The organism is Maribacter sp. Hel_I_7, from assembly GCF_000688315.1.
GTDB classification, from domain to species: Bacteria; Bacteroidota; Bacteroidia; order Flavobacteriales; family Flavobacteriaceae; genus Maribacter; species Maribacter stanieri.
Genome location: NZ_JHZW01000003.1, coordinates 1,153,428 through 1,211,098, shown reverse-complemented (window position 1 = coordinate 1,211,098; position 57,671 = coordinate 1,153,428). Strand labels below are relative to the sequence as shown.

58 protein-coding genes and 1 riboswitch (2 of these 59 cut by a window edge) are annotated in these 57,671 nt (G+C 33.9%); of the genes, 26 read left to right on the top strand and 32 right to left on the bottom strand.

What is annotated here, in order from left to right; all coding sequences use genetic code 11:
• Positions 1 to 386 carry the start of a phosphoribosylformylglycinamidine synthase gene (gene purL, locus P178_RS0117065; RefSeq protein WP_027067371.1) on the bottom strand. 3,337 nt of this gene lie to the left of the window's left edge, so 386 of the gene's 3,723 nt are visible here — the first part of the coding sequence; it begins with the start codon at positions 384 to 386; its stop codon lies beyond the left edge, outside the window.
• 277 nt (positions 387 to 663) lie between these two features.
• Here purL and P178_RS0117060 point away from each other — a divergent pair, with 277 nt between their 5' ends.
• Both P178_RS0117060 and P178_RS0117055 read left to right on the top strand, forming a co-directional pair.
• Entirely contained in the window at positions 664 to 1,038 is a 375-nt protein-coding gene (locus P178_RS0117060) for a winged helix-turn-helix transcriptional regulator (protein ID WP_027067370.1), read from the top strand.
• A 169-nt stretch (positions 1,039 to 1,207) separates the two neighbouring features.
• The gene (locus P178_RS0117055; RefSeq protein WP_027067369.1) at positions 1,208 to 2,800 is read left to right on the top strand and encodes an amidohydrolase; all 1,593 of its coding nucleotides are present in this window, start codon (positions 1,208 to 1,210) and stop codon (positions 2,798 to 2,800) included.
• A 79-nt stretch (positions 2,801 to 2,879) separates the two neighbouring features.
• Here P178_RS0117055 and P178_RS0117050 read toward each other — a convergent pair whose 3' ends face one another.
• Entirely contained in the window at positions 2,880 to 4,094 is a 1,215-nt protein-coding gene (locus tag P178_RS0117050) for an RsmB/NOP family class I SAM-dependent RNA methyltransferase (RefSeq protein WP_027067368.1), read from the bottom strand.
• A gap of 149 nt (positions 4,095 to 4,243) precedes the next feature.
• Here P178_RS0117050 and P178_RS0117045 point away from each other — a divergent pair, with 149 nt between their 5' ends.
• Complete coding sequence (locus P178_RS0117045; protein WP_027067367.1) at positions 4,244 to 5,266, top strand: WD40/YVTN/BNR-like repeat-containing protein; 1,023 nt, start codon at positions 4,244 to 4,246, stop codon at positions 5,264 to 5,266.
• Here P178_RS0117045 and P178_RS0117040 read toward each other — a convergent pair whose 3' ends face one another.
• Genes P178_RS0117040 through P178_RS0117030 form a run of 3 tightly spaced genes read right to left on the bottom strand, consistent with a single transcriptional unit; the run spans position 5,267 to position 6,779 of the window.
• On the bottom strand, positions 5,267 to 5,704 hold the full coding sequence (locus P178_RS0117040; RefSeq protein ID WP_051638339.1) for a hypothetical protein: 438 nt from the start codon (positions 5,702 to 5,704) through the stop codon (positions 5,267 to 5,269).
• Complete coding sequence (locus P178_RS0117035) at positions 5,697 to 6,203, bottom strand: hypothetical protein (RefSeq protein WP_027067365.1); 507 nt, start codon at positions 6,201 to 6,203, stop codon at positions 5,697 to 5,699. Before P178_RS0117035 ends, P178_RS0117040 begins: the two co-directional genes overlap by 8 nt.
• A gap of 33 nt (positions 6,204 to 6,236) precedes the next feature.
• Complete coding sequence (locus P178_RS0117030) at positions 6,237 to 6,779, bottom strand: RNA polymerase sigma factor (RefSeq protein WP_027067364.1); 543 nt, start codon at positions 6,777 to 6,779, stop codon at positions 6,237 to 6,239.
• 140 nt (positions 6,780 to 6,919) lie between these two features.
• Here P178_RS0117030 and P178_RS0117025 point away from each other — a divergent pair, with 140 nt between their 5' ends.
• Positions 6,920 to 7,621 carry a hypothetical protein gene (locus P178_RS0117025; RefSeq protein ID WP_027067363.1) on the top strand — a complete coding sequence of 234 codons (702 nt, stop codon included), beginning with the start codon at positions 6,920 to 6,922 and terminating at the stop codon, positions 7,619 to 7,621.
• Positions 7,622 to 7,710: 89 nt separating this feature from the next.
• On the opposite strand, the gene P178_RS0117020 is transcribed toward P178_RS0117025, so the two are convergent.
• The 4 genes from P178_RS0117020 to P178_RS0117005 are packed head-to-tail and all read right to left on the bottom strand — an operon-like array spanning position 7,711 to position 12,816.
• Positions 7,711 to 9,537, bottom strand: a complete 1,827-nt coding sequence (locus P178_RS0117020; protein WP_027067362.1) for an ABC transporter ATP-binding protein — start codon at positions 9,535 to 9,537, stop codon at positions 7,711 to 7,713.
• On the bottom strand, positions 9,537 to 11,246 hold the full coding sequence (locus P178_RS0117015) for a phospho-sugar mutase (RefSeq protein ID WP_027067361.1): 1,710 nt from the start codon (positions 11,244 to 11,246) through the stop codon (positions 9,537 to 9,539). Before P178_RS0117015 ends, P178_RS0117020 begins: the two co-directional genes overlap by 1 nt.
• Positions 11,247 to 11,288: 42 nt before the next feature.
• Positions 11,289 to 12,248 (bottom strand): glycosyltransferase family 2 protein, encoded by a 960-nt coding sequence (locus P178_RS0117010; RefSeq protein WP_027067360.1) that lies wholly within the window; start codon positions 12,246 to 12,248, stop codon positions 11,289 to 11,291.
• Positions 12,249 to 12,294: 46 nt separating this feature from the next.
• Positions 12,295 to 12,816 carry a DUF4199 domain-containing protein gene (locus P178_RS0117005; RefSeq protein WP_027067359.1) on the bottom strand — a complete coding sequence of 174 codons (522 nt, stop codon included), beginning with the start codon at positions 12,814 to 12,816 and terminating at the stop codon, positions 12,295 to 12,297.
• A 181-nt stretch (positions 12,817 to 12,997) separates the two neighbouring features.
• Here P178_RS0117005 and P178_RS0117000 point away from each other — a divergent pair, with 181 nt between their 5' ends.
• From P178_RS0117000 to mtaB, 3 genes are all read left to right on the top strand, one after another.
• On the top strand, positions 12,998 to 13,282 hold the full coding sequence (locus tag P178_RS0117000) for a type B 50S ribosomal protein L31 (RefSeq protein ID WP_027067358.1): 285 nt from the start codon (positions 12,998 to 13,000) through the stop codon (positions 13,280 to 13,282).
• A gap of 142 nt (positions 13,283 to 13,424) precedes the next feature.
• On the top strand, positions 13,425 to 14,600 hold the full coding sequence (locus P178_RS0116995; RefSeq protein WP_027067357.1) for a GlmU family protein: 1,176 nt from the start codon (positions 13,425 to 13,427) through the stop codon (positions 14,598 to 14,600).
• Between the two features lie 84 nt (positions 14,601 to 14,684).
• The gene (mtaB, locus tag P178_RS0116990) at positions 14,685 to 16,013 is read left to right on the top strand and encodes a tRNA (N(6)-L-threonylcarbamoyladenosine(37)-C(2))-methylthiotransferase MtaB (RefSeq protein WP_027067356.1); all 1,329 of its coding nucleotides are present in this window, start codon (positions 14,685 to 14,687) and stop codon (positions 16,011 to 16,013) included.
• A gap of 35 nt (positions 16,014 to 16,048) precedes the next feature.
• Here the strand turns inward: mtaB and P178_RS0116985 are convergent, their stop codons facing one another.
• Positions 16,049 to 16,345, bottom strand: coding sequence for a GNAT family N-acetyltransferase (locus P178_RS0116985; RefSeq protein ID WP_027067355.1), 297 nt, complete (start codon positions 16,343 to 16,345; stop codon positions 16,049 to 16,051).
• Positions 16,346 to 16,522: 177 nt separating this feature from the next.
• Here P178_RS0116985 and P178_RS0116980 point away from each other — a divergent pair, with 177 nt between their 5' ends.
• Complete coding sequence (locus P178_RS0116980; RefSeq protein ID WP_027067354.1) at positions 16,523 to 17,185, top strand: hypothetical protein; 663 nt, start codon at positions 16,523 to 16,525, stop codon at positions 17,183 to 17,185.
• Positions 17,186 to 17,250: 65 nt separating this feature from the next.
• Positions 17,251 to 18,207, top strand: a complete 957-nt coding sequence (locus P178_RS0116975; protein WP_027067353.1) for a lytic transglycosylase domain-containing protein — start codon at positions 17,251 to 17,253, stop codon at positions 18,205 to 18,207.
• A gap of 2 nt (positions 18,208 to 18,209) precedes the next feature.
• Here the strand turns inward: P178_RS0116975 and P178_RS0116970 are convergent, their stop codons facing one another.
• The gene (locus tag P178_RS0116970) at positions 18,210 to 18,725 is read right to left on the bottom strand and encodes a hypothetical protein (RefSeq protein ID WP_027067352.1); all 516 of its coding nucleotides are present in this window, start codon (positions 18,723 to 18,725) and stop codon (positions 18,210 to 18,212) included.
• Positions 18,726 to 18,967: 242 nt separating this feature from the next.
• On the opposite strand from P178_RS0116970, the gene rpmH reads away from it, so the two are divergent.
• Positions 18,968 to 19,135, top strand: a complete 168-nt coding sequence (gene rpmH / locus P178_RS0116965; RefSeq protein WP_027067351.1) for a 50S ribosomal protein L34 — start codon at positions 18,968 to 18,970, stop codon at positions 19,133 to 19,135.
• Between the two features lie 89 nt (positions 19,136 to 19,224).
• Positions 19,225 to 22,077: a carbamoyl-phosphate synthase large subunit gene (gene carB, locus P178_RS0116960; RefSeq protein WP_027067350.1), complete on the top strand. Its 2,853-nt coding sequence runs from the start codon at positions 19,225 to 19,227 to the stop codon at positions 22,075 to 22,077.
• A 48-nt stretch (positions 22,078 to 22,125) separates the two neighbouring features.
• On the opposite strand, the gene P178_RS0116955 is transcribed toward carB, so the two are convergent.
• Positions 22,126 to 23,751, bottom strand: coding sequence for a long-chain fatty acid--CoA ligase (locus P178_RS0116955; RefSeq protein WP_027067349.1), 1,626 nt, complete (start codon positions 23,749 to 23,751; stop codon positions 22,126 to 22,128).
• Positions 23,752 to 23,978: 227 nt separating this feature from the next.
• Here P178_RS0116955 and P178_RS0116950 point away from each other — a divergent pair, with 227 nt between their 5' ends.
• Positions 23,979 to 25,253, top strand: a complete 1,275-nt coding sequence (locus P178_RS0116950) for a hypothetical protein (RefSeq protein ID WP_036147054.1) — start codon at positions 23,979 to 23,981, stop codon at positions 25,251 to 25,253.
• Between the two features lie 70 nt (positions 25,254 to 25,323).
• Entirely contained in the window at positions 25,324 to 26,544 is a 1,221-nt protein-coding gene (locus P178_RS0116945; RefSeq protein WP_027067347.1) for a Pycsar system effector family protein, read from the top strand.
• 15 nt (positions 26,545 to 26,559) lie between these two features.
• Here P178_RS0116945 and P178_RS0116940 read toward each other — a convergent pair whose 3' ends face one another.
• The 3 genes from P178_RS0116940 to gndA are packed head-to-tail and all read right to left on the bottom strand — an operon-like array spanning position 26,560 to position 28,903.
• Positions 26,560 to 26,898 carry a GIY-YIG nuclease family protein gene (locus P178_RS0116940; RefSeq protein ID WP_036147051.1) on the bottom strand — a complete coding sequence of 113 codons (339 nt, stop codon included), beginning with the start codon at positions 26,896 to 26,898 and terminating at the stop codon, positions 26,560 to 26,562.
• A gap of 57 nt (positions 26,899 to 26,955) precedes the next feature.
• Positions 26,956 to 27,492 (bottom strand): DUF3124 domain-containing protein, encoded by a 537-nt coding sequence (locus P178_RS0116935; RefSeq protein WP_197026816.1) that lies wholly within the window; start codon positions 27,490 to 27,492, stop codon positions 26,956 to 26,958.
• Between the two features lie 10 nt (positions 27,493 to 27,502).
• Positions 27,503 to 28,903: an NADP-dependent phosphogluconate dehydrogenase gene (gene gndA, locus P178_RS0116930; RefSeq protein ID WP_027067344.1), complete on the bottom strand. Its 1,401-nt coding sequence runs from the start codon at positions 28,901 to 28,903 to the stop codon at positions 27,503 to 27,505.
• Positions 28,904 to 29,088: 185 nt separating this feature from the next.
• On the opposite strand from gndA, the gene zwf reads away from it, so the two are divergent.
• Both zwf and pgl read left to right on the top strand, forming a co-directional pair.
• The gene (gene zwf / locus P178_RS0116925) at positions 29,089 to 30,621 is read left to right on the top strand and encodes a glucose-6-phosphate dehydrogenase (RefSeq protein ID WP_027067343.1); all 1,533 of its coding nucleotides are present in this window, start codon (positions 29,089 to 29,091) and stop codon (positions 30,619 to 30,621) included.
• A 34-nt stretch (positions 30,622 to 30,655) separates the two neighbouring features.
• The gene (gene pgl / locus P178_RS0116920) at positions 30,656 to 31,369 is read left to right on the top strand and encodes a 6-phosphogluconolactonase (RefSeq protein WP_027067342.1); all 714 of its coding nucleotides are present in this window, start codon (positions 30,656 to 30,658) and stop codon (positions 31,367 to 31,369) included.
• Here pgl and P178_RS0116915 read toward each other — a convergent pair.
• From P178_RS0116915 to P178_RS0116890, 6 genes are all read right to left on the bottom strand, one after another.
• A complete protein-coding gene (locus tag P178_RS0116915; RefSeq protein WP_027067341.1) occupies positions 31,362 to 31,907 on the bottom strand; it encodes an acyl-CoA thioesterase in 546 nt (181 codons plus the stop codon). The two genes, pgl and P178_RS0116915, sit on opposite strands and share 8 nt — an antisense overlap.
• A gap of 27 nt (positions 31,908 to 31,934) precedes the next feature.
• Positions 31,935 to 32,300: a hypothetical protein gene (locus P178_RS0116910; RefSeq protein ID WP_027067340.1), complete on the bottom strand. Its 366-nt coding sequence runs from the start codon at positions 32,298 to 32,300 to the stop codon at positions 31,935 to 31,937.
• 35 nt (positions 32,301 to 32,335) lie between these two features.
• Positions 32,336 to 33,685, bottom strand: coding sequence for a DNA recombination protein RmuC (rmuC, locus tag P178_RS0116905; RefSeq protein WP_027067339.1), 1,350 nt, complete (start codon positions 33,683 to 33,685; stop codon positions 32,336 to 32,338).
• A gap of 110 nt (positions 33,686 to 33,795) precedes the next feature.
• Positions 33,796 to 34,497: an ABC transporter ATP-binding protein gene (locus tag P178_RS0116900; protein ID WP_316930020.1), complete on the bottom strand. Its 702-nt coding sequence runs from the start codon at positions 34,495 to 34,497 to the stop codon at positions 33,796 to 33,798.
• 97 nt (positions 34,498 to 34,594) lie between these two features.
• The gene (locus P178_RS0116895) at positions 34,595 to 35,626 is read right to left on the bottom strand and encodes a FecCD family ABC transporter permease (RefSeq protein ID WP_027067337.1); all 1,032 of its coding nucleotides are present in this window, start codon (positions 35,624 to 35,626) and stop codon (positions 34,595 to 34,597) included.
• Positions 35,627 to 36,775 (bottom strand): ABC transporter substrate-binding protein, encoded by a 1,149-nt coding sequence (locus P178_RS0116890; protein ID WP_027067336.1) that lies wholly within the window; start codon positions 36,773 to 36,775, stop codon positions 35,627 to 35,629.
• Positions 36,776 to 36,845: 70 nt separating this feature from the next.
• Positions 36,846 to 37,103: riboswitch (cobalamin riboswitch) on the top strand.
• Positions 37,104 to 37,173: 70 nt separating this feature from the next.
• Between P178_RS0116890 and P178_RS0116885 the strand changes: the two genes are divergently transcribed.
• A complete protein-coding gene (locus tag P178_RS0116885; protein WP_027067335.1) occupies positions 37,174 to 39,048 on the top strand; it encodes a TonB-dependent receptor plug domain-containing protein in 1,875 nt (624 codons plus the stop codon).
• A 57-nt stretch (positions 39,049 to 39,105) separates the two neighbouring features.
• Here P178_RS0116885 and P178_RS0116880 read toward each other — a convergent pair whose 3' ends face one another.
• Both P178_RS0116880 and P178_RS0116875 read right to left on the bottom strand, forming a co-directional pair.
• Complete coding sequence (locus P178_RS0116880) at positions 39,106 to 40,575, bottom strand: S41 family peptidase (protein WP_027067334.1); 1,470 nt, start codon at positions 40,573 to 40,575, stop codon at positions 39,106 to 39,108.
• 27 nt (positions 40,576 to 40,602) lie between these two features.
• Positions 40,603 to 42,141: a S41 family peptidase gene (locus tag P178_RS0116875; RefSeq protein ID WP_027067333.1), complete on the bottom strand. Its 1,539-nt coding sequence runs from the start codon at positions 42,139 to 42,141 to the stop codon at positions 40,603 to 40,605.
• A 216-nt stretch (positions 42,142 to 42,357) separates the two neighbouring features.
• Here P178_RS0116875 and P178_RS0116870 point away from each other — a divergent pair, with 216 nt between their 5' ends.
• The 6 genes from P178_RS0116870 to P178_RS0116845 all read left to right on the top strand — a co-directional run bounded on the left by P178_RS0116870 (position 42,358) and on the right by P178_RS0116845 (position 46,068).
• Positions 42,358 to 42,867, top strand: coding sequence for an RNA polymerase sigma factor (locus tag P178_RS0116870; protein WP_027067332.1), 510 nt, complete (start codon positions 42,358 to 42,360; stop codon positions 42,865 to 42,867).
• Positions 42,854 to 43,291, top strand: coding sequence for a hypothetical protein (locus P178_RS0116865; RefSeq protein ID WP_027067331.1), 438 nt, complete (start codon positions 42,854 to 42,856; stop codon positions 43,289 to 43,291). The genes P178_RS0116870 and P178_RS0116865 overlap by 14 nt, the downstream gene beginning before the upstream one ends.
• 1 nt (position 43,292) lies before the next feature.
• Positions 43,293 to 43,847, top strand: coding sequence for a DUF4252 domain-containing protein (locus P178_RS0116860; protein WP_027067330.1), 555 nt, complete (start codon positions 43,293 to 43,295; stop codon positions 43,845 to 43,847).
• Positions 43,848 to 43,949: 102 nt separating this feature from the next.
• Entirely contained in the window at positions 43,950 to 44,492 is a 543-nt protein-coding gene (locus P178_RS0116855) for a DUF4252 domain-containing protein (RefSeq protein WP_027067329.1), read from the top strand.
• Positions 44,493 to 44,555: 63 nt separating this feature from the next.
• A complete protein-coding gene (locus tag P178_RS0116850; RefSeq protein ID WP_027067328.1) occupies positions 44,556 to 45,095 on the top strand; it encodes a DUF4252 domain-containing protein in 540 nt (179 codons plus the stop codon).
• Positions 45,096 to 45,258: 163 nt separating this feature from the next.
• Positions 45,259 to 46,068 carry a mechanosensitive ion channel family protein gene (locus P178_RS0116845; RefSeq protein ID WP_027067327.1) on the top strand — a complete coding sequence of 270 codons (810 nt, stop codon included), beginning with the start codon at positions 45,259 to 45,261 and terminating at the stop codon, positions 46,066 to 46,068.
• Positions 46,069 to 46,138: 70 nt separating this feature from the next.
• Here P178_RS0116845 and P178_RS0116840 read toward each other — a convergent pair whose 3' ends face one another.
• The 3 genes from P178_RS0116840 to P178_RS0116830 form a co-directional block, all read right to left on the bottom strand.
• A complete protein-coding gene (locus P178_RS0116840) occupies positions 46,139 to 47,020 on the bottom strand; it encodes a mechanosensitive ion channel family protein (RefSeq protein WP_027067326.1) in 882 nt (293 codons plus the stop codon).
• Between the two features lie 126 nt (positions 47,021 to 47,146).
• Complete coding sequence (gene purB / locus P178_RS0116835; protein WP_027067325.1) at positions 47,147 to 48,490, bottom strand: adenylosuccinate lyase; 1,344 nt, start codon at positions 48,488 to 48,490, stop codon at positions 47,147 to 47,149.
• A gap of 121 nt (positions 48,491 to 48,611) precedes the next feature.
• Complete coding sequence (locus P178_RS0116830; protein ID WP_027067324.1) at positions 48,612 to 49,175, bottom strand: hypothetical protein; 564 nt, start codon at positions 49,173 to 49,175, stop codon at positions 48,612 to 48,614.
• Between the two features lie 35 nt (positions 49,176 to 49,210).
• On the opposite strand from P178_RS0116830, the gene P178_RS0116825 reads away from it, so the two are divergent.
• Complete coding sequence (locus P178_RS0116825) at positions 49,211 to 49,684, top strand: heme-binding domain-containing protein (protein WP_027067323.1); 474 nt, start codon at positions 49,211 to 49,213, stop codon at positions 49,682 to 49,684.
• Here P178_RS0116825 and P178_RS0116820 read toward each other — a convergent pair.
• Entirely contained in the window at positions 49,653 to 50,339 is a 687-nt protein-coding gene (locus P178_RS0116820) for an SIR2 family NAD-dependent protein deacylase (protein ID WP_027067322.1), read from the bottom strand. The two genes, P178_RS0116825 and P178_RS0116820, sit on opposite strands and share 32 nt — an antisense overlap.
• A 50-nt stretch (positions 50,340 to 50,389) precedes the next feature.
• Between P178_RS0116820 and P178_RS0116815 the strand changes: the two genes are divergently transcribed.
• From P178_RS0116815 to P178_RS0116805, 3 genes are read left to right on the top strand one after another with little or no spacing between them, the layout of a single operon-like run.
• Positions 50,390 to 51,043, top strand: coding sequence for a TrmH family RNA methyltransferase (locus P178_RS0116815; RefSeq protein WP_027067321.1), 654 nt, complete (start codon positions 50,390 to 50,392; stop codon positions 51,041 to 51,043).
• A 41-nt stretch (positions 51,044 to 51,084) separates the two neighbouring features.
• Complete coding sequence (locus tag P178_RS0116810; protein ID WP_027067320.1) at positions 51,085 to 51,618, top strand: SRPBCC family protein; 534 nt, start codon at positions 51,085 to 51,087, stop codon at positions 51,616 to 51,618.
• Positions 51,615 to 51,980 carry a VOC family protein gene (locus P178_RS0116805; protein ID WP_027067319.1) on the top strand — a complete coding sequence of 122 codons (366 nt, stop codon included), beginning with the start codon at positions 51,615 to 51,617 and terminating at the stop codon, positions 51,978 to 51,980. The genes P178_RS0116810 and P178_RS0116805 overlap by 4 nt, the downstream gene beginning before the upstream one ends.
• 8 nt (positions 51,981 to 51,988) lie before the next feature.
• Here the strand turns inward: P178_RS0116805 and P178_RS0116800 are convergent, their stop codons facing one another.
• The 5 genes from P178_RS0116800 to P178_RS0116780 form a co-directional block, all read right to left on the bottom strand.
• The gene (locus P178_RS0116800) at positions 51,989 to 53,680 is read right to left on the bottom strand and encodes an alpha-amylase family glycosyl hydrolase (protein WP_027067318.1); all 1,692 of its coding nucleotides are present in this window, start codon (positions 53,678 to 53,680) and stop codon (positions 51,989 to 51,991) included.
• Positions 53,681 to 53,731: 51 nt separating this feature from the next.
• The gene (locus P178_RS0116795) at positions 53,732 to 54,502 is read right to left on the bottom strand and encodes a carboxypeptidase-like regulatory domain-containing protein (protein ID WP_027067317.1); all 771 of its coding nucleotides are present in this window, start codon (positions 54,500 to 54,502) and stop codon (positions 53,732 to 53,734) included.
• A gap of 73 nt (positions 54,503 to 54,575) precedes the next feature.
• Positions 54,576 to 56,417, bottom strand: a complete 1,842-nt coding sequence (locus tag P178_RS0116790) for a DEAD/DEAH box helicase (RefSeq protein ID WP_027067316.1) — start codon at positions 56,415 to 56,417, stop codon at positions 54,576 to 54,578.
• Between the two features lie 159 nt (positions 56,418 to 56,576).
• Positions 56,577 to 57,221 carry a DUF4337 domain-containing protein gene (locus tag P178_RS0116785; protein ID WP_036147043.1) on the bottom strand — a complete coding sequence of 215 codons (645 nt, stop codon included), beginning with the start codon at positions 57,219 to 57,221 and terminating at the stop codon, positions 56,577 to 56,579.
• Positions 57,202 to 57,671, bottom strand: the 3' portion of a protein-coding gene (locus P178_RS0116780) for a non-canonical purine NTP diphosphatase (protein ID WP_036147041.1). 124 nt of this gene lie beyond the right edge of the window; only the last 470 of its 594 coding nucleotides appear in the window; its start codon lies beyond the right edge, outside the window — the gene reads right to left on this strand; its stop codon occupies positions 57,202 to 57,204. The genes P178_RS0116785 and P178_RS0116780 overlap by 20 nt, the downstream gene beginning before the upstream one ends.

The window sequence follows — 57,671 nt, the reverse complement described above, 5'->3', positions numbered from 1 at the left end:
TCTTGTTGATTAAAAGCGGCAATGTCCTCAATATTCAAAATAGGTTTTGGAGCTACATGAATATCAAATATCTCTTGGCTTAAAGAATCATATTTCTGAGAGATCATAGGGTCAAACCCTGTAAATTTTTCCTCAATAGCATTGAATTCTTCAATTCTAATTATGCCAGCAACACCCATATTCTGGGTAATTTCTGTAGCATTTGTACTCCATGGAGTAATCATGGCAGCTCTTGGACCAACAAAAAAGGCGTCTAGAGACGCCGCATTTATTTTAGGTTGGTTGCCAAACAACCATATAAGTTTACTTATATCTTCTGATGAAAGTTCCTTAGCGGTCTGTACCGCAAAAACCTTTTTGCTAGGTTCCCCAAAAAAGTGAATCATTATAGTGTGTCTGGTATTGATTTTTAAAGTACAAAATTAAGGTTTTACTGGTTAAGATTTACGGGAAATTGAAACACTTTTAAACAGCAATTGTTAATGAAATTAGTGTGATTTTGTTTTACCTTTATCACCAAAGCTAATTAAGTTACATAAAGTGTTACTTTATGGTATTTAAACTAGATTTTTGTAATAAATGCTATAATAGTATGTTTGTTAGACTGAATTTAATTTTAGTTATTAATTAGTGAAATTGTTGATATTAGAAAAGTAAAAAAGAATGGCAAAACAAAAAAATGATACACAAGCACTTGAATATTGTATGGATATGATTGGCGGAAAGTGGAAACCTGTTATTCTTTATCATATATCAAAAGGAACAAATCGTTTTAATAAGCTTTTTACTGAAATTGAAGGGATTAATCGCCAAATGCTTAGTAAGCAGTTGAAGTCTTTGGAGCGGGCTGGAATACTTGATCGTACATTGTATGGGGAAATTCCACCAAGGGTAGAATATACTTTGACACCATTAGGGAAATCATTGCTTCCGGTCGTTAAGGCAATGACTAGTTGGGGGCAAAAACAAATGGAGAAGAAAGTAGAAATACCAGTGGCGCCAGAAGTTCAAAAAAATCAGCAATTGCCACTTTTTTAAAACTATAATACTAACTTCTTATAGTTTATAAATGTGGATTTTATGGCCTTATAAAATACTATTACCATAAAATAGAGTGCTCAGGTTTTGAATTAGATAAAAATTGGTTGTTTACGCATGCATAACGGTCAATTTATGTAACTTTTAGCAACTAATTCAAAAAACCACCATGAAACAAAAAACAACACTATGTACTTTTGCATGCTGTTTATTAGCCTTAAGTGGCTTGTATTCACAAAAGAAAAGATCAAACAAACAAATTGAAAAATTAAAAACGGAAGTCGCAGCCATTGTAGAGGAGAATAAAAAACAATCTCAAGTAATGGTAGACAAGATTTTTAGTTTTTCTGAACTAGGATTTCAGGAAATAGAATCTTCTAAATATTTGACCGGAATTCTTGCTGAGAACGGATTTGAAATTGAAAATTCCATTTCAGGTATTCCTACAGCATGGTTTGCTACTTGGAGTAATGGCGAAGGACCTACAATTGCTTTGGGTAGCGATGTGGATTGTATACCAAAAGCCTCTCAATATCCAGGCGTGGCTTATCACAAGCCCATTGTAGAAGGTGCTCCAGGACATGGCGAAGGTCATAATTCCGGTATACCAATGAATATTTCTTCTGCACTGGCAGTGAAGAAAATTATGGAACGTGAAAATATTGGCGGTACATTACTAGTTTGGCCAGGTATAGCCGAAGAATTGGTAGCTGCAAAAGCATGGTATGTAAGAGATGGTCGTTTTGATGATATCGATATGTGCATTTTTACTCACGTAGGTAATAATTTAGGTGTGTCTTACGGACCTACAAGAGGTACAGGTTTAATATCTGTAGAATATGCCTTTGATGGCGAAGCGGCACATTCTGCTGGGTCACCATGGAGAGGTAAGAGTGCTTTAGATGCTGCGGAGTTAATGAATGTTGCTTGGAATTACAAAAGAGAACATTTACATCCTTTAAAACGTTCTCACTCTATTTTTACCGATTCGGGAGATCAGCCCAATGTAGTGCCTTCTAAAGCGGCTATTTGGTTTTATTTTAGAGATATAAAATATGAGGGAATCATGGAAATGTATGCTATGGCAAATGATATGGCCAAAGGAGCGGCATTAATGACTGGTACTACTATGACCTCTAAAGTTTTGGGTACGGCATGGCCACGTCATTATAATAAGGTGATTGCAGAGACCATGTATTCAAATATTAAAGAAGTGGGCTTGCCAGATTGGTCAGAAGCTGATCAAAAATTAGCAAAAGCAGTACAGGCAGAAGTAAATTCAGAAAAAATAGAAGGTTTACCTTTAGAATTAGATGATTTAGGACTTCCGGTTATTGAACCAATTAGTGGTGGTTCAGATGATATTGGAGATGTTTCTTGGAAAGTGCCTACGGTTACGTTGAGGTATCCATCTAACATCCCTGGATTACAAGGTCACCATTGGAGTAATGCTATTGCTATGGCAACACCAATTGCGCATAAGGGAGTTGTAGCAGGGGCTAAGGTAGAGGCAATGACAATAATAGACTTTTTGTTGAAGCCGGATTTAATGAAAGGTGCGTGGGATTATTTCAATAATGAACAACAGAAAGATACTAAGTATCAGCCTATGATTTCTGAAAGTGATATGCCCCCTATATATTTAAACAAGGATAAGCAAGACCAGTTTAGACCAGCTTTAGAGAAATTCTATTATGATGAAACGAAATATGATACGTATTTGGAGCAATTAGGAATTGAATATCCAACATTGAAAGAATAGGTCTTTTAATTGTAAGTATTAAAAAAGCCTTTCGGTTCATATGAACCGAAAGGCTTTTTTTGTTGATTAAAAGTATGTCTTAAATACTCTTCTCTAATAATGCCATAAAGAAGCCATCATAACCACTCTTAGAAGCGTATATCTTTTTGTCTTTTACCAAAGTGAAATCTTTACCTTCTTCAGACTTTAAGAAAGACTGTACTTGGTGACTGTTTTCTTGAGGTAGAATAGAACAAGTAGCGTAAACCATCTTTCCGCCTGGTTTTACAATTTTACTATAGCTTCTTATGATTTCTGCTTGCGTTTTTACAATTTTATCTAAAAACTCCGGTTGCATCTTCCATTTAGAATCTGGGTTTCTTCTTAAAACTCCTAATCCCGTACATGGAGCATCAATAAGAACTCTATCTGCGCTACCGTATAGCTTCTTGTATACTTTACTTGACTCTATTTCTCTTACTTCAATATTGTGAGCACCATTACGTCTTGCTCGCCTTTTTAATTCCTTTAATTTACTTCCGTAAATATCCATTGAAATTAATTGACCTTTATTTTCCATTAATGCAGCAAGGTGAAGAGATTTTCCACCCGCACCTGCACATGTATCAACAATACGTTGACCTGGTTCAACATCCAAGAATTCAGAAACTAATTGAGAAGAGGCATCTTGAACCTCAAACATTCCATTTTTAAATGCTTGGGTTACAAATACATTTGCTCGTTCAACTAATTTTAATGCAGAAGCATACCCTTTAATCGGCTCAGCCACAATATTTTCATCTAAAAGAGCTTTACGCAATTCTTCTTTGGTAGTTTTTAATGTGTTAGTACGCAAAATAACTTCCGCAGGTACGTTAAGTTTAGCTATTTCTTCTGTCCATAATTTATCGCCCAAAGCTTTTTCACCTAAATCATCGATCCAATCAGGAATAGCTTCCCTGAATTTTCTAATTTGAGAAAGTTCGTCAAATTTACCTTTGATTCTTCTTTCGGGTGTTGGTTCAATTTGCTTCCAATCTGGTAGGCTTATACCTTTCAACACTGCCCATACTGCCCAAATACGGAATAAATCTGGTCTGCTAAATGGAGCTTTGACTTCTGCTATTTCTGTGTACAAACGCTTGTATCGTACTATTTCATAAGTAGTTTCAGCTATAAAGCCACGGTCACGTGCTCCCCAACGTTTATCATAACGCAGCACTTTTTGAACAACCTTGTCGGCATATTCGTTTTCATTGAAGATTAGGTTTAGACCATCGATTACGGCAAAAACCAGATTTCTATGTAATTTCATTAGTATTATTTACTTGATAAGAAGATTTCATGTCATTACCTCATTTTAAATAAGTTAAAATGATTTTCGTCTTCCAAAAATTTAGGCTGCAAAGGTATTGTTTTAGAAGTGATTCCATTTATTTTTGAGGAACTTTATACTATAATCATATGCGTTATATTTTTCTTCTTGCAGTTTTAATAGTTTCTTGCTCAGAACAACAAATACCTAGGACATTTACTTCTGTAGGAATTGAAACGATTTATACCGATTCAATTAGTATTCGCGCTATTGAACTCATGGGGAATAGTTTAGCCTTTGCTGCGAATAAAGGTACATTTGGTTCGGTTGATTTAACTACAGATAAGGTCCGTGCAAATATTGAAAAATACCATACAAGCGTACCTGCATTTAGGGCAGTAGCACATACCGCTAATGATTTTTTTATGCTATCTATAGAATCTCCTGCTCTTCTGTATAAAACAGGAGTTAAGGGGCGAATGGAGTTGGTGTACAAAGAAGAAGGCGAAGGTGTGTTTTATGATGCAATGACCTTTTTAAATGATTTAGATGGTATTGCCGTAGGCGATTCTGTTGATGGTTGTTTAAGTATTATCATGACATCTGACGGGGGGAATTCATGGTCAAAATTGCCTTGTTCAAAATTACCTGAAGAGATTGAAAGTGAGGGGGCATTTGCAGCAAGCAATACTAATATTGAGACGGTAGGGGAGAATATTTGGATTGCTACGACCTCTGGGTGTGTTCTTTTTTCTCCGGATAAAGGCAACTCATGGGAGTCTTTTCAAACTCCAATACGTAACGAAGAGCCAACGGAAGGTATTTATTCTATTGATTTTAATGACAAAAATCTTGGCTTTGCCATTGGCGGAGATTACACAAACCCGGATAATACAACAGCTAACAAGGCAATTACAAAGGATGGAGGGAAAACTTGGAATCTTTTGGCAGACGGTCAAGAGCCTGGTTACAAAAGTTGTGTTCAGTTTGTACCGGGTACACAGGGAAATGGTCTGGTTGCTGTGGGTTTTACGGGAATATCTTATTCATCAGACATGGGTAAAAGTTGGAAAGCACTATCTAAAGAATCCTTCTATACCATTCGTTTTCAAAATGATACCATAGCTTACGCTGCGGGTAAAAACCGTATTTCTAAACTAGTATTTAACTAATTATTTGCCACCTTTATTTTGGCGGTATTGCTTCATTAACTGACGCTTGAACTCTTCTTCTGATCGTAATAATAAAAGTGTTTTCTTAGCTGAGATAACTTTACTTACTTTGTTAAGAAAGTCATTATCCAATACCTCTTCTTCCTCTTCAATTTGCATATGAAGTGCTAATAATTTTTCAGACTCTTTTTCAGAAAGCGAGTCGGCATCTTTTATTTTGTTCTTTATTTGATGATAGCTCTTTTTGCGTAAAGCATTTCTTTTTTCTTGATATTCATTATAAACAGGCCAAAACTCTTGAGCTTCTTTACTGCTTAGTGAAAGTTTTTCAGTAATGAAAGCTACTTTTAAAGTGTTTATTTTTTCCCAATCTTGGTTTCTTTGTCCAAAGGATATGGTAGATACAAATAGAAATATGATTATTGCAAGTTTATTCATTGTCTTCAATATTTAGTTCATCAAAATCACTTATATTTTCATTCAAGTAATCAAGAAGGTTATCACTATCAATAGGGGAGCTTAAAAAGTCTGAAAATTCAGTATTGGTTACTGGCAATACTTCAGCTATTTCATAAGATGATAACTCAAAATCATTATTTTCAAAATAGGCTTCAATATCGGTGTTGGCTAAATCATTAAAACTTAATTCCTCTGCGTTGCTCCAGTTATAATTTAAGGCAATTATAGCAATAGCGGCAATTGAAGCGGCTACGGCTACTATTTTCTTAATAGAAAAAAGAGGTATTACTTTGGGTTCAGCATTTAGCTTTTCTTGTAATGACTTATTGAACGATTCAAAATAATTATCTGGTACCTTAAATGCACTATCCTTGGGAATAGTACTTTCGGTTTTAGATAATTTTTCCATTAATTTATCCTCAAAACTATCAAAATAGTCTTCTGGAGTTTTAAACGGATTTTTATTTTTTTTGTTCATGATACTAGTTTGACACTCAATTATATAAAAGGTTTAATCTTCCTTTAAATACTGTTCAATTTTTTTTACGGCTAAGTGATACGATGCTTTTAGTCCACCTACTGAAGTATCTAATATTTTTGAAATCTCTTCATATTTTAATTCTTGAAAATATTTCATATTAAATACTAGTTTTTGTTTTTCAGGTAGTGTAGCTATCGCTTTTTGAAGTTGAAGTTGAATTTCATCTCCCTCAAAATATACATCAGCTTCTAGATTAGATATTAAACGTTCTTGGTAATCAGTATCTGAAACGCCTTGTAGCTTTGCTCTTTGCTTTATGAAGTTTAAAGCCTCGTTGGTGGCAATTCTATACATCCAAGAAAAAAGTTTACTATCTCCTTTAAATCCGTCTATATTTTTATAGATTTTTATAAAGGTATTTTGTAAAACATCATCAGCATCATCGTGATTTAAAACAATACTACGTATTTGCCAATACAAGCGCTCTTTGTAAGTATTTACCAATACTTCAAAAGCTTGAGCTTGTTTGCTCTTTGATTTTAAATCTAATACTAATGTTTCCTCTTCAATCACTTAAAACTGAGGTTTGTTTAATGTAAGACCATGAAGTTAGGGAAAGGTTTAATCATTCCGAATGATATTTGATGCTTTTTAATAGGTATCCTAATAATTATATAATCTATCCGTTGTAAAATAAACCAAAACTTATTTTTATGATTTTAAAGAAGAATTTTTTATTGATTTGCCTTTTTATAACTGTATTTTCTGTAATCTCATGTAGTGATGATAATGAAGATGTAATTATCGAAGACTTAACTGAACAAGCAGATGAAGAAGAGGTAGTGGTAGAGGCTGAGGAGGAAGCTGAGGAGGAAGCTGAAGAAGAAACCGAAGAGGAAGTAGAAGAAGAGGTAGTTGAGGAAGAAACTGAAGAGGAAGCTGAAGAATTGTCAAGTTATGTTTTATATGAAAATGTGGAGTTCATAGTTGATACTGATGGGTTGGATACTAAGCGTTTCTTTTCTACAAGCACTGGAAATTTATACACCTACAATGAAATCGATGCAGAAATAGCACCATCTATTGATTTAGCTTGGTATGATATGAGTTCATCAAATCCTGGATTCTTATTTTGGATGAGTCCTGATGATTTATTCATAGATGAGCAAATAGAAGGAGGTACAACGACAAAAATGGAAAATACTGCAGACCAAATGACTGTTGCAGAATTTGATGCGATAACCGACGAAAGTTCACTTGTTGACTTAGTTATTGAGAATGAAGATGAGGCAATGGGACCGCAAGATTATCCGGTTGTAGTTTTATTTGAGAATGCAGCGGGACATAAAGGAGCTATTAAAATGAAGAGTAACGACGGTCAAATTATGATTGTAGATATTAAAGTGGCTCGATAGTTTAAGCCTTATTCGCAAAAAAAATGAAAGCCATCTGAAAAGATGGCTTTTTTAATTTAAAAACTTTAAGAATAACCTGGTATAAAAAATTATGCCAACGATTGCATCTGTACTAGTTTCTTGTATGTACCATTAAGCTCTAAAAGTTCAGCATGAGTGCCTTGTTCAACAATCTCTCCCTTTAAAAGCACTACAATGGTATCTGCATTTTGAATGGTAGAAAGTCTGTGAGCAATGACAATAGACGTTCTGTTTTTCATCATTTTTTCAAGAGCATCTTGAACCAGACGTTCGCTCTCAGTGTCCAGAGCAGAAGTAGCTTCATCCAATATCATTATTGGAGAGTTTTTTAATACCGCTCTAGAAATGGACAATCGCTGTTTTTGTCCGCCACTTAACTTGTTGCCGCTATCTCCAATGTTAGTGTCATACCCTTTAGGTAAATCCATTATAAAATCATGAGCATTTGCAATTTTTGCAGCATCAATAATTTCTTCATCGGTAGCATTTTCTTTTCCTAATCCGATGTTGTTTTTAACGGTATCATTAAATAAGATAGAATCTTGGGTAACCAAGCCTAATAAACCACGAAGTGATTTTTTACTAAGGTTTTTAATGTTATTTCCGTCAATACTAATATCACCTTCATTAACATCGTAAAATCTAGTTACGAGATTAGCAATAGTACTTTTACCGCTACCAGACTGTCCGACCAAAGCGACCGTTTTACCTTTCTCTACAATAAGATTGAAATTTTTTAAAACGTACTCATCTTCATATTTAAATGAGATATTGTTTATAGCAACCTCATTGTTAAATGTTTCTTGATGAATTGGATTATCAATTTCCGATATCGGATTCTCGGTCTCTAAAACTTCTAATACACGTTCTGCCGCTGCGTTACCCTTCTTGACACTATACGAAGCTTTGCTTATAGATTTGGCAGGCGTTAGTATCTGATACGACAATGCCATATATGTTATAAAGAGTTCGGCTTCAAGTGTTTTATCTACAAGTACCATTTGTCCTCCATACCAAAGAATGACTCCTATAGCAGCAATACCAAAAAATTCACTTGTCGGTGATGCTAAATTTTGTCTATTAAGCAGGCTATTTGAAAAATTAAAAAATCTTTTAGTGGACGCTTGAAATTTCTTGGCGAATACCGATTCCGCATTAAAGGCTTTGATGACTCGTAAACCGCCTAAAGTTTCTTCTAATATGGATAAGAAATACCCTTGTTCATTTTGAACCTTGTCAGATTTTCGTTTTAAAGATTTACCGATTAATGAAATTAAAAATCCTGAAACCGGAAGAAATAGAAATACAAATAATGTTAATTTCGGACTAATAGCTAACATGGCTATAATAGTAAAAATGATTGTAAGTGGTTCTCTTACAATCAGTTCTAATATTGATAAAAAGGAATGTTGTATTTCTAATACATCGGATGTTATGCGGGCAATAGTATCACCTTTTCTTTTTTCAGAATAATAAGATATAGGAAGTTCTATTGTTTTGTCATATAATTCATTTCGTAAATCTTTAAGTACACCATTACGCAGAAATGTAATAAAGTACATGGCTAAGTAATTAAAAAGATTCTTTAGAAGAAACATCGTAATTATCAATCCTACCATTAGCATAAGTACTTCGCCTGGATCGCTATGCTCGCTTCGTTCGGTAACATAAAAGTTTAAAGAGTCGGTAACAAAATCCTTTAAATCAGAAATACCATTCCATTTTGGTTTGATGTATATTTTTTCTGTTTGATTAAAAAGCACGTTCAACATTGGAAATAATGAAATCATCGCCAAAGTTGAAAACAATGCATAAAAGACGTTAGATATAATATTTAAAATAGCATATATCTTGTAAGGCTTCGCAAAGCGAAGAATCTTTTTGAAATAGTTCATTAAGCTAAATTAAGCTCAGCAAGAATGCTCTTGACCTTATTGTCAAGTTCTGCTGCTACTTTTTTATAATCTTCAGTTTTTTCTAATTTCGTATTTGTACTGATGTAGAATTTCACTTTAGGTTCTGTTCCACTTGGTCTCGCTGCTATTCTAGTACCATCTTCTGTTTCGTAAATTAAAACGTTAGATTTTGGAATATCAATAGTCTTTTCTTCGCCAGTCAATACATTTTTCGCAATTGAAGTATTATAATCTTCAATCCATTTTACTTTAGAACCAGCAACAGATTCCACCGGATTTTCTTTAAAGTCTTTCAGCATTTGCTTAATTTCTTCTGCACCACTAATACCTTTTTTGGTAATAGAAACTAAATGTTCTTTATAAAAACCATAATCAACATAACATTGAATTAAGTCTTTGTAAAAAGAACTACCATTAGCTTTGGCCTGACTAGCAATTTCACAAGCCAATAGGGTAGAGGTAACCGCATCTTTATCACGAACAAAATCGCCTACCATATAACCAAAGCTCTCTTCGCCACCTCCAATAAAGTCAGATTCTGGGAAATCTTTGATCATTTTACCAATCCATTTAAATCCGGTAAGTGCAGTTTTAAATTCTACTCCGTATGCTTTAGCCATAGCCTCCATCATTGGGGTAGATACAATTGTTGTTGCAATAAATTCATTTCCTTTAAAACCTTTTTCTTTTCTCTTTTCAAGAAGGAATTTTGTCATTAAAACCATAGCTTGGTTTCCGTTAACAATTTCCATTTTACCTTCAAGATTACGAACAGCTATTCCTAAACGGTCACTATCTGGATCAGTACCTACAACCATGTCTGCACCAATTTCTTCAGCTTTTTTAACAGCCATTGAAAGCGCTTCTGGTTCTTCTGGGTTAGGAGACTTTACCGTTGGGAAGTTTCCGTCTGGTTTTGCTTGCTCCTCAATAATAGTTACGTTTTCATACCCACCACGTTTAAGAACTTCTGGTATAGCGGTAATTGAGGTGCCGTGAAGCGAAGTAAAAACGATTTTGAAGTCATCTTTGCCGTCAGCATTAAAATTTCCTGCGTCTACAGACTGTGCTATAAAAGCTTCGTCAACCTCTTTATCAATTACTTGTATTAGGTTTTCATTCGCTTTAAACTTTATATCTTCAATATTGAGGGAATTAATTTCAGCAATGATTTTACCATCCTGTGGTGGTACAATTTGTCCGCCATCGGTCCAATACACTTTATACCCATTATATTCTGGTGGGTTATGCGATGCAGTTAAAACAATACCTGCGTGACAATTTAAATGTCTTACTGCAAAAGAAAGTTCTGGGGTAGTGCGCAAATCTGAGAAAAGGTATACTTTAATATTATTGGCAGAAAATACTTCGGCAACAGTTCTTGCTAGAGTATCACTATTGTGGCGACAATCAAAAGCGATGACCACTTTGATTTCTTCATTCTTATATACTTCATTTAAGTAGTTACTTAAACCTTGTGTGCTTTTACCTAATGTGTATTTATTAATTCGGTTGGTGCCAACACCCATAACACCTCTCATACCACCTGTACCAAACTCCATATTTTTGTAAAAACGGTCGTTCAATTCCTCTTTATCATTAGCGATAAGATGTTCAATTTCTTTTTTAACAGCTGGGTCAAAAAAATCGGTAAGCCAGCTTTTTGCAGTTTCTAGGATATTATCCATTGGTTTATAGTTTTATGTGCAATTAAGTTAGTGAGAATTTTACTATTGTAAAAGAGTCATATTTATTTCTTCAGAAACAATATATCTTTTTTCTTCCTTCTTAGAACGTATTAGTATTTCGCCAAGAAATCCAGCTAAGAACAACTGTGTTCCTATGACCATGGCTATCAGTGAAATATAAAATTGTGGTCGGTCTGTTATCAATCTTCCAAATTTGTTTATGAATAATTTATCTATACCTAAATAGATAGCAAATCCGAATCCGATTAAGAACATTAAAACACCTAATGCACCAAATAAGTGCATTGGGCGTTTACCGAATCTAGATACGAACCATATGGTTAGCAAGTCTAGAAAGCCATTTATGAAACGTTCCATTCCAAATTTTGTTTTACCGTATTTACGAGCTTGATGTTTTACAACTCTTTCCCCAATTTTAGAAAAGCCTGCATTTTTAGCAAGCACAGGTATGTAACGGTGCATTTCGCCCGATACTTCAATGTTTTTTACTACATCTTTAGCGTAAGCTTTTAGACCACAATTAAAATCGTGCAAACGAACACCTGAAGTTTTTCGTGCTGCCCAATTAAATAATTTTGAAGGGGTGTTTTTAAAGATGATAGAATCGTAGCGTTTCTTTTTCCAACCAGATACCAATTCATAACCTTCATTGGTTATCATATTGTATAACCCAGGTATTTCTTCTGGGTTATCTTGTAAATCGGCATCCATTGTAATAATAACATCGCCGCTAACGGCTTTAAAACCTGCATGTAGTGCCTGTGATTTTCCAAAGTTGCGTGAAAAATGAATTCCTTTTACGGCTGTGTTTTCTTTAGATAGATCCGCAATAATTTTCCAAGAGGTATCTGTGCTGCCGTCATCAACAAATAATATTTCATAAGAATAATGATTGGATTGCATTACGGATACAATCCAATCATGAAGTTCTTTAAGTGATTCTTCTTCGTTAAGTAACGGAATTACTATAGATAATTGCATGCGCGACTTCTGGTATTGTCTCCAAAAATACTACAATTACTTAGTATTAATAAGCAGCTTCTTCTTTTTTCAAGATTAAACCAGCAATTAAACTAATAACCAAGGCAATAAGAACGTTAATTATTAAGCCCACTGGGTACATAACCCAAGCCAAACCTTTTTGCATTTCTATACCTTGATCTATTTGCTCTTCGGTAAGACTAGGATTATCTTTCATGGCTTTTATCTTCCCTATTTCATAAACTTTATCTAGATAATCTGGTTCTATGAAATTAGATTGTATGAAAAACCATAATAGACCAACTATACCAGCTATTAATGCTACACCGGCTCCAACCTTTAAAGCTTCTGAAATAGTCAAAAGTCCACCGCCAGCTTTTTTAAATTGGATTATTGCCATTACAATTCCGATAGCCAGTATTAATATCTGGATTAGTTGTATTGATGTCACTTGCTCATAATGCATATTCGTTACAAAAAGCATTACTGCAAAAACAACACCCACAAGACCTGTAAGTAAGCCGTAATTCAATGCAAATTTTCCTGTTTTTGGTTCAATTTCTTCCATGATTTTTATAGTTTATAGGTTGATTTATATATTAGTATTGTGAAGGTATCATTTGTTACACATGCAATAAAATTTAATTTTAGTATTTTTTTACTATTCTAATTGCCTATTTATATTATTTCACTATTTTTGCAGCCTTAAAATGAGTGCCCGTCGGAATGGGTGCGTTAAAGTTTTTAAAATGAAAAAAGATATACACCCAGAAAATTATAGGATAGTGGCCTTTAAGGACATGTCTAACGAAGAGGTATTTTTAACAAAATCAACAGCTGATACTAAAGAGACTTTAGAAGTTGAAGGTGTTGAGTATCCTTTAGTAAAATTGGAGATTTCAAGAACCTCTCACCCTTTTTACACTGGTAAAGCAAAATTCTTGGATACAGCTGGTCGTATCGACAAGTTCAAGAACAAGTACAAGAAATTTTCAAAAGAAGAGAAAAAAGAAGAAACAAAAGAGCAAGAATAATTCTTTTAATTCTTTCTTGAATATAGCGCCTTCGAAATTTTCGAAGGCGTTTCTTTTTCCTTTAACTTTTAAATAAAGGAAGTTATCCATTATATATAGATGCTCTAGGGATATTTGTTAATTTTGAAAAAAATCATCTAGTATGAACTTTATTCTTTTTGATGGTCCTCGCAGAGATCATCTATTACCTTTCACTTTCACACGACCAGTTTCGGAAATCCGTGTAGGTATTATGACTTTAAAGGAGCGTTGGGAAGCTTATTTAAAAGTTTCAGTTTCTTCTTTGACCGAAGAATATTTAAGTATAAAATATCCAGTTAATTTAGAAGAATCTAATGTTTTTATAGACGCTTCGGTATTACCATCGAACGAGTTGCTAAAAGCGGTTAAAGCTTTGCGAGCGGGCGAAAGGTTAATGTCGGGCGAATTGATAATTGCTTATTTAGCTGCAGTTTCTAAAAGTGCAGATGAATTAAGTGATTTTGATGTAGTTAAATTTGAAGGTGGTCTTGTTCAAATCAATAACACTTGGGATATTTTTGATAAAAATGCTACCATTTTACAGTCAGATTTCGATTTTATTACAAAAGGTAGAAAGAGTCAACCCATATCCAGTACAAATCAATTAATTCATCCGGAACGTATTTTCCTTGAAGAAGGAGCAAAGGTTGAATTTAGTATTCTAAACGCTACAGACGGTCCTATTTATTTAGGAAAAAACTCTGAAATATGGGAAGGTAGCTTAATTCGTGGTGGTTTGGCACTTTGTAATAATGCTATTATTAAAATGGGCGGTAAACTTTATGGCGCAACTACTATTGGTCCATATAGTAAGGTTTGTGGAGAAGTTAGTAACTCGGTAATTTTCGGGTATTCAAGTAAGGGCCATGAAGGATATTTGGGCAATGCCGTGTTGGGAGAATGGTGTAATATAGGCGCAGATTCTAATAATTCTAACCTTAAGAATAATTATGCAAAAGTTCGTTTGTGGGACTATGCAACCGAACGCTTTGAGCAAACAGGTTTGCAGTTTTGTGGACTAATGATGGGTGATCATAGTAAAACGGCAATTAATACAATGTTTAATACTGGTACTGTAATTGGAGTAAATTCTAATATTTATGTACCAGGGTTTCCAAGAAATTTTGTACCAAGTTTTAGTTGGGGTGGTGCATCTGGGTTTACGGCTTATCAACCTGCAAAAGCATTTGATGCTGCTAAAGTAATGATGGCTAGAAGAGGGGTGGAGTTTAATGATGTTGAAGCGGATATTCTTACCCATGTATTTGAGATAACTAAAAAATGGAGGAAGTATTAAGTATTTAAAACTGTAATACAGTTAGTTAAGCTTTTATAGCTTGATTAAGTTTAAGTATTTTTGCACTCTCAAAGAGATTATTAGATGAAGAAGAAAGTGGCTTTTTACACTTTAGGATGTAAGTTGAACTTTTCGGAGACTTCTACCATAGCCCGTAATTTTACAGATGAAGGTTTTGAAAGGGTAGATTTTTCGGAAGAAGCAGATATGTATGTTATAAATACATGTTCTGTTACAGATAATGCAGATAAGAAATTTAAGACTATAGTAAAGAAAGCTCAGAAAATTAATCCTGATGCATTTGTTGCTGCGGTTGGCTGTTATGCACAATTAAAACCAGAAGAATTAGCAGATGTTGATGGTGTCGATTTGGTTTTAGGAGCTACAGAGAAGTTTAAAATTACAGATTATATAAACGATCTTACAAAAAAGGACCACGGTAAAATACATTCGTGTGAAATTGCCGATGCAGATTTTTATGTTGGTAGTTACGCAATTGGAGATAGAACCAGGGCTTTTCTAAAGGTGCAAGATGGCTGTGATTATAAATGTACTTATTGTACCATTCCTTTGGCACGTGGCATTTCTCGTAGTGATACTTTGGATAATGTTTTAAAGAATGCTGCAGATATATCTGAGCAGGGTATTAAAGAAATTGTCTTAACCGGAGTCAATATTGGTGATTATGGAAAAGGAGAATTTGGTAATAAAAAGCATGAGCATACTTTTTTAGATCTTGTAAAAGCGCTAGATGATGTAGATGGTATACATCGTTTACGAATCTCATCCATAGAGCCTAATCTACTAAAAAACGAGACTATAGCGTTTGTAGCCCAGAGTAAAACTTTTGTACCTCATTTTCATATTCCTTTGCAGAGTGGTAGTGATGACTTGCTAAAGTTGATGAAGCGTCGTTATATGACCAATCTTTACAAAGAGCGTGTTCATAAGATTAGGGAAGTAATGCCAAATTGTTGTATTGGTGTGGATGTCATAGTAGGTTTTCCTGGGGAGACCGAAGAACATTTTTTAGAGACCTATCACTTTTTAAATGATTTGGATATTTCTTATCTACATGTATTTACATATTCAGAAAGAGACAATACGCCAGCAGCATCAATGGATGGAGTGGTTCCAAATAAGATTAGAAATAAAAGAAGTAAAATGCTACGTGGTTTATCTGTAAAGAAAAGACGTGCATTCTATGAAAGTCAAATAGGGAATGAGCTTACGGTTTTATTTGAGGGAGAAAATAAGGAGGGGTATATTCACGGGTTTACTGAGAATTATGTGAAAGTAAAATCGCCTTGGAATCCAGATTTGGTGAATACGTTACATTCGGTGAAACTGACCGAAATTGATAAAGATGGCTTAGTGCGGTTTAATTTTGTAGACTTAGAAGTAGAAGTATAAAAAAAAGCCTTTCATTTGAAAGGCTTTTTAATTTTTTAGATACGAATGCCAATAGGTAGCATTTCTTTGTACTGTAGTCGGTTTTTTCTTAAGAATCCTGCTATATGAGGACTTGTTGGTACAACTCTAAGGTTTCTTTCTTGAATTATACTTAGAACGGCTTTGATGAAGTTTTCTCTAAAATTTTCATCCGTAATTTCTTCAGGAACTACTAATTTAGTTAGAAACACTTTACGTTCTTGAGAAGAGTATTCTATTCTTGCTAGATGTCCGTTAACTGTGGTTTCAAATTGGCGAAGAAAAGAATTGTCTTTAATAATAACATCGTTCATATAGATTATTTTAGTGTTGCTACTAGACAAAAAAATTACGATGTTCTCATATCGTAATTTGTCGTGATTAAAATGCTATAAAGAATATTGTTTAATATTGCTAGGTGATTTTCGCATTCTTTTCCAAAAGTAGTTAAAAAATCCCTAATTTCCTAGCTTTTACTACGTTTCATAACTATGATTGATAATAGATTTCATGTGTATTGTATGCCAGGAATGGCAGCGAGTTCAGCTATTTTTGAATATATAAAATTGCCAGAAGAACGATTTGAGTTACATTTTTTAGAATGGAGTGTTCCTGCAAAAGGTATTTCCTTTAGTGATTATGCTAAAAATATGAGCGAAAGAATACATCATGAAAACAGTGTCCTATTGGGTGTGTCACTTGGTGGACTTTTAGTCCAAGAGATGTCAAAATTTATAAAGGTTAGTAAGGTGATAATCGTATCTAGTGTAAAAACAAAACATGAATTGCCAAAGCGTATGTTGTTTGCTAGGTATACTAAGGTTCATAAGCTGCTTCCGACAGGTTTGGTAAATAATGTTGAATTGTTAGCTAAATATGCTTTTGGCGAAAGTGTTACCAAACGACTCTCTTTATATGAGAAATATTTATCAGTTAGAGATAAAGGATATATAGATTGGTGTATTAATGAAATGGTTAATTGGAGCCAAGATGTGGCATGTGAGAATTTGGTACACATACACGGGGAAAAGGATACAGTATTCCCCATTTCATATATAAATAATTGTATTCATGTAGTCAATGGAACCCACACTATGATAATTCATAGGGCGAAGTGGTTTAACGAGAACTTGCCAACAATTATTTTGGAATAAGATAGTTCTATATATACCTTTGGTAGACTAAAAAATTGGTTCAAATAATTTAAAATATAAAATTCATGAAAACTATTAAGAATATATTAATGTTATTAGGTGTGGTGTTTGTTGCAGGTACATTAATATTTGCGGTACAAAGTACTGATGCTGTTAAGGTGAACGATAAAATTGTCGTAAACGATAGTGTTCAGGTTAACGTGGCTAAATCATATAAAATTTCTTCTATAGATATCCCTGAGAATTTAAATTTTGCAGGGGAAATTGTGCCTCAAGAGGATCCTGAAATAATGGAACGTGTAGATCGTGAGTTTTTGGTAAACACGTATTGGCAGTCCAACGCTTTATTATTGATTAAAAGAGCAAATAAGTTTTTCCCGATAATAGAACCAATATTGGCTAAAAATGGTATTCCTGATGATTTTAAATATTTGGCAGTGGCGGAAAGTGGTTTAACAAATGTGGTTTCACCTGCAGGTGCTACAGGCTTTTGGCAAATTATGAGAGAAACGGGTAGGGAGTACGGTCTTGAAGTGAATTCTAATGTTGATGAGCGCTATCATTTAGAAAAGTCTACAGAGGTAGCTTGCAAATACTTGAACAAATGGAAAAGTAAATATGGTAGTTGGGCGTTAACAGCTGCGGCTTATAATGCCGGTCCTGGAGCTATTAATAAGTATATGGGTATACAGCAAGTAGATAATTACTGGGATTTATTACTTGGTAGTGAAACAGGAAGATATGTTTTTAGAATTATGGCTATAAAAGAGATTCTAGCTAATCCAGAAAAATATGGTTTTCATGTTGATAAGGAAGATATGTATGAGGCGGTACCTACGTTTACGGTAGAAGTAGATCAACCGGTTAGTGATTTTGCAGATTTCGCTCAGAAATATGAAATCAATTACAAAATATTAAAACGCCATAATCCTTGGTTAAGAGAGCCACATTTAAATAATAGCTCTCGTAAAAAATATACAGTAGAAATTCCTAATAAAGGATATTACCGCGAATCGAAATAAATTTAGATTTTTTTCATCTGTTGTTGCATCATTTTTATTTGATCCGTCAACATGTTGTTTTTATCTAATTTCTTAGCTTCGTTCAAAAGCATGGTGGCTTCTCTTTTTCGACGTTTTTGCATAGAGATACCTGCTAAACTTAATTTTGCCATGGCTACATCGTAGTCCATGGTAAGACCAAGTTTTAATGCTTTTTTGAAGTATTTTTCTGCTTGGGTCAAATTTGTTTGAGAAAAGATGATACCATGTAGGTAATTATAATATCCTTGTTGCTTTACAGTTAATGCCGCTTCTGGATTTTTAATTTTATCCAGCCATTTCTTTGTACCGGCTAAATCTTGCTTTCGCATTCTTAAAAATGACAATAGGATAATTTCATTTCTAAAATATAAAAAGATAAAAATCGTAGATAAAAGTATAAGTGAGATACCATTTCCAATGTTGCCTTCTATAAATTGATAGATTGCATAAGCAATTATTAATCCTGCAATAACCAATTTTAAATTTTTATTGAACATATAATGTAGATTTTTATCTTATTTGAAAAGCTTAGAGTAATTAGGAGCCCTAATAAAATAAGCTAATACAGTGTTTAGTTTTAATTCTGGCAAAATTAGTTAAAAGCTAGGTTTTCAGACGTACGGATTAATAAAAAAATTTTTTTTCATATCGCTTGTCAAAGAAAAAACTCTTTGTATATTTGCGCCCAGTTTCACAGAGGATTCTGTAAAATATCAAAATAATAGAAAAGGTTTAAGACATGCCCGGACAAAAAAGAACATATCAGCCGTCAAAGAGAAAAAGAAAGAACAAACATGGTTTTCGTGAGCGCATGGCTTCCGTAAACGGTAGAAAGGTTCTTGCTAGAAGAAGAGCAAAAGGAAGAAAGAAGTTGACTGTTTCCTCTGAAACAAGACATAAAAAATAATGATTGTATAGTTTTTAAAATATTTAGGTGTTACTTTTTCGAAAGTAGCACCTTTTTTTTGTCCAATTCCCAAAATACTCAATTCAAAAATGCCAAAAAGAAAAGATTTAAACTCAATTTTATTAATAGGATCAGGTCCTATTGTTATCGGTCAAGCTTGTGAATTTGATTATGCAGGTAGTCAGTCTTTACGTTCTTTACGTGAAGATGGTATTGAAACTATCTTAATTAATAGTAACCCAGCGACAATAATGACTGATCCGACAATGGCGGATCATGTTTATTTGAAACCTTTAACTACAAAATCTATTGTAGAAATATTAAAAGCTCATCCACAAATAGATGCGGTTTTGCCAACAATGGGTGGTCAAACAGCATTAAACTTATGTATTGAAGCTGATAAGAAAGGAATTTGGGAAGATTTTGGTGTTGAGTTAATAGGTGTTGATATTGATGCTATTAATATCACTGAAGATAGAGAGCAGTTTAGGGAGCTAATGCTTAAAATTGGCATAGGAATGGCACCCCAAGCTACAGCAACGTCTTTCTTAAAAGGGAAAGAAATAGCACAAGAATTTGGTTTTCCATTGGTAATACGTGCATCTTATACACTTGGTGGTGCTGGAGCATCTATAGTATATAAGGCAGAAGATTTTGATGAGCAATTAAGCTACGGATTGGAAATTTCTCCAATACATGAGGTAATGATCGATAAAGCCTTAATGGGTTGGAAAGAATATGAATTGGAATTACTCCGTGATAAAAATGACAATGTTGTAATTATCTGTACCATAGAAAATATGGACCCTATGGGTATTCATACAGGTGATTCTATTACAGTTGCACCTGCAATGACCTTATCTGACCGTACTTTTCAGAAAATGAGAGATATGGCGATAAAAATGATGCGCAGTATCGGTGATTTTGAAGGAGGTTGTAATGTACAGTTTGCAGTGAGTCCTGATGAGAAAGAAGATATTATTGCCATAGAAATTAATCCACGAGTATCTAGGTCTTCTGCTTTGGCATCTAAGGCAACAGGATATCCTATTGCTAAAATAGCTACTAAACTGGCAATTGGTTATTCGTTAGATGAGTTGGACAATCAGATAACAAAATCCACATCAGCTTTATTTGAACCAACATTAGATTATGTAATCGTAAAAATACCACGTTGGAACTTTGATAAATTTGAAGGTTCTGACCGTACTCTTGGTTTACAGATGAAATCTGTAGGTGAGGTTATGGGTATAGGGCGATCATTTCAGGAAGCATTACATAAAGCAACACAGTCTTTAGAAATTAAAAGAAATGGGCTTGGTGCAGATGGTAAAGGTTATAAGAATTACGAACAAATAATAAGTAAGTTAACAATACCAAGTTGGGATCGTGTATTCGTAATTTATGATGCTATACAAATGGGTATACCATTGAGTCGTATTCATGAGATTACAAAAATAGATATGTGGTTCTTGAAACAATACGAGGAACTATACGCTTTAGAAAAAGAGATTACAAAATATACTATTGCGACACTTTCAAAAGATTTATTGCTAGAAGCTAAGCAAAAGGGCTTTGCGGATAGACAAATTGCACATATGCTAGATTGTTATGAGAGTGAAGTATATAATAAGCGTACAGAACTTAAAATTAACAGAGTTTATAAATTAGTTGATACCTGTGCGGCAGAGTTTAAGGCTATGACGCCTTATTACTATTCAACATTTGAAGAAGAAATTGAAAAACCGGACGGTACCCGATATGTAGAAAACGACAGTATAGTTTCTGATAAGAAAAAAATTGTTGTTTTGGGTTCTGGGCCTAATCGAATTGGTCAAGGTATAGAATTTGATTACTGTTGTGTGCATGGGGTTTTGGCAGCTGCAGAATGTGGTTATGAAACCATAATGATTAATTGTAATCCTGAGACGGTTTCTACTGATTTTGATACTGCGGATAAGCTTTATTTTGAACCTGTATTCTGGGAACATATATATGACATCATTCGTCATGAAAAACCGGAAGGTGTTATAGTTCAATTAGGGGGGCAAACAGCACTTAAGTTAGCAGAAAAGCTATCTAAATATGGTATAAAGATTATAGGTACAAGTTTTGAGTCTTTGGATTTAGCGGAAGATAGAGGTAGTTTTTCTAAACTTTTACAAGAAAATGATATTCCATTCCCACAATTTGGAGTTGCTGAAACTGCAGATGAAGCTTTAGCACTTTCAGATGAACTTGATTTTCCATTATTGGTTAGACCTTCATACGTTTTAGGTGGTCAAGGAATGAAGATCGTTATTAATAAAGAAGAACTAGAAGAGCATGTAGTAGATCTTTTGAGAAAGATTCCGAATAACAAGTTATTGCTAGATCATTATTTGGATGGAGCTATAGAAGCGGAGGCAGATGCAATTTGTGATGGTGAAGATGTATATATCATCGGAATTATGGAGCATATTGAACCTTGTGGAATTCACTCGGGAGATTCTAATGCAACATTACCACCATTTAATTTAGGTGAGTTTGTAATGCAGCAGATTAAAGATCACACCAAGAAAATTGCATTAGCATTAAATACGGTAGGTCTTATCAACATTCAGTTTGCAATAAAAGATGACGTTGTTTATATCATCGAAGCAAACCCTAGAGCATCTCGAACGGTGCCTTTTATAGCGAAAGCTTACAAAGAACCATATGTAAACTATGCAACTAAGGTGATGTTAGGGGAGAAGAAGGTGAAAGATTTCAACTTCAACCCTCAATTGGAAGGTTTTGCAATAAAACAACCGGTATTCTCTTTCAATAAATTTCCTAATGTAAACAAAAACTTAGGTCCTGAAATGAAGAGTACAGGAGAGAGTATTCTTTTCATCGATAGTCTTAAAGATGATGAATTTTACAACTTATACGCTAGACGTAAAATGTATTTAAGTAAATAGTCTTATTTTAAGACTAATATTATAAACGGAAGGGAAACTTGAAATAAATTAGAGTTTCCCTTCTGCGTATAATCTTCTTATTTCTTTCTTGTCAAATTTACCAACACTTGTTTTTGGTACTTGATTTATTGTTACGTAGTTATCAGGAATTTGATAATTAGCAAAATCCTTGGCTAAAAATTCTTTCAATTCTTCAGTAGAAACAGGATCATTTTCATCCGCTAGTACTAATGTTGCCAAAGGTCGTTCAGACCATTTTTTATCAGGTATTGCAATGACGGCAGCTTCTTTGATTTTGGAATGAGACATTAGCGCTAGTTCCAGCGCTACACTAGAAATCCATTCTCCACCACTTTTAATTAAATCTTTGGTACGGTCTGTTATTTCCATATAGCCATCAGCATCTATAGTACTTACATCTCCAGTTCTAAACCAACCGTCTTTAGTAAAGCTATCACGGCTATTAGTCTTGAAATAAGACTTGATTACCCAGGCTCCTTTTACTTGTAGTTCTCCCATAGTTTTACCATCTCTAGGAGCTACTTCGCCGTCATCCCCAATTATTCGCATTTCTATGCCTGGAAATTCAATGCCTTGTTTTGCTCGTATTTTTATTTGTTCTTTTTCGCTTAAGTTTTTATGCTTTTTCTGAAGTCTACTAGCTGTACCTAAAGGTGAAGTTTCTGTCATACCCCAGGCTTGCACTCCTTTAATTCCAAAATCCTTTTCAAAATTTTCAATAAGACTGGCAGATAGAGCTGAACCGCCTACCAAATATTCCTCTAAGGCTAATTTGTTTTTAGGAGGGTTCTTTTTCATTTCTTCGTAAACTCCTCTCCAAATAGAGGGTACCCCATTTGCTTTGTTAACTTTCTCACTTTCTAGAATTCTTATAATTGCATCTGGTCGTAAATGTAATGATGGCATTACCATATCTGATCCAGATAATAAACACATATAGGGGAAACCCCAAGCCATAACATGAAATTGAGGCACTACTAATAATATAATATCATTATTGTTGTAATTACCTGCGTTAGGCGATAGTATAGTCATGGCATGTAAATAAGTTGACCTATGGGAATATAAAACTCCTTTAGGCATACCTGTTGTGCCACTTGTATAACACATACCACTGGCATCATTTTCATCTATTGCAGGCCAATCAATTGTTTCTAATTGCTCTCCTATTAAATCTTCATAATGAATGATGTTGGGGAGATTAGTGGTAAAGCCTTTAGGGGCATTTATGATAATATATTTTTCTACTGTCTCTAATTTTGGAGCTATTTTTTCTAATAAAGGGACTAATGTGGCGTCAACAAAAATCACTTTATCTTCAGAATGATTAATAATAAATTCTGTCTGCTGAGATGATAATCTGATATTGATGGTATGGCAAATTGCACCTATTCCTGGTATACCATAGTATAATTCAACATGTTGGTAGTGATTCCATGCAAAGGTGCCAACCATATCACCTTTAGTAATTCCTAATTTATTTTTTAGGGCATTAGCGAGTTGACAGCATCGTTTGTAAAGTTGGCCGTACGAATATTCATGTCTACTACCATCTGGTAAATAAGAGATTAATTTTTTATCTGGAAAAGCACTGTTTGCATATTTTAATATGGTATTAGTGGTTAGTGGGTAATCCATTATTAATCCGGTCATAAAAGATATTTTAAGATAAGTTCATTACGTAACTTTTAAATTTAATCATTTTAAAATAACATATCCATAAAATTTTAACACTAAATTTATTGATTTGCTATTGTGTTAGATGTGGTTTTTAATAGGTTAATCCATCTTTTATAAGGTTAAAAATTAATTTTATTAGGTAATCCTAAATCTCCTTTTATAGCTAATCTTGTTCAGGAATAGATTTTTAAAAAAAGAAGGTGAAAAAAATAATTATCTTATTAAGTTTAATAGTGTTGATTTTTATTGGATTGGCATATTGGTCTTTATCAAGTACTAATAAAACTTTTGACACCTGTGAGATTGTAGGATTTTCTGATGTCGAAAAAATAGATTTTAAAAAGTATGATTCTGTATTAGTTGCGGCAAGTACTTTATATGAAGCAAATGATATAAAAAATGTCATGCAGGGCGCACAATATAGAAAGGCATGGGCAACCCCGGTTAAAGTGCCAATTCTGTATTTAAATGATTTGGAAGGCAATTTAAAAATACTAGAAGAAGGTGGCGGTCAACAAACCCACTCTTTAAAGTTAAAGAGGGATGACGGCACATTAATGACTTTGAGAAGTGTATCGAAAGATCCTTCTCCTTTAATACCTGAAATAGCCGAGACCTTGGGAATAGAAAATATAGTTGTTGATGGTATTTCAGCTCAACATCCATACGCAGCTCTAGTAGTAGCGCAGTTGTCTAAAAAGGCTAAAATATTCAATACTCAACCAAAGTTGGTATTTGTTCCAAAACAGGCAGCGCTTGATAATTATAATGCAAAGTTTGGCAATCGTTTGTTTCAATTAGAATATGAAACAGAAGGTAATGCGAAGTGGTTAAATAAGGTAAATGTAGATTCTCTTATAGACACAGATAACTTACAAGAGTTAAAAATTAAATACCCGAATAAAGTTGCCATAGATGAGAATTCATTAGTTAGAGCAAGGCTGTTTGATTTGCTTATTGGTGATTGGGATCGCCATGCCAAACAGTGGGGCTGGGCAATTGAAAATATTGGAGATTCCATAAATGCTATTCCTTTGCCGTGCGATAGGGATAATGCATTCTTTAATTTAGAAGGTATTCTACCTACATTAATCTCTAATCAAGCTTTTCTTCCCGAAGTACAATCTTTTGAAAAAGAGATAGATTTCTTACCAGGTTTAATATCTCCATTCGATGTTTATTTTATGAGGGATATTCCACAAACGGTATTTGAAAAAGAAGCTAGGCAATTACAAGTATTATTGACTGATCAAGCTATAAATGAATCTTTTGGTGTATGGTCTAATGATATTTTCGAATTGGATGGTAATGAAATAATAGCAAAGATTAAAAGTAGGCGAGGTAAGCTACTAGATTATGCTATTCGATTTAAAAAAGAACTAATTAAAGCAGAGGAATTAACGAAAGCATTGAAAGGTTCCGATGATTTAAAATTGACTAAATCACAAATGGCATGTTTTAATTGTGTCAACTAATAATAGGCAATTGAAAAATGGGAGTCAATTATTTATCTAATACACTTAGTAAACCAACAAACTCACAATCATGAATGAACTTACAGTAGATAAAGTCGAAAAGTATATCAAGAATCTTTTAGCAGACCAAATGAATAAGAACTTTCTTTTTCATAGTCAAGGGTATGCTAAAAAGACTATTGTAGAAGTAAATAAGATTCTAAGCGAAAGTGGCAATCAACAAGTTGATCAAAATAGAGTTATAATAGCTGCTTGGTTTCTTTATTCAGGTTATGCGGTAGATTATGAAAATCATTTAAATGAGAGTCTTCAATTGGCTTCAAGTTTTCTAAAAGAAAATAAAGTTGATCAAAATGATATTGATCAAATACATAATTTAATAAGTTGTCCGTGGCAAGATGAAAACCCTAAAAATGATGAAGAGGCTATTTTAAAAGACGTTAGCTGTTGGTTTTATGCATCAGAGAATTTTGAGGAAATGCTACAATTGTTAAGGCTTGAATTAGAGAATTTTGATAAATCTGTTCCAGACCTAGATACATGGCGTTTAAACTACGTTGAAAAACTACGTATTCAGCATCGTTTTTACACCGACTATGCCAAGGAGAATTGGCAAGAAAAAAAAGAAAATAATATACTTTCGTTGATTTCTAGATTACAAAAGTCAGAAAAGACAGAAAAGAAAGAGGTTTTAAAAGCTAGATTGAAAGATGAGAGTCCGCAAAGGGCAATTCAGTCCTTGTATCGTATAGAGCTTAGAAACCATATTAAATTAAGTGATATCGCAGATACTAAAGCAAATATTCTACTTTCTGTAAATGCTATTATTATTTCATTGTTACTAGCTAATCTGATACCGAAATTAGATTCACCATCAAATTCGTATTTAATTTATCCAACGGTAATATTTGTATTGTTCAGTATAGCATCCATGATAATGTCCGTATTAGCAACGCGTCCTAAAGTTACTAATGAAGATGTAGTCGAAGATGATATTAAAAAGAAGGATACTAACTTCTTATTTTTTGGGAATTTCCATACGATGGAGTTAAATGATTTTAAATCTAAACTAAGAGATATCATCAAAAGTAAAGAATCAATTTATGATTCTTTAAGTATGGATTTGTATTACTTGGGTAAGGTTTTGCAAGAAAAGTACCGATTATTACGTTGGACTTATACGGTGTTTCTGGTAGGAGTTATTCTTTCGGTAATCGCTTTCGGTTTTGCTTTGAAATACTATGGTATGGAAGATGAGCTTCTAGATGCAGTAACTCCACTTCCTAAATAAATAATAGAGATTATATCAATTAAACCAAACCGCGTATTTTTTACGTCTAAGTTCAAGAGCCAATTGCTTTTCCATATGCAAAGCATCTGCTCTTGTTTTTATAGGTTCAATATGATTGAAAAGACTGCCACGCAAATACATGCCATATTTATGAACAATTTTTGAAGATAGATTATGACCTTTTTTACTTAAAGCACCAGTTTTATGTTGATCAAATCGTTCTTTGGGTGTCTTACTTGTCATGCCTACATATAGACATTCAAGAACTCCGTTAAATTGCGGATTGGCTTCTCTGAACTTTCTATTTTCAGTGAACACTTTTTTTGATAATTCAATAACGTAAATGGAATACATAATAGACGGTATGAATTAAAGACTTTTTAAATTTTTTAAGGTAATGTATTGAGGTTACTACTCAATAACTTCAATTCCTTCAGTAGTAAATGAAAAGGCTTGAGCTCCCAATCCACCAACCATAACGGCTTGAAATAATGGGTTCAATTGTTTCTTTGAATACCAATCTATCATAAAATTTGCACCACTACCACCAGAGGTATCTTGCTGTTCAATAACGTAATCAATAGATTCCATAGGGGTGAGGTATATAGGGGAGTCAATATAGCTCCTAACCAAATCTCCTTCAGTATTATAGTAATCTATTTTACTTACGAACAAGCTATCTTTTAAACTTGTATTTCTAATGCTTAGCGTAGCTGTTAGCAATGTTCTAGAATCTCTAGTCTGATTATAGATATCCGAATAAATAGGTACGTAAATCTGTCTAACCAGCGAATCTATTGAAATAGCATTTGCCTTTCTGTCTAATGTATGATTATCAAGAACTTCTACAGGAATTTCTTCCGTCGATTTTTCTTTGCAAGACACTATGGTCGTTACAACAATTACTAAAAGGCAAATACTATTTAAAACAGTTTTTAATTTTCTCAAATGATGATTTTTAATCTTCCCATTCTGTATGGAAAATACCTTCACGATCTAAACGCTCATAAGTATGTGAACCAAAATAATCTCGTTGCGCCTGAATTAAGTTTAACGGCAATTTACTAGAGGTATACGCATCAAAATATGTAAGCGAGTTTGACAAACCTGGTAATGGAATTCCATTTTGTGCTCCAAAAGCAACCAATTCTCTAGCTGCACCAACAGTTTCCTTTATTTTACTCACGAAATTTGGAGAAAGTAAAAGATTAGGTAAAGTAGGTTCAGCTTTAAAAGCTTCTGTAATATCAGCTAAAAGACCGGCACGTATAATACAACCAGCTCTCCATATTTTTGCAATTATCGCAATATCTAAATCATAACCGTATTCTTTAGAAGCATCTGCTAGTTGGTGCAGGCCTTGCGAATATGTTATAATGAAAGAGAAGAATAATGCTTTTTCGGTAAGCTCTTCTAATTTTTCTTTATCCATGTGGGCAACAGATGGTCTATCATAAAGAGCATCGGCTTTAACTCTTTCTTCTTTTAAAGCAGAAAGTTCACGCATGCTAACGGCAACATCAATTGATGGAACGGGAATGCCTAAATCCATCGCATTTTGACTTGTCCATTTACCGGTACCTTTTTGCTTAGCCTTATCTAGAATCTGATCTACTAAGCGTCCCTTTACAAGTTCATCTTCTTGCTCAAATATCTCAGAAGTAATTTGAACTAGGAAAGATTGTAATCTTCCAGAATTCCACTTTGCAAAAGTGCTATGTAATTCATCGTTTGTATAATCGCCCCCTTTTTTTAGAACATCATAAATTTCAGAAGTTAACTGCATTAAGCCGTATTCTATACCATTATGTACCATTTTTACATAGTTACCAGCAGATTTTGGACCTAAATAAGCAACACATGGTTCACCATTGTATTTAGCGGATACCGCTTCAAAAATTGGTTTAATATGTTCATATGCAGATTTTGAGCCACCAGGCATAATACTTGGACCTTTACGAGCACCTTTTGCACCACCTGAAACACCGGCACCAAAAAAGTTAATTGCTCTTTCTTGTAATTGCGCTTCTCTTCTGTCCGTATCTGTAAAGAAAGAGTTACCACCATCAATGATAATATCTCCTTTGTCAATATGTGGTAGTAACGATTCTATAACCGCATCTACAATTTTACCAGCAGGTACCAATAACATTATTTTACGCGGCTGTTTTAAATTTTTTACGAATGTCTTTATATTGCTAGATGCACTTACTTTATCTAAATCTCCTCCCAAAGTCTTTAAAGCCTCTACTTTTTCCTCATCTAAATCATATCCGTAAGCAGAAAACCCATTATCAGCTACATTAAGAATAAAATTCTGTCCCATTACTCCAAGACCTACTAAACCAAAATCATACATAAATTGATTGTTTTTTAATTAAAAAATACAAAAATGTTACAACACTCTGTTTATATGTTGTTAGCAACATAATGTCAATCAAAAATAATTTAAAATATTGACTTTAATTCCAAATTCCGTCTTAAAGAAGACCAATAATGGCTTAGATTTTAAGATATTTGAATAATAAAGAATATCAACCCATAATGAAAAAGACAGAAAATCAAATGCTCGTAATTTTTGGGGCATCTGGAGATTTAACAGCAAGGAAATTAATACCCGCAATTTTCAATTTATATAAAGGCAACGACCTACCTGAAAATTTTGTGGTTCTTGGTGTGAGTAGGAGTGATTTGGGCGATTTGCAATTTAGAAGTAAGGTAGTTCTAGAAAGCCCTTATCTAGAAAAAGAAAGAGAAGAGTTTGACGAGGATTATATTCAAAAATTTGCCGATAAACTTTTTTATGAAGATTTAGGATCAGATTATGACACGTCATATGAGCGTTTAGAAAAAAGGATTTCAGATTTAGATCAAAAATATAATACGAATGGTAATCATATGTTTTACTTGTCTACACCGCCAAGTTTGTATGAGCCTATTGCAAAAAATTTATCTGATCAAGGACTAAATGAAGAGAATACTGGTTGGAGAAGAATTATTGTTGAAAAACCATTTGGTTATAGTTTAGAGTCTGCTAAAGAATTAAACGATGGTTTGCATACCTATTTTAAAGAAGGTCAAATTTTTAGAATAGATCATTATTTAGGAAAGGAAACGGTACAGAATTTACTAGTAACGCGTTTTGCCAACAGTATTTTTGAGCCACTTTGGAATAGGAATTATATACATCATGTAGAGATTACCAATGCAGAAAGTGTAGGTGTTGAGAAAAGAGGAGGTTACTATGATAAGTCTGGTGCTTTAAGAGATATGTTTCAAAGTCATTTATTGCAGATAGTAGCTTTAATTGTGATGGAGCCGCCTTTAAGCGCAGATGCAGAGGAAATTCGTAATGAAAAGTTGAAAGCGTTGAAGTCACTTAAAATAATGACGGATGAGAAAACACTTTATGACAATACTATAAGAGCACAGTATGTATCTTCTAAAATTGATGGTCAAGAGGTAAAAGGTTATAGAGAAGAAGAAGGGGTTGATAATAATTCAACTACAGAAACCTTTGCTGCAATTAAGTTCTTTGTAGATAATTGGCGTTGGGCAGATGTACCGTTCTATGTTAGAACGGCAAAACGTATGCCAACCAAAGTAACTGAGGTTGTTATACACTTTAAAACTCCACATCATCAGATTTTTAAGGAATCGGGTATCAGTAATAAGGATAATAAATTGGTTATTCGTATTCAGCCAGATGAAGGTATATTGATAAAGTTCGGAGTAAAAGTTCCTGGTCAAGGTTTTGAAGTAGAACGTGCCAATATGGATTTTTACTATTCTAGTTTAACGGAAACTAATGTAATGGAAGCTTATGAGCGTCTTTTGCTTGATGCAATGCAAGGCGATGCTACTTTATATGCAAGGGCTGATGAAGTAGAAGCAGCTTGGGCATTTGTTGATCCTATTTTAGAATATTGGAAAAATGGAAAGGATGTTAAAATGTACGGTTATGCAGCCGGAGTTTGGGGGCCTGAAAATGCGAATGAGCTTATTGAAGGAGTTGGGGAATGGCGTAACCCTAGTGAGAATTTAGCAGATGAATCTGGTTATTGTGTAATCTGTTAAATAGGAAGAGGAATAATTAAAGTTATAAGAAAAGATGGAAGTAAAAGTTTACCAAAATAAAACAAAGGTAGCGGAAGAGTTTTCTAAATACCTTATAGAGAAATCTGCAGATCAGGAGGCTTTTCATATAGCCTTATCTGGTGGTAGTACCCCTAAAATTGTGTTTGATGTTCTAGCGGAGGAATTTGCGGGCGATGTAAATTGGAGTAATATTCATTTGTACTGGGGAGATGAAAGATGTGTAGCACCTGATGATGCGGAAAGTAATTATAAAATGACGGTAGAGCACCTTATCTCTAAGGTAGATATACCAGAGGAAAATATCCACCGTATTAAAGGTGAAGCTGATCCAAAGTTGGAAGCTAAGCGTTATGGTGAATTATTGGAGAAAGAATTGCCTAAAGAGTTGGGATTGCCTCAGTTCGATTTGGTTATTCTTGGTATGGGCGATGATGGTCATACAGCATCAATTTTTCCTCATGAAATAGAGCTTTGGGTTTCACCGGATAATTGTGAAGTTGCAATACACCCAGAATCTGGTCAAAGAAGAGTTTCACTAACGGGCAGAATTATAAATAATGCCAAAACAGTAGCTTTCTTGGTAACAGGAGAAACCAAGGCAGAAAAGGTTAAAATAATTATTGACAGGGAAGAAGGGTATTTAGTTTATCCGGCAAGCCATGTTGCACCAAAAACCAAAGATTTAGTTTGGTTTTTAGATGCAGCTGCGGCAAAGCTTCTTACTTAAGTTCAATCTTTATATTTTCAGATTCCAATTCTTTAATATAATCTTCTGAGTTAAAGGTTTTAGATTCAAATTTAGTATCTCTTTCTTGAGCTTCTAATTTGCGGTATTTGCTGCGCGCAAATCTTCTAACCCCTTGATCATCAGAGATAATTAGTCCTGGTACGGGAACATTTTTTCCATCTGTTCCCTTAGCTACCATAGTAAAATATGATGAATTACAGTGCTTTTTAGTGCCTGTCGTAATGTTTTCAGATTCTACTCTAACACCAACAACCATAGATGTACGACCAGTATAGTTGATACTTGCTTTTAAGGTCACCAATTCACCTACTTCAATAGGGTTTAAAAAATTTACTCGGTTAACAGATGCAGTTACGCAATATTGTCGCGAATGTTTAGAAGCGCAAGCAAACGCGATCTGATCCATTAAATTCAATATATGTCCACCATGTACTTTGCCTCCAAAATTAGAATGGGAGGGAAGCATCAATTCTGTTATAGAAACTCTAGACTCTCTTACACTTTTAAACTTTTCCATAAGGTCTTTATTTTTTAACGTAAATGTCTATTTTCTAAAATGAGGTGATTGTTCTGGTTGTACTTTGGTAACGAAATATTTTGAATCGCCTAACCAAAAAAATGTGGTATAGCGTTCTACATAACTAACTTTTACGTATTGTCCTTGGTATTCTTGCAGTTTTTCTATAACCTCTTTATCCTTGTCTAATACAGAAAATGAAAATATTTGAGCACCAGATATTCCTTGGCTAATTTCACCTTCCCACGTTTTGGCTATAACTCCTTTGTGGCTGATTTTTATAAGTTCCCCTGAACGAACACCTTCGCTAAAGGTCACAAAATAGATGAATGCGTAATAGAGCGCACAGATTACTACAACGCTTAATAAAATTAATGAGACTATCTTTTTCATGTGTTTAATTTAATTATATAGTTAATGGTTGTTAATTATAATTCTAATTTAGGTTCTTCTTCAAAATCATCATCATCAATAGCGCGTTTTAAAAGTGATTCAGGTATTGATTTTTTAGCTTTGGCACCCATTTTTTTTAATTTTTCGATACTAGTGATTATGTTGCCACGACCATCTACTAATTTGTTCATTGCGCCGCGATATTCATCTTTAGCATCGTCCATCTTTTTACCAACTTTCATAAGGTCATTTACAAAGCCTTCAAATTTATCATAGAGAGCACCTGCTTGTCGTGCTATTTCAATTGCATTGCGTTGCTGTTTTTCATTATTCCACATACTATCAATAGTGCGTAAGGTAGCAAGAAGTGTGGAGGGAGTTACAATTATAATATTTTGTTCGAAAGCTTTGTTATACAAAGAATTGTCTTGGTTTATGGCAATTGCAAATGCAGGTTCTATAGGAACGAACATGAGTACAAAATCTGGACTTTCCATTTCATATAAATCTTCGTACTTCTTCGCAGATAGTTGGTCTACATGTCTTCTAAGAGAGTTTATATGGTCTTTTAAATACTTCTCTTTAAATTCATCTTCAGCATTTACATAACGCTCATAATCGGTTAAAGATACTTTAGAATCCACCACCATTTTCTTACCGTCAGGTAGGTTGATAATGACATCGGGTAATACTCTACTGCCATCTTCGCGGGTAAAGCTTTGTTGTACGGAATATTCTCTGTCTTTCTCTAATCCAGATTTTTCTAAAACACGTTCAAGAACCAATTCGCCCCAATTACCCTGCATCTTACTATCGCCTTTTAAAGCTTTTGTTAAGTTTTCTGCCTCTTGGGTAATTTTTATATTTTGTGTCTGCAGGTTTAATAATTGCTCTTTTAAGGCGGAATGAATGCTTATGTTTTCTTTTTGACTTTCTTCTACTTTCTTTTCAAAAAGCAAGATTTTCTCATTTAATGGCGTAAGAATGTTTTTTATGTTCTTTTCGTTTCGCTCTGTAAATTTTAGACTTTTTTCTTCAAGAATTTTATTGGCAAGATTCTCAAATTCTTTGGTAAATTTTTCTTGTAGTTTTTCAACTTCTTCTTTTTGCTCTCTATTCTTTTGTTGTAAGTTTTCTAAATCTGCCTGATAACGTACAATTTGATTGCCAAGGTGTTCTTTTTCAGATTGTAGTTGTAATTTTTGTTTTTCGCTCTCTTTTAAACGCTCTTGAAATACAGATAGGTTATTATGCATTTGTTGCTCGCGCTCTTCTAAAGTACTTTGACGAGATTTCGTTTTTAAAAGCTGAATATAATTGCCAAGAAAATATCCAATGGCAAGGCAAAAGATTCCTATGATTAAATATATATAGATTTCGTTCATTAGTTAACTTGAGTAATCTGGTAAAGATACTTGATTGATCAGTAAACTCTAAAAGAGCTTATCTGTTTTAATTAACATACTCAATGAATTATATGAAATAGGAATATTCCCTATTTCTTTATTCTGAAAGAACCTGTATTAGCATCAAAGGAAATCATATCAGTAGGGAAGAGGGAGTCAAAGCTTCTATTCGCTATCAGCTTGCAAGGTTCATCAAATGAATTTGTTAGTCCATCTAATATTAACATCTTATCGCATAATTGGATGGCGAGTTCAATTTCGTGACTGGTAAATAGTATAATTTTATTTGTTTCGTGAGCAATTGATTTTAACAGTTTTAATATTTGAACCTTATGATATAAATCTAGATGTGTGGTTGGTTCATCAAGAAGAATTACATCTGTATCTTGTATTAGGGCCCTTGCTACAAGTACACGTTGCAATTGTCCGTCACTTAATTGAAAACATTTTTTTTCTAAAAAAGGTTCTAACTCTAATAGTGCAATACTATTGTTAATTATTGATATGTCTTCATTTGTTTGTTTTCCCAACCAATTGGTGTAAGGTTGCCTGCCTAAAGCCAACAATTCATGTACCGATAAATTTTTAGAAGCTATTGGCTCTGTGAGTACGACACTCACTTTAGAAGCTATTTCTAAATCATCAAAAGAATCTAGCTGCTTACCTTCAACTTCTATAGAACCAGATATTTTGGGTTGAAATCTACCTAGAGTCCGCAATAAAGTTGACTTTCCAATCCCATTAATACCAACTATGCCGGCAAGCTCGCCTTTGTTTAATTTAAAGGATATATTAGAAGCAATGACTTTATTATCATAGCCAATAGATAAATCTTTGACTTTTAATGTGCTATTTAGATTGGTGTTCTGGATGACTTATAGTTTAATATTAAAATATCATTTTTCTTTTGCGAACCAATAGCCAAATAACTACCGGAGCTCCAAAAATACTAGTTATGGCATTAATAGGTAAAACACTTACTGATCCGGGTAATTGGGCAATGGTATCGCATATTAACATTAAAATTGCTCCACAACACAAAACAGCTGGTATTTGAATTTTGTGATCTGTTGTGTGAAATAATTGTCTGGTTATATGGGGTACCGCTAGACCTACAAAAGCTATGAGTCCTGCAAAAGCAGTAATGCATCCTGCCAATAAGCCTGTAGCTATAATTATAAGATAACGGGATTTTTGTAATCGTACACCTAAGCTTTTGGCATAGTTTTCTCCTAATAGAAATGCATTAAGTGGTTTAATTGTCATAATACTTAAAAGTATGCCAATAACCGTACAAGAGGCAACAATGAGAATTTGCAACCATGATAGATTCCCTAAGCTACCAAAAGACCAAAAGATATATTGCTGTAATTTTTCAGCTTTAGAGAAGTAAGAAAGTACACTGACTACGGCAGCTGTAATACTGCCAAACATTAAGCCAATAATTAATAGTGCCATAGTGTCCTTTATTTTAGAAGCAACCATTAGCACAAGAGATAAAACTAGAAAACTGCCAATACTAGAGGCTATTGCTAAAGAAATATCGTTAAAAGTAGCGAACGCGAAATAACCAGAAAATAGCGAAGATCCCATAATTATTATTGCAGCACCCAAACTTGCTCCAGAACTAATACCTAAAACATAAGGTCCTGCGAGGGGATTTCTAAATAAGGTCTGCATTAGTAATCCACTAAGGGAAAGTCCGCCGCCCACCAAAATAGCGGTTATCGCTTTTGGTAAGCGGTATTGCCAAATAATATAGGAGCTAGATGAATCTTCTGAAACGGTACCAAATAATATTTGAACAGTATCTAGGAAAGAAATAGTTACAGAACCCAAACAAATATTTATAATAAAACATACCAGTAAAACAACAACTAGCAGTGTAAAATGAATGGTATAAGTGGGTCGTTTTAACAATTATAATAGGGGTTTAAAAAAGAACGGTTCATAGTTAGGCAGTAAACCAGGGTGCAAAATATAAATTAAATCTTTTAGTACTAGATCTGGTCTTTGTGGTGCAAGCTCATAATATAAGGTGCCGCCAGTTTCACCTTTCGTATTGGCGGTACTAAACACCTTTCCGTTCTTAAAAGCATCAAACTGTTGGTAATGCTGACTTGATGATTTCATTTCGTCATATGATGCATATTGAGCAGGACCAATCCAATACTCAGCATGTTGGGCAACGTCTAGCACACTCTCCCAGCTTAACGAAAGACTTCCACTTTCATTAGATGTGCTCCAAAGATAATCAGCATTGGCATCACGTAGAAAATTAGCGGCCCAGCTTTTTCCGCCAGGTAAATACCATACATCTTTATATAGAGCTCCGCTAACAACTGTTGGTCGTTTCGTAGCTTTAGCGGCTAATTCTTTAGCTTCTAAATAGGATGCTTCTATTTCTGTAAAAATCAAATTTGCCTCATTTGTTTTATTAAAGAAAGGGGCAAAGAATTTTATCCATTCCGCTTTACCTAAGGGAGTTTCTTCTACCCAATCTCCATTATATACAACAGGAATGTTGGCACGTTGAATAGTTTCGTAAACAGCATTGCTACCATTGATGGAGAAGCCAAAAATAAGTTCTGGTTGTAAAGATATAACTGCTTCGGTATTTAGGTTTTCGTTGATGCCCAATTCTTGAATTTGACCAGCTTCAATTCGTTTTCTAGCAGCTTTAGATGAGATATATTTTGTGTCTGGAAAACCTACTAATTTATCTAATAACCCTAATTCTTCTAAAGCGGGTATGTGCGTTGTTGAGGTTAATACTATTTTTTCTACAGGTGTGGAAATTATAGCATCGTACTCATTTCTGTTTAAGGATACCTTAGCTTGAACTTCTTTAGGTATTAATGCATAGGTATATGTTTTTTCGGAATTTAACCATGGTGAGAGTACCTTGAGTATAGTAATGCCCGATGGTTGTTTTTCTACAGTAAATCCTTTAGCGTATTGTATTGAAGTATTTCTGGTTGGGTTTTTTACAGGAATTGAATCCTTTTTTTCTTGCTTACAGGTACATAATAAAATTAAAAAACTAATAAAAAGTAAGCGTTTGGTCATGATTAAATTTCGTCTAGTTTTCAAATGTAGTATTATAAAAGTTTACTTAGAAAGATTAAACTAAATGTTTACTTTCGCCGTGAATTTTGGTTTTCATTGCTTTTTGTGATGAAATTAAAAGGGAATCCAGTGAAAATCTGGAACTGTTCCCGCAACTGTAAGTTGATATTAAACCTATCTATTGGCAAATAGATTTTGTTTAATACTTTATTTAGAAGGTGCTATTTTCTTCAAAAGCCACTTTGAAATCTGAACCGGTTCAGAAATCATGGGAAGGCAGAATAGCATTTAACAAGTCAGGAGACCTGCCTAATTCAAACAGAAAATGTTAAACTTTCGGGATAAAGGTTTACGTATGGGTACAGACATACTACACTCCCGTTTATGAATTTAAACGAATGAAAAATTATCTTTTGTGGCCTACAGCGGTCACAGTATTATTGTGTGCAAATGTAGGAGCACAGCAAGTGCAAGATTCTACAAAAACGGTACAACTAGATGAAGTTGTAGTCAGTGATTCGCGTTTTCAATTAAAACGTGAAAATTCAGGTAAAACCATAATTACCATATCGCAACAAGAATTAAAACAAAATCAAGGTCGCTCTGTTGCAGAAATTTTCAACACTAAAAGCGGAATTGAAATTAATGGTACCAGAAGTTTTGCTGGTCAAAACCTATCCACTTATGTAAGAGGAGGGAATAACCGCCAGGTATTGGTTATTATTGATGGTATTCAAGTATCTGACCCATCGGGTACCAGTGCAGAGTACGATTTAAGATTATTAAATACGGATCAAATAGAGAGTATTGAAATTTTAAAAGGAGCAGCAAGTACGCTTTATGGTAACTCTGCTGCAACAGCGGTTATAAATATTACCACCAAAAAAGCATCAAAAGAAGGACTTGCTTTAGATGTAATTTCGAGTATGGGAACTAACCAGACCGAAGCAGATCAAAATTATAACCTTTCTGATTTTTCGAATACTGTAAACTTAACGGCAAAACAAGGTAAACTTTCAATATTAGCTTCTGGTGGTCATCAATATACAGATGGTTTGTCTGCAGCAATAGGAACAGAATCTGATGAGTTTTCAAGAATTGATGGAAATGTAAAAGTAGGATACCGATTCTCTGATCGTTTTGAAATTAATGCATCTGCATTTTATAACAAATTGAATAGTGACTACGATAATGGTTTTCCTATTGAAGATGCAGATTTTCATTTTACCAGTGAACAGTCTCGTTTTGGTCTAAGTTCATCTTACGGGTATGAAAATGGAAGTATCAATGTAAATACAGCATTTAATCAAATTGATAGGGTGTTTGAATCTACTTTTCCTGCGAGTTATGACTCGCAATCATACATTGTAGATGTTTTTAATAAGTACACTTTTTCAGAGAACATTCATACCATAGTAGGTTTAAACTATATTGACAATCAGACTTTATTTAGTGAAGAATACGATTCTAATACCGTAGATCCTTATCTGAATGCTGTATATGTAGGTAATCAAGGTATTAATGTAAATGCAGGATTACGTTTAAATAATCATAGCAATTATGGTTCTAACTTTATTTACAATATTAATCCATCGTACAGATTTGATATAAATGATGGATATTTAAAATTTATGGGATCATATGCTACTTCCTATATTGCGCCAAATCTATCGCAATTGTATGGTCCTTTTGGAGCTAATCCAGATTTGAACCCTGAAGAAGATAGTACCTTAGAAGGTGGATTTGAATTTAAAGTTTCTGATGCCTTTATTATTAATGCTATTTATTTTAATAGAACAGAAGATAACAGAATAGCATATGTAACTATTGACCCAAATACATTTGAGAGTCAGTATAGAAATTCAGCCGATACTGCTCATTTTGATGGGGTAGAAGTTGGATTAGATACAGAATTAGCAGAAGGTCTTACTTTTGATACGAATTATACCTATACAAATTCTAAAGAAGGATTGGCGTTAAGGGTGCCAAAAAGTAAGATAAATGCAACTCTAGGTTATGTTATCAAGGATGATACATTTGTAGGTTTATCTTATCAATATGTATCGGATAGAACAGATACAGATTTCGCAACCTTTTCAGATGTAACTTTAGATAGCTTTAGTCTGGCTAACTTACAATTGAGACATCAGTTTTGCGCAAATCTATCAGCATTCTTAGCTGTAGATAATATTTTAAACGAAGAATATACTGAAGTAGTTTCTTTTACTACGAAAGGTAGAAATGTTAGGCTTGGGTTTAAATTAAGTCTTTAACATAAAAAAAGGACAGCCAACAGGCTGTCCTTTTTTATTTTAAGTAAAGTGTAAGTTCTAAAACTTTATGTCATAAACAGTATCGTCAACCATTTTATCACTCATTAGGCTATGCTCTTTAGAACTACTAACAGTATTAATAGGGTATTGTACCGTATAATCACGTTTGCCTGTTTGCCCGGTAATCAATTCAATAGCTTTAGCTAATAACGGCTCGTTTTCTTCACCTAAAATTCCAAGGTTACTATAATCCTCTAATAACTCATAATCTGGCTGTAAACCACTGGTAAAGTCAAAGAAACCATCTGCATTTTCGTTTCTTCCAATTAAAGGCTGAATAGCCCATTGGTTATCTGGATTGATATCATTTACTCGCGATGGGGTGTATAGGTATGAGTTTTCACGGTCATCTACTAAAGTAGTTGAGAATTCGTTTTTACCTCTTGTTACATTTCCAATCTGGATAACATCCATATACGGCTCTAGGCTATTAATTAACAGCTCACTTGCCGAAGCTGAACTTGAAGAGGTTAGCACGTATAATTTAGTTAAGCCCAAAGAATTTATGGTTTTACCATTTACCTTGTCTGCAAAATAGACTTCTAATTGACTGTCGTTAAACTGATCTTGTAATTTATCATTGTACCTTTTTTTCAAAAATAAATCTGAAGTATTGGTGCCGTAAATCATGCTTGCCAATAGGCGAGTGGTATTAACAGAGCCACCAGGGTTATAACGTAGATCCATTACTAAATTAGTGATACCTGCAGATTTTAAAGCTTCAACGGCAGCGTACAGTTGGTCATCATATTCGTTAGTAAATTGATTGTAAATGATGTATCCAATATTTTCTCCACCTATGGTAAAAGATTTAGAGATAAACACTGGGTTCTCTGCTAAACCTTCTTCTTTAGTCAAAACAACTTCCTCTTCGTTAGGTACAATAGTACCATTTGTAAAGTCTGCCATATTTAAAGTATAGGTGTCGTTTTCTCCAAATAGTAACTCAACGTAATTGCTTAGGTTTAATGTTTGACCATCAACACCCGTAAAAAAATCTCCACGTTGAATATCTGTAGTAGCAGCATTGGAATTAGGAACTATATAACGCACAAAACCAAAAAGCTCTTCGCTATCTTGGAAACGAACAAGACCAAATTCTAAGCCATTACTTTTAGAAATACCTGCCAATGAATTGGTAAGCTCTCGATAATCTTCGTTAAAGAAACTGAAACGATCTTGTATGTACTGTAACTTATTTTCAAAAAAAGCAGCAGGGTCATCTTCAGAATCTAGAAAAGCAGTGTATGCAGCTCTACCTTCTTCGGTATTTTCAAAACGGTCATCAGCTAAATCATCTACATTAGATTGCCAGAAATACCAGAAATTCATGGCTTTCCACATAAAATCTTGTACTTCTACATTTGCAGAGCCATCTGGGTCTACTGTATTAGGTAAGGACAAGTCATCATCCTTAGAACATGAGAATGCAATTGCAGCAACAAATATTATTAATATCTTCTTCATAAATAGGGTAACTGGAATGTTTTAAATTTATTTCTTTTCAGCCAAAGGAATTTTGGTAGATGGAACACTATTATTTAGCAATAAGACTGCATTACGTGGATCATGAAGCTTAGAACTAGAGACTACATTCGCAGGTATTAGTACGTCAAAATTGCTTTTTCCACTAACTCCATTAATTTCCTGTATAGCTCTTGCAAATAGAGGCTCATCGGCGTTACCTAAGACTCCTAGATTGGTGACATCTTCAGAAAGTTCAATATCGGGTACTAAACCATCAATATAATCAGAAAAACCAGCACTGTTCTCAACTCTACTTATAATAGGCTGTAATCCCCATTGTACATTTGGGTTGATGTTGTCAACATTTTCTGGGCTATATACATTACCGTTCTCTGGATCATCTACAAATAATAGCGATCCTTGATTTTTGCCAACAGTTGTACCGCCAATATGAACAACGTTCATATAAGGAGCCAAGCCCACCATAACTAATTCACTTGCAGAAGCGGATCCTTCTGTAGCAATTATGTAAACCCTATTTAAATTTAATGTGTTTAAAGGAGCATTGGAATTATCATCGTTGGTTCCTGTAGTACTTACAAAAAAGTTGTCAGTAAAACTGCTTTCAAGCTGAGCTTGTATTTTTGCATTGTATATAGTTTTAAAAAGTAAATCAGACGTGTTGGTACCTTTTATCAAACTTGCTAAAACAGCAGCTGTAGAGCCTCTACCGCCTAGATTATATCTTAAATCTAAAACCAAATCATTTACACCTTGAGATACAAAATCGGCAAAAACGGCATTCAATTCATCTTCAGTACCAGAAACAAATTGGTTATACATTAAATATCCAATTTTTTTATCCCCTGAAGTAATTACGGTATTAACATGAATAGGGTCTTCTTCAAGACCTTCAGATTTTGTCAAAGTAACTTTTTTAGCACTAGCACTTATACCGCCATCAACAATTTCAGCCATATTTAAAGTGTAAGTATCATTATCGCTAAAAAGTAAATCTAAATTATTGTCTTCTGGATTTTCTCTATTTGAATATAATGTTTGACCATCTACAGCAACAAATAAATCTCCTCTTTTTATATCTTTAGTAGAAGCATCAGAATTTTTAACGATATATTCTACAAAGCCAAATACCTCATCAGAATCAGATATACGACCTAAACCAAATTGTAATCCATTACTTTTAGATACCCCTGCAGAATTATTTACTAATTCAGTATAATCATCGCTATAGAAAGTAAATCGATCTTCTGAAAATAATAGTTTATTCTCTAGTAAAGCAACAGGGTCATCATTCTCGGTAAGGTATTCTTCGTATGCAGTTTGCGTATCAAAACGATCATCTGCCAAATCTGGCACATCACTTTGCCAGAAATACCATAAATTTAGTGTTTGCCAAAAAAAGTTTTGGACTTCAATATCTACCGTAACAGGGGTTTCTTCTTCTGGGTTTTCAATTTCTTCTTCAATGACTGGGTCATCATCATTTTTTTTACAAGAAGTAACAATAAGTCCCAAACAAAGGACGGATAAGAAAAATTTTTTCATAGCTATTTTTTAATTCTTATTAGGAAATATTCCAGCAATTAGAATCTTCTATATAATTGCGATACTACAATGTCTAAGTAAGTACGTAAATAATTAGTGTTAGGATGTTAAATTTACTTACAAGTGTTTTAATTAAAAATTAATTGTAACAAAAATCGTTGTACATCGTCTTCTTTTTGTAAACCGTTAAGAAAGTTTACAAACAGCCAAACCAAAATGAAACAAACGGAGTTTTTAAATATTGTGTTACCATTTAAGGATAAATTGTTCCGCATGGCCAAAAGGTTATTAGTGTCAACGGAAGAAGCTGAAGATGCAACGCAAGAGATTCTAATAAAATTATGGTCCAAGAAAAACAAAATGGATTCATATAATAACGTAGAAGCGTTTGCAATGACGATGACCAAGAATTTTTGTTTAGATAGATTAAAATCGAAACAAGCTGGTAATTTAAAATTGGTACATAGTAATTATACAGATTCTAGTACATCGTTACAAAGTGAATTAGAAGCAAAAGATAGCATTAACTGGGTAGAACGTATAATGGCGGAGTTACCGGAGCAGCAAAAAATGGTATTACAATTACGAGATGTTGAGCAATATGAATATGAAGAAATAGAAAAATTATTGGACATGAAACCTACAGCCATACGGGTAGCTTTGTCCAGAGCAAGAAAAACAGTAAGGAAAAAATTAATGGAAAAGCATAATTATGGAATTGCATAAAATAGAAAAATTAATAGAAAAGTATTTTGAAGCTACCACTACGGTAGCCGATGAAGAAATGCTTAAGGCATACTTCTCGCAAGATGATATTGCACCACATTTAGAGCAATATTCGCCTTTGTTCAATTACTTATCAAAAGCAAAAGAAGAGCGTTTTACAAAGCAGGTGCCATTAAAACCTAGAAGAGACTATTTGAAATGGGTATCCGTTGCTGCGATTGCAATCTTTATGGTAGGGGTCTATTTTTATCAGCCCACACCACCTCCAGTTACTTTAGCAGATGAGTATACACCAGAGGAAATTGAATCTGCAAAAGAGGCGTTAGCCTTATTGGCAATGAATTTTAATAAGGGTACAGAGCAATTGTATCATTTAGAAGAATTTGAAAAAACAACAAATAAATTTTTAACGAAAAATAATTAAAATGAAAAAGATACTAGTATTAACACTTTTAGTGTTAGCCCCTGTAATTATTAATGCTCAAGATATTTTTGAAAAATATGAGGATAATGACAAGGTAACATTTGTGGCTATGCAGCCAAAAATGTTTCAGATGTTGGGTAAAATGAGTGTAAGTTCAGATGATCCAGAAGCCAAGGAATTTTTTGAATTGGTTAATTCTATTACCAGTTTTAAGGTAATAACAACTGATGATGCAGCTATATCTAAAGATGTAGATAGTTGGGTGACAAAAAGGTTGAGTAGCTCTTCTTTTGAAGAACTAATGAGAGTTCGTGATGGCAGCTCTAATGTAAAGTTTTATGTTAAAGAAGGTAAGGATAGTGACCATGTAAAAGAACTATTAATGTTCGTAACTGGTTTAAAAGATAAAGACATAGATATTGATGGTAGAAAATTAGAAACAGTTTTATTATCCTTAACAGGTGATATTAATTTGAGATCAGTATCAAAGTTGACAGACAAAATGGATTTACCAGGTGGTGACCAATTAGGGAAAGCATCTAAAAAAGGGAATTAATCAAAATAAGTAGGCATTGACCATTAATTTCAATGCAAATAATAATCATCAATTCATCAATCGCAAAGGTCGTAAACGATCAAAGCACTAAAAACAACAATCATGAGAAAAGTAGCAGTAGTAATTTTAATGACAATTTTACCCGTATTTGGATTTTCACAATCTGTATTTGACAAATACGAGAATATGGATAATGTAGGGTCTGTAATCGTTAATAAAGGAATGATAGACCTAGTCTCCAAATTTGGAGAAATGAGTGATGATGCAGATGCGCAAGAGTTTATGGAGGTGGCTAGCGGATTAAAAAACATAAAAGTATTTATGACCGAAGATGCCTCGGTTTCTGCAGACATGATGTCAACGGTAAAGAAATACCTGAAATCTTCTAAATTAGAAGAGCTTATGCGTGTAAAGGACAAAGATGTTAACGTAAAGTTTTATGTAAAAGATGGCTCAAAGAAAGACCATGTATCAGAATTATTAATGTTTGTTAGTGGTTTGAATAACGTGGAGATAGGAGACCATGGTAGAAAGCTTGAAACCGTATTGGTCAGTTTAACCGGTGATATCGATTTAAATAAAATTGGTACGTTGACAAGTAAAATGGATTTGCCAAGTGATTTAAATAAAGCTTCGGGTAAATAATAAGTATAATACAAAAGGTCTTCCTTGATATAGGAAGACCTTTTCTAGTTTAAAAAGCACATTATGAAAAAGGTATATTTTATCATTACGTTGGTATTAGTTTTTGCGGTTTCGTCCTGTTCATCAGAACAGAGCATACAGCAGTATTATATTGCTAGTGCCGAGAACCCAAATTTTATGTCTTTTGATTTACCTTCTAGTCTTTTGAATTTGGAGAAAGCTAATTTGAGTGAATCAGAAATGGAGGTGGCATCATCTCTTAAAAAGTTGAATATTTTGGCATTTCAGAAAAAGCCTGAAAATGAAGCTGATTATCAAGCTCAAAAAGCAATGATCAAATCAATTTTAAAAAGTTCTGATTACAGCGAGCTTATGAAAATGAATACATCCATAGGTAAAGCTACCATACAATTAAAAGGTGATGACGACACTATTGATGAAGTAATCATATTTGGAGATAATGATGAAAAAGGATTAATTCTCGTTCGTGTATTGGGAGATAATATGAACCCTGCGAGTTTTGTTCAATTAATACAGGCAATGGAAAAGTCTGATTTTGATGGAAAAGGATTGGAACAACTTGGAAATTTAATTAAAGGTTAAGTTTAAACGCTAAATATATTAAATACAGCCCGTTACATAATTGTAACGGGTTTTTTATTTTTTCTAGTTGATGTTTACATCTATTTTTATTGTGACCTTTCAATAAAATTGGTGTCCTATTAAGTGAGGACAATTATTAAACAACCTAAACAAACTATTTAAGATGGAAAACGCAGAAGTATGGATTGACAAAGGAATTGATTTTATAATGGTATTTGGACCTAAAATAATTGGGGCTATACTTATTTACATCATTGGTTCTTGGATTATTAAAAAGTTGATTGGTGTTGCAAATAAGGGAATGACCAAACAGCAGTATGATGAATCATTGAAAAAGTTTTTGTTGAACCTAGCAAAATGGGCGCTAACGATATTTTTAATTATTACGGTTATTTCAACTTTAGGAGTTGAAACTACAAGTTTTGCAGCAGTAATTGCAGCGGCAGGTTTAGCAATAGGATTAGCATTGCAGGGATCACTTTCTAACTTTGCGGGTGGTGTGTTGTTAATTATTTTTAAGCCTTATAAAATTGGTGATTTAATAGAAGCACAAGGTGTACTGGGTAATGTAAAAGAAATAGAGATTTTTACAACTAAATTAATTACACCAGAGAATAAATTAGCAATTGTACCTAATGGTGCTATGGCCAACGGTAATATTGTAAATTATACTGCAGAAGGTAAAATTAGAGTAGATACTACAGTAGGTGTAGCTTATGATTCTGATCTTCAGAAAACTAAAGAGGTACTTTTGGCAATGCTGGTTTCTAATCCTAAAGTATTAAAAGACCCAGCACCATCAGTAAATGTATCTGAATTAGCAGATAGTTCGGTTAACCTTGCGGTACGTCCTTTCTGTAAGCCAGAAGATTTTTGGGATGTATATTTTGCAACAATTGAAGGAACTAAGAAGGCATTAGATACTGCAGGTATTGAAATTCCTTATCCACATGAAGTTCAAATAAATAAATAAATAATATTAGTCTAGTTAGTTATTAAAAAGCCCGTTGAACTTGCTCAACGGGTTTTTTTAATTTTAAATATTACTCTCTAGCAATTTGAAGATTATTTTTTCCAAAGTCCAATGTTCTAATTGGAAACGGAATATTAATATCACGCTCATCAAACCGTTTCTTGATTATTTTAATAGCCTTATGTCTTGCGGCATGTTCTTGTTTCACATTAACGCAATCTGCCCAGAAACGCACCATAAAGTTAATAGAGCTATCTCCAAACTCTGTAAAGAAGAATTCTACACTTTCATCATCTTGCTGTTCAAAATTATCTGCTATGATTTTGACCGTTAAATCTTCTACCATTTGTAAATCGCTTTCATAACCAACACCACAATTAACAAAAATTCTATTTCTCTTATTCATAGAGTAATTGGTGAATGAACCATCAATGAATTTAGAGTTTGGTATAACTACTACGTTATTATCAGGTTTTTTAAGGATTATGTTTCGTAAACTAATTTCAGTAACAAAACCCGAAACCCCATCAGCAGAAATAAAATCATTGATTTTAAGCTGGGGCATAAATGAAAGAATTAGTCCGCCAAAGGTATTACTTAGAGTTCCCTGTAAAGCTAAACCAACTGCTAAACCAACAACACCTGCACCGGCTAAAATACTTGTTAATACTTTATCGAGGTCTAAAACACCTAAAGCTATAAAGAAGCCAATTAAAATTATAATTACGAAGACTACTTTGGCAATAATTTCTTGAATAGATACTTGAGATATTTTTCTTAGAACGGTTCGTTTAAGAACTTTACGTATTCCTCTTGCTAGAAAGTAAAATAAAAACATGACTAGAACAGCCATGGCTATATTGGGTAATTTTAGAATGATAGCTTCTAACCAACCATCTAATTTATCCCATAAATTACTTACCGATTCTTCAACTGAGAAATTTGTTTGCATATACTTTTAATTTTCCTTTCAACGGGAATATATAAAGTATGAATAACAAATTAAAATGCATATCGCCCTAAACGGGCGATATGAAGTATATGAACAAAAGAAAAGTTTTAATGCATTAAAACTGGCTTAAATACCAGTGTAATTGCTTGGGGATATTTGCTTCAATTCCTTTTTTATTTCATCAGAAACTTCTAAAGTATCTATAAAATTGGCAATAGAATCCTTATTAATTTTCTCATTTGTACGGGTAAGTCCCTTTAAAGCTTCATATGGGTTAGGGTAGCTTTCTCGTCTTAATATTGTTTGAATAGCTTCAGCAACGACAGCCCAGTTGTTTTCTAAATCTTGCTCAAATTTCTCTTTATTTAAAAGTAATTTATTTAAGCCTTTTAATGTAGATTGAAAAGCAATGAGCGTATGGGCAAACGGTACACCAACGTTTCTTAGAACAGTGCTATCTGTCAAGTCTCTTTGCAATCTAGAAACAGGAAGTTTTGCAGATAAATGCTCAAAAATAGCATTGGCGATACCAAGATTCCCTTCAGAATTTTCAAAATCTATAGGGTTAACTTTATGTGGCATTGCTGATGAACCAACTTCACCTGCTTTAATTTTTTGTTTAAAATAGTCCATTGATACGTAAGTCCAAAAATCGCGATCAAGATCTAAAACAATTGTATTAATGCGTTTAAGACCATCGAATAAAGCCGCTAGGTGGTCATAGTGCTCTATTTGTGTTGTTGGAAATGAATGTTGTAGGCCTAATTTTTCTTGAACAAATTTTTGACCGAAGGCTCTCCAGTCAATATTAGGGTAGGCAACTAAATGTGCATTGAAATTACCAGTTGCTCCACCAAATTTGGCTGCACTTGGTATATCGTTCAATAAATTAAATTGTTCTTTTAGACGAACTACATAAACCATGATTTCCTTTCCTAATCGGGTAGGAGAGGCTGGTTGGCCGTGTGTTCTTGCTAGCATAGGTATATCTGACCATTCTAACGTAAGCACATCAAGTTTCTCTAATAATTCAAAATATTGAGGAACATACACATCGTTCATTGCTTCCTTAATAGAAAGAGGAATGGCTGTATTGTTTATATCTTGTGACGTTAAGCCAAAGTGTATGAATTCTTTAAATTGTGATAAGCCTAAAGAATCAAATGCTTTTTTAATAAAGTATTCTACTGCTTTAACATCATGATTTGTTGTTTTCTCTATTTCTTTTATCTCCTGAGCATCAGAGGTAGAAAAATCAGTATAAATTTTTCGTAATGCGTCAAATTTAGAAACATCAAAAGAAGATAATTGGGGTAATGGAATTTCGCAAAGCGCAATGAAGTATTCTATTTCTACTCTTACCCTATATTTTATCAAAGCTTCTTCAGAAAAATAAGCTGATAAAGAATTGGTTTTTGAACTATATCGTCCATCAATAGGAGAAATAGCATTTAGTGCGTTAAGAGACATAATCTATGGTTAAATTAGTAAGGGGCAAATATACCTATTCATACTAAAGTTTTAAACACTAAACTCTTTAAGTTATAGCCAAAAAGCATCATTTAATCAACAATGTTATATGTCATGGTCATTATTTTTCTAAAACCTTTAAAGTCATTCTAGCGCGAGCCTTATACGCTGCACTTCCATTTTCATAATTCTGTTTTAATGTTTGAAGTAGCTCAGGGTGTATCCATTCTATTTTTTTGCCTAAGAATAAAAGTGTAGTCATTGAATATGCTTTTGGGGCAACTTTATGGTTGCCTATTAGCCAGTCAAAGGCAGATTCTGAAATAGTACCTAGGTGATGATTTTTAAGTATATTATTTGATGTAGAAGTTTTTTTTGAAAAATAATCTTGAACTAAAAGAAGGCAAATTTTTGAAGCGGGCCTAATAGATGACTCTAATTTTAAGAATCGTAAAGAATTTATAAATTGGTCTATGACGGGTTTAATAGAATTAAGGTTCGTTTTAACCACAGATTCTAAAACCCAGCTTGCTCTACATGATATAGGGTCTAAATTTTCTTGAGATATTTCTACTAAGTACACCATAAGGTCTGGCTGAGCTTCAACGGTATTAGCCATTTTACTGCGATTTTCACGAGTTGCATTAACATAATTCAATGCTTCGTAAAGCTCATCCTTATTCATAAAATTGTATCTTTAATCCATATGTTTCCCCAAATATGAAATTACTAAAAAAAATTAGCCTAGGTGTGGTTGTTGTATTTATAGCCATGCAATTTTTCAGTCCTACAAAAAACATTTCACCTGGTAACCATACCGCAGTTTTTATAAAAGAGACAAACCCTACTCCAGAACTTCAAAGAACATTCAAAACTTCATGTTATGATTGTCATAGCAATAACACAGAATATCCCTGGTATAATAATGTAGCGCCTATTTCTTATTGGTTGGCTGACCATGTGAATGAAGGTAAAGAACATTTGAATTTTTCAGAATGGGAAAATTATTCCCTTACTAAAAAGGACCATTTATTAGAAGAAATAGAAGAAGAGGTCTCTAATGGTAAAATGCCATTATCTCAGTATACTTTAATACATGCAGATACTAAACTTTCTGTAAGTGAAGTAACTGATTTGGTAGAATGGGTAAGGCAAACCAGAATCATTTATCAATTAGGGAAGCAACCAAAATAGGTACGCCGTCAACTGCATTTTCGGCTATTACTGTTATATTATTTTTTTCTGAATTCTTAATAGCTGGTTTGGGGTCAATGAAATAAATAGGTGTACTGGCATCTACAAAATCTATTAGGCTTGCCGCTGGATATACCTGCATAGAGGTTCCAATAATAATTAAAATATCAGCTTTTTCTGTAATCGAAATTGCATCTTCTAAGAGGGGTACAGCTTCACCGAACCAAACAATATGAGGTCTAATTTGAAATCCGTTTATGCAGGTGTCACCAAGTAAAATATCTTTCTGCCATTCAAATATATTTTCGGTACTATCAGTACTTTTTGCTTTTAATAACTCTCCGTGTAAGTGAATTACATTAGAGCTACCGGCACGTTCGTGTAAATCATCAACATTTTGAGTGATAATATGGACATTGTATTCCATTTCTAAAGCAACTAAAGCTTTATGTGCATCATTAGGGTGTACCGTTAATAATTGTCTCCTGCGTTGATTATAGAATTCAAGTACTAATTCTGGATTGTTCCGAAACCCTTCCGGTGTAGCTACTTCCATAACATCATGTCCTTCCCAAAGACCATCAGCATCTCTAAAAGTTTTTAATCCGCTTTCTGCCGAAATACCGGCTCCCGTTAATACAACAATATTTTTCATGGAGGTAAAAATTAAGCTTAAAAATATACTTTTCTTATCTTGGATGCATGATTGATATGAAGCTTTTAGCATATTTAGAAGAAATTATTTCAGAAAAAAGAAAAGAGAGATTTACTGAGATATTAAATGAACGCACAGATTATATAACCGTAGCCGTAGAAGATGTGTTTCAAATGCATAATACAAGCGCTGTAGTAAGAAGTTGTGAGTCTTTTGGGGTGCAGACCGCTCACTTAATTGAAGGGAAATATGGTCAACGCTTAGATGAGGAAATTGCTATGGGTGCGCAGAAATGGGTAGATATTAAACGATACAAAGATTCAAAAGCGGTAATTGATTCATTAAGGCGGCAAGGTTACAGAATTGTAGCAACTAGTCCGCATGCAGATAGTTCATTGTTGCAAAATTTCGAGATAAATAGTAAAACGGCGCTATTTTTTGGAACCGAGAACAAAGGCTTAAGTGATTATGTTCTTGAAAATGCAGATTCTCATTTAAAGATACCCATGGTGGGTTTTACTGAAAGTTTGAATATATCTGTTTCTGCGGCAATCATATTACAACACTTAACAACAAAATTAAAAGCTTCGGATATTGATTGGAGGTTGACAGAAGAAGAAAAATTGGAAAGGCGCTTAGACTGGACCAAAAAATCGATTAAAAGTATAGATGATATTTTAGAAAGATATTATACGTATAATTAAAAAATACTTAACTTAATGGTGATTAACTAATTGACCAACAAATGAATACCTTATTAATAATTCTCGCAATACTCTTAGCCCTAATTGTAGTACTAGCATTAATAGCCCCTAAAACCTATCATGTTTATAGGAGCATAACAGTAGACCAGCCACCAGAATTGGTCTGGGAACATTTAAAATTTTTAAGGAAACAGCAAGAATGGTCTCCGTGGGCTCAAAAAGATCCTAACATGGAATTAAAGTTTACGGGAGAAGATGGCAGCGTAGGTGCAATTAGCCATTGGAACGGTAATAAAGATGTAGGTGAGGGCGAGCAAGAAATAACACGAATTGTGGAGGGTAAACGTATAGAGCAAGACTTACGGTTTTTTAAACCTTATAAATCACAATCTGATTGTTATATGAATCTTGATGCTTTAGATGGAAATAAAAGTAAGGTTACTTGGGGTTTCTCTGGTAAAAATAAATTTCCTATGAGTATTATGATGCTATTTATGAGTATGGATAAAATGGTAGGAAAGGATTTTGAACAAGGATTACAGAATTTAAAAGATAATTTAAATAATGGCATATGATAGCATGGTTTGAAATTCCGGTAAAAAATATGGAACGAGCTAAAAAGTTCTATGAATCAATATTAGAAGTGACGATTACGGTTAATAATTTTGGGGAATTTGTGATGGGTCTATTTCCTGATAAACCTGTTTTGGGTCAAGCAAATGGTGCCTTAGTTCAACATGAACACTATGTGCCAAGTTTAAGCGAAGGTGCGCTAATCTATTTTGCTTGTGAAGATGCCGCCATAGTTTTAGGTAAAGTAGAAAAAGCTGGCGGACAAGTATTACAACCAAAAACCGAAATAGGGGATGGACATGGGTTTATGGGGCTTTTAAAGGATACTGAGGGCAATAGAATTGCTGTACACTCAAATACTTAAATTATTGCTTAATTAACCAGTTCTAATAAAGCAATATCATATTCATTATCTAAAACAACTTCACCATTTTCAACGGTTAATTCTACTTCAGAATAACGATCGTAAATTTTTGTGCCATTGCCAAATACGCCCTTTACAGAAATTGATTTTTTGCCCTTTGGCAATTCTAAACCAATTACCACTTTGTCTACAAAATCAGCATTGCTAAAATACCTGCTAAAGACATATGGAGCTTTTGTAATTTTTTTATGAATACCGGCTCCTATAGATGGGTGGTCATTTCTAAAAGTCCCTAGTTTTTGCCAGTAGGCTAAAGTTTCTTTTGTTTTTGGAATACTGTCCAATTCATTCCAGTTCATAAAAGAACGCAGTGTGGCATCGCCTTCGGTGCCTTCAATGGTTAAATCTCTTGCCGTTTCATCACCATAATATATTTGTGATGCACCTGGGGTTAGTAATAGAACGTTAGCCGCTCTTTTTGGGTTGGTTCTATCTTGGTCAAAAGGTTGCCCGTCATCATGCGATGTAAGGTAGTTTAAAACACTTTTGTCTTTAAAAGTAGTATGCAATAACTTACTGTATTTTGTAAAAATGATTTCGTATTCTTTGTTTGCATCCGTTTTTAGTTCAAAGTTTATTAGACTTTTAAAGCCGTTATCAAAATAATTTACTTTTTTATCACCCAAATCAAATTCCTGTCCGCCAGAAATTCCGTAATTATATACTTCTCCAACCATGTAAAACGGATTGTCATCAAGTACTTTATCTTTATTCTTCTTCTTCCAAAGTTCAAATGCTATTGAAGCTTCTTTGTATAATTCTGCCCATGCATTTTCGTTGGCATGTTTTACGGTATCTACTCTAAAACCATCAACGCCATATTTGTTAACATAATCGGTAAGCCATTTAATAATATAAAAACGAGGAGCTCTTGGATAGCCTGTTCTGTCAAAAAACAGCTCTAATTCATCTAATTCTTCACTTAGTCTACCTTCTGCTTTCCATTTAGCAAGTAATGCATCTGGTAAATTTACGGCAGCATCAGATTCGGTTAATATGTCTGGTAGATTGGCAACTAAAGTACAGGCTGTTGTATTCTCATATGTTGTGAATTCACAAGTAGGGGAGGTTCTTACCCATTCTTTTGGCCAAACTGGATCTTCTTTGGTAACTGGACCGGTGTGGTTTAATACTACATCTAATAATATACGAATACCATACTCATGCGCAGTTTTTATTAAAGTGTCTAAATCTTTATTCGTTCCAAAATTTGGATCAAGAGCTGTCCAGTCTTTTGCCCAATACCCGTGATACCCGTAGGTGTTACCTGTGCCTTCATCCGTAGCTCCATGAATTTGTTCTACAACCGGTGTAAACCAAATTGCGTTGACACCTAGGTCAGAGAAATAACCATCTTTAATCTTTTCTGTTATACCTTGAATATCGCCGCCTAAAAATCCTCTGAGCTCACCTGTTTCTTTATTACGCTCAAAATTTAAGTCGTTATCTGGATTTGCATTATTAAATCTGTCCGTAAGTAGAAAATATACGGTAGCAGCTTCCCATTGAAAATTCGGATTCTTTTTAGGAGTTTCAATTGTGTCCTTTACAACGGCTATATTTTCTGTCTTGTCTTTGCTTTTTGGTTGGCAAGAAGTTATTGCTATAGATAATAGCCCAAGTAAGAGTACATTTTTCATTTCCCTGTTATTTGCATTAAAACTATAACAAGGATTCCGTTTTAAAAAATATTATTTCTTTCTGTTAAGAACTTTATACTCTTCATAGCAACTGCTAATAGCGTCAAGTATCTGAAGGTCATTGGCTGTAGAAATAAAAGATTTTGAATAATTGCAATTATTCAAAATATCTTGAATATCAACTTTTTCTAGTTGAAGAAATTCTGTAAGCGTTTCTCTATCAAATTTAGAGGCCAGTAAATTACGAATATCATCGTCCTCTCGCATTTGTCTAAGCTTCCGCATTTGTGCAGGTTTCTTGCCAAAAAGGTTCCGTAATAAATCAGCAGGGTTAAGAATAGCACCTAAAACTTTAGTAACAGCGCTTGGATTCTTGTTTCCACCTTCATAGCTTACTCCTAAGCCAGATATACTGTACTGGTAAGCATTGTTTATGGGAAGATTTTTTACGTCAATTTCAAGGTAACCGGTAAGTTGATATGGTCTTACAATAACCTCTTCTAGTGCATAAGCAAGCTCTGTTAACGCAATTTCCGTATCCTTAAATTTAAACATATCGTTCGTAACTCTAATTTTTTGGGATTTAAAACCTAGAAACGAAAAATATAAGGTGTCGTTTACCGCAGCAGCAATTGAAAATTCACCTTTTTCATTGGTTATTGTACCAAAAACTTGGTTTAGGTTAACAACATGTACACTTTCTAGAGGTTCATCTGTTTGGGCATTTATCACCACAGCGTTAAGGCGTTGACCTTCTTCTGACTCTTGTGATAAGCCTATAAATGAAACGAAAAGAATTGTAAGCGATAAAAGATATTTCATTGTACTGACGCGTAATTAGGATGCAAACAAAACAAAAAAAATACGCCGAAGCGTATTTTTAATATACAATTAACTAAAAGAAATCTCCTTTTCTTTTAGTTGTACGTCGTTTTCCTGAGTTAGGTGAACTAGATTCGCTTTTGTCTCGTCTTCTTCCTTTAGACTCAGAGCTACCCTCTTTTCTTCCTCTTGAACCACGATCATCATCTCTTCTTCCGCCACCGCTGCTTCTTTTTCCTTTATAGCCGCCACCGAAACCGCTTCCGCCGCTTCTTCGTCTGTTGCCGCCTCCGCCACCACCAGGGTTTTTAGAAACTTCAACGTTAACAAAACGACCATCTACCTTAAATTCCGTGAATTTGTCAAGAATTTGCTGTGTAACTTCTGCTTCAGTATTAAAGAAAGAAAAACTCTCTTTTACATCTACTTTAAATACATCTTCTTGTCCTAAACCAACGGTATCTCTAATGAAGTCTTTTAAAGACATCCAATCATAACCGTCTCTTTCACCAACGTTTACAAAATAACGAACTGCACCACTAGTTGGTATTTCTGCTCTATCTCTTCCTTCACCACGGTCTCTACCGCTATCGGAAGAGTTTAAGTCTTTGGATTTATTGTAGTAATTGAAGAATCTAGTAAATTCAACAGAAACTATTTTCTTAATCAATTCTTCACGGTCAATACCTTCAAGAACATCATTAATGGCAGGTAGATATGCATCTACATCTTCATTAATCTCAGTATCCTTAATCTTATTTGCTAAGTGATATAATTGAATTTCACAGATTTCCATTCCCGTAGGAATTTTTTTCAATATAAATTTTTGATTGATTTTATTCTCGATCGCCTTAATCTTGCGTTGTTCACTACGAGTAACAATAACCATAGAAATACCAGATTTACCGGCTCTACCAGTTCTACCACTACGGTGAGTATATGTTTCGATTTCATCTGGTAATTGGTAGTTGATAACATGTGTAATATCATCAACATCAATACCACGTGCAGCAACATCTGTTGCTACAAGCATTTGAATCTGCTTTTTGCGGAAAGAGTTCATTACCAAATCTCTTTGGTTTTGGCTTAAATCTCCATGTAAAGCACCGGCATTGTATCCGTCTTCAATTAATTTTTCGGCAACTTTTTGAGTATCACGTTTTGTTCTACAGAAAATTACAGAAAATATATCTGGATTTGTATCTGCTAATCTTTTTAATGCAGGGTAACGATCTCTACCACCAACAACATAATATTCATGTTGTACGGTAGAAGCACCAGAATTCTTAGCACCCACAGTAATTTCTTGTGGAGAGTGCATAAATTTCTTTGCAATTATAGAAACCTCTTTAGGCATCGTTGCAGAGAATAACCATGTAGATTTATCATTAGGCGTACCAGAAAGAATATCTTTAATGTCTTCCATGAAGCCCATGTTCAACATTTCATCAGCCTCATCTAATACACAATAGTCAATCTTGGAAATATCCACAAGACGTCTACTGATCATATCTTTCATTCTACCAGGCGTAGCTACAATAATTTGAGCTCCTCGTTTTATTTGTCTTGCTTGTTCTGTAATACTGGCACCACCATAAATGGCAACTACATTAATATTACGTTCGTATTTAGAATACGCTTGCATTTCTTTCGTTATCTGTAAGCATAGCTCACGAGTAGGGGAAAGAATTAAACCTTGTGTAGTTCTGCTATCGCTATCAATTTTTTGAATTAATGGAAAACCGAATGCGGCAGTTTTACCTGTACCTGTTTGCGCTAAGGCAACTAAGTCGGTTTCACTTTCCAATAAAATAGGGATTGCTTTTTCTTGAACTTCTGAAGGGGTCTCAAAACCCATATCAGTAATAGCATCTAATAGAGACTTTTGCAGTCCTAGTGCTTCAAACTTTGTCATAATATGTTATACTAAATCGCAAATATGAATGTTGCATAGAGCGATTATCGTATATAACCTATTTAGACTCAGGGCAACACATGCTATACTAGCGGCGTTAATTAAGCGGCAAAGGTACTGCGAATATTTGAATCAGTATAATTTATTGGGAAAGTAATACTATGGTGCCAGTAAATACCCATATATAGAAAGGGATGCGCCGGTAATGCCAAAGATAATCATTAGCCCAATTAATCCTTTTTGAAGCCTAGGGTTATCATAAATGATTATACAAACAGCACCAAGCACGATACAAATTTGAAAAAATAGCAATGCATAATCAAATCTTTTGGTGGCGTAGTCATAAGATTTTGTCAATCTTTCCCATTCTTTAACGCCGGTAATGATACCCATTTCACCTTCAATATCTTGTACCCAGTTTTCTTTGCCTACATGTTTAGAGCCTAATAAGATTTCTGTTTTTTCTGATTCGTATTTGATTATTTTTTCTCTTACTTCAGCTATTTTTTGTTCAATTACAGGTTTTTTTTCTTCGGTAACTATACCACTTTCAATCAAAGCTTTTAGGTAATCTAGTTCGCTTTCTTTTAAACTTTCTTTTATGCTTTTAGATTGATACCAGTTAGAGTAGCTTACCACATTATTATGGGCAATCATCATTTCTTCTTCCAATTCGCCATTTACCATTTGCGATATTGCCATAAGAGCGGCAAATAATGCGATAAGTACACCGCCAATGGCTTCTGCACGTTCAGATGCAACCGATACAACAACCGTTTCCCCTTTATTTTTCTCCTGTAACATGAATACTATTTAGGTATGTAATCAATTTTTTGAATGCCAGTGCGCGGTGGCTAATTTTGTTTTTAATGGTTAAAGGTAGCTCTGCAAAAGTTTCTTTATATCCATTTGGTTGAAATATTGGATCGTATCCAAAACCATTTTCTCCTCGTTTGCTTGCTGTAATTACGCCTTCTATTTTGCCTTCAAATATATATGTTTTACCATTTAGGTTTAAAGCGATTACAGTTTGAAAGTAAGCTGATCTATCTTTTTTGCTGCTTAAGTTAGTTAATAATTTATCCATATTGGCATTTGAATCTGCCTGTGTACCGGCATATCGCGCAGAATACACTCCTGGTTCGCCTTTAAGTGAATTAACTAGTAAACCTGTATCATCTGCAAAACATGATAGTTGGTAGTTATTTGTTATAAAATCTGCCTTTAGTTTTGCATTTCCCTCAAGTGTATCCG

What these genes read in the sequence shown, in the direction of transcription:
- P178_RS0117060 (WP_027067370.1), top strand. Translation starts at nt 664, where the DNA reads ATGGCAAAACAAAAAAATGATACACAAGCACTTGAATATTGTATGGAT.
- P178_RS0117055 (WP_027067369.1), top strand. Translation starts at nt 1,208, where the DNA reads ATGAAACAAAAAACAACACTATGTACTTTTGCATGCTGTTTATTAGCC.
- P178_RS0117050 (WP_027067368.1), bottom strand. Translation starts at nt 4,094, where the DNA reads ATGAAATTACATAGAAATCTGGTTTTTGCCGTAATCGATGGTCTAAAC.
- P178_RS0117045 (WP_027067367.1), top strand. Translation starts at nt 4,244, where the DNA reads ATGCGTTATATTTTTCTTCTTGCAGTTTTAATAGTTTCTTGCTCAGAA.
- P178_RS0117040 (WP_051638339.1), bottom strand. Translation starts at nt 5,704, where the DNA reads ATGAATAAACTTGCAATAATCATATTTCTATTTGTATCTACCATATCC.
- P178_RS0117035 (WP_027067365.1), bottom strand. Translation starts at nt 6,203, where the DNA reads ATGAACAAAAAAAATAAAAATCCGTTTAAAACTCCAGAAGACTATTTT.
- P178_RS0117025 (WP_027067363.1), top strand. Translation starts at nt 6,920, where the DNA reads ATGATTTTAAAGAAGAATTTTTTATTGATTTGCCTTTTTATAACTGTA.
- P178_RS0117020 (WP_027067362.1), bottom strand. Translation starts at nt 9,537, where the DNA reads ATGAACTATTTCAAAAAGATTCTTCGCTTTGCGAAGCCTTACAAGATA.
- P178_RS0117015 (WP_027067361.1), bottom strand. Translation starts at nt 11,246, where the DNA reads ATGGATAATATCCTAGAAACTGCAAAAAGCTGGCTTACCGATTTTTTT.
- P178_RS0117010 (WP_027067360.1), bottom strand. Translation starts at nt 12,248, where the DNA reads ATGCAATTATCTATAGTAATTCCGTTACTTAACGAAGAAGAATCACTT.
- P178_RS0117005 (WP_027067359.1), bottom strand. Translation starts at nt 12,816, where the DNA reads ATGGAAGAAATTGAACCAAAAACAGGAAAATTTGCATTGAATTACGGC.
- P178_RS0117000 (WP_027067358.1), top strand. Translation starts at nt 12,998, where the DNA reads ATGAAAAAAGATATACACCCAGAAAATTATAGGATAGTGGCCTTTAAG.
- P178_RS0116995 (WP_027067357.1), top strand. Translation starts at nt 13,425, where the DNA reads ATGAACTTTATTCTTTTTGATGGTCCTCGCAGAGATCATCTATTACCT.
- mtaB (WP_027067356.1), top strand. Translation starts at nt 14,685, where the DNA reads ATGAAGAAGAAAGTGGCTTTTTACACTTTAGGATGTAAGTTGAACTTT.
- P178_RS0116985 (WP_027067355.1), bottom strand. Translation starts at nt 16,345, where the DNA reads ATGAACGATGTTATTATTAAAGACAATTCTTTTCTTCGCCAATTTGAA.
- P178_RS0116980 (WP_027067354.1), top strand. Translation starts at nt 16,523, where the DNA reads ATGATTGATAATAGATTTCATGTGTATTGTATGCCAGGAATGGCAGCG.
- P178_RS0116975 (WP_027067353.1), top strand. Translation starts at nt 17,251, where the DNA reads ATGAAAACTATTAAGAATATATTAATGTTATTAGGTGTGGTGTTTGTT.
- P178_RS0116970 (WP_027067352.1), bottom strand. Translation starts at nt 18,725, where the DNA reads ATGTTCAATAAAAATTTAAAATTGGTTATTGCAGGATTAATAATTGCT.
- rpmH (WP_027067351.1), top strand. Translation starts at nt 18,968, where the DNA reads ATGCCCGGACAAAAAAGAACATATCAGCCGTCAAAGAGAAAAAGAAAG.
- carB (WP_027067350.1), top strand. Translation starts at nt 19,225, where the DNA reads ATGCCAAAAAGAAAAGATTTAAACTCAATTTTATTAATAGGATCAGGT.
- P178_RS0116955 (WP_027067349.1), bottom strand. Translation starts at nt 23,751, where the DNA reads ATGACCGGATTAATAATGGATTACCCACTAACCACTAATACCATATTA.
- P178_RS0116945 (WP_027067347.1), top strand. Translation starts at nt 25,324, where the DNA reads ATGAATGAACTTACAGTAGATAAAGTCGAAAAGTATATCAAGAATCTT.
- P178_RS0116940 (WP_036147051.1), bottom strand. Translation starts at nt 26,898, where the DNA reads ATGTATTCCATTTACGTTATTGAATTATCAAAAAAAGTGTTCACTGAA.
- gndA (WP_027067344.1), bottom strand. Translation starts at nt 28,903, where the DNA reads ATGTATGATTTTGGTTTAGTAGGTCTTGGAGTAATGGGACAGAATTTT.
- zwf (WP_027067343.1), top strand. Translation starts at nt 29,089, where the DNA reads ATGAAAAAGACAGAAAATCAAATGCTCGTAATTTTTGGGGCATCTGGA.
- pgl (WP_027067342.1), top strand. Translation starts at nt 30,656, where the DNA reads ATGGAAGTAAAAGTTTACCAAAATAAAACAAAGGTAGCGGAAGAGTTT.
- P178_RS0116915 (WP_027067341.1), bottom strand. Translation starts at nt 31,907, where the DNA reads ATGGAAAAGTTTAAAAGTGTAAGAGAGTCTAGAGTTTCTATAACAGAA.
- P178_RS0116910 (WP_027067340.1), bottom strand. Translation starts at nt 32,300, where the DNA reads ATGAAAAAGATAGTCTCATTAATTTTATTAAGCGTTGTAGTAATCTGT.
- rmuC (WP_027067339.1), bottom strand. Translation starts at nt 33,685, where the DNA reads ATGAACGAAATCTATATATATTTAATCATAGGAATCTTTTGCCTTGCC.
- P178_RS0116890 (WP_027067336.1), bottom strand. Translation starts at nt 36,775, where the DNA reads ATGACCAAACGCTTACTTTTTATTAGTTTTTTAATTTTATTATGTACC.
- P178_RS0116885 (WP_027067335.1), top strand. Translation starts at nt 37,174, where the DNA reads ATGAAAAATTATCTTTTGTGGCCTACAGCGGTCACAGTATTATTGTGT.
- P178_RS0116880 (WP_027067334.1), bottom strand. Translation starts at nt 40,575, where the DNA reads ATGAAGAAGATATTAATAATATTTGTTGCTGCAATTGCATTCTCATGT.
- P178_RS0116875 (WP_027067333.1), bottom strand. Translation starts at nt 42,141, where the DNA reads ATGAAAAAATTTTTCTTATCCGTCCTTTGTTTGGGACTTATTGTTACT.
- P178_RS0116870 (WP_027067332.1), top strand. Translation starts at nt 42,358, where the DNA reads ATGAAACAAACGGAGTTTTTAAATATTGTGTTACCATTTAAGGATAAA.
- P178_RS0116865 (WP_027067331.1), top strand. Translation starts at nt 42,854, where the DNA reads ATGGAATTGCATAAAATAGAAAAATTAATAGAAAAGTATTTTGAAGCT.
- P178_RS0116860 (WP_027067330.1), top strand. Translation starts at nt 43,293, where the DNA reads ATGAAAAAGATACTAGTATTAACACTTTTAGTGTTAGCCCCTGTAATT.
- P178_RS0116855 (WP_027067329.1), top strand. Translation starts at nt 43,950, where the DNA reads ATGAGAAAAGTAGCAGTAGTAATTTTAATGACAATTTTACCCGTATTT.
- P178_RS0116850 (WP_027067328.1), top strand. Translation starts at nt 44,556, where the DNA reads ATGAAAAAGGTATATTTTATCATTACGTTGGTATTAGTTTTTGCGGTT.
- P178_RS0116845 (WP_027067327.1), top strand. Translation starts at nt 45,259, where the DNA reads ATGGAAAACGCAGAAGTATGGATTGACAAAGGAATTGATTTTATAATG.
- P178_RS0116840 (WP_027067326.1), bottom strand. Translation starts at nt 47,020, where the DNA reads ATGCAAACAAATTTCTCAGTTGAAGAATCGGTAAGTAATTTATGGGAT.
- purB (WP_027067325.1), bottom strand. Translation starts at nt 48,490, where the DNA reads ATGTCTCTTAACGCACTAAATGCTATTTCTCCTATTGATGGACGATAT.
- P178_RS0116830 (WP_027067324.1), bottom strand. Translation starts at nt 49,175, where the DNA reads ATGAATAAGGATGAGCTTTACGAAGCATTGAATTATGTTAATGCAACT.
- P178_RS0116825 (WP_027067323.1), top strand. Translation starts at nt 49,211, where the DNA reads ATGAAATTACTAAAAAAAATTAGCCTAGGTGTGGTTGTTGTATTTATA.
- P178_RS0116820 (WP_027067322.1), bottom strand. Translation starts at nt 50,339, where the DNA reads ATGAAAAATATTGTTGTATTAACGGGAGCCGGTATTTCGGCAGAAAGC.
- P178_RS0116810 (WP_027067320.1), top strand. Translation starts at nt 51,085, where the DNA reads ATGAATACCTTATTAATAATTCTCGCAATACTCTTAGCCCTAATTGTA.
- P178_RS0116805 (WP_027067319.1), top strand. Translation starts at nt 51,615, where the DNA reads ATGATAGCATGGTTTGAAATTCCGGTAAAAAATATGGAACGAGCTAAA.
- P178_RS0116800 (WP_027067318.1), bottom strand. Translation starts at nt 53,680, where the DNA reads ATGAAAAATGTACTCTTACTTGGGCTATTATCTATAGCAATAACTTCT.
- P178_RS0116795 (WP_027067317.1), bottom strand. Translation starts at nt 54,502, where the DNA reads ATGAAATATCTTTTATCGCTTACAATTCTTTTCGTTTCATTTATAGGC.
- P178_RS0116790 (WP_027067316.1), bottom strand. Translation starts at nt 56,417, where the DNA reads ATGACAAAGTTTGAAGCACTAGGACTGCAAAAGTCTCTATTAGATGCT.
- P178_RS0116785 (WP_036147043.1), bottom strand. Translation starts at nt 57,221, where the DNA reads ATGTTACAGGAGAAAAATAAAGGGGAAACGGTTGTTGTATCGGTTGCA.